Source organism: Paenibacillus sp. fava2, assembly GCF_058313675.1.
This window is the reverse complement of sequence record NZ_CM177755.1, coordinates 1,208,358-1,264,788: the sequence shown is the minus strand read 5'-3', so window position 1 is coordinate 1,264,788 and position 56,431 is coordinate 1,208,358. Positions and strand designations below refer to the sequence as shown.

Genomic DNA, 56,431 nt, shown 5'->3' with positions numbered 1-56,431 from the left:
CTTGGGTGAGCTGCAGTATGAGGCCGAGGCTGTGGAGCAGCGTGAGGATCGTGGCGGAAATATGGCCGAGTCTCCTATTGGGGACCGGGGTGACGCCCGGGATGAGGGGCACCGTGAAGCTCAGAGCAGCGGACTGCATTTTTATCGGGAGAATGTCCGGGTTACAGCTCAGGCCAAAGGGCTCCGGGAGGATAAGGACGGGGATCAGCGTGTGAGTCAGAGTGATGCACGGGATGTCATTCAGGAGGGAATTAACCGGGCCGCTCCTGGCCGGGAGCGGGACGGCATTCTGCGCTTAACCGCCGAGGGTCTGGGTTACTCCGACTCAATCGGTGACTGGTTCATCTCCGGTGACATCCGGGAGCGCATGGAAGGGTTTATTTTTCCATGAATGCCGTTCTCTACTACCGGGGGGCCCTCACCTCCTGCAATTATGACTGCCCCTACTGCCCGTTCGGCAAAACCAGAGACAGCGCAGCAACACTGGCCAAAGACCGCGAGGGTGTAGAAACCTTTGTCCGATGGGCTGCGGAGCAGGGTGCAGCGGGGCACCGGCTGTCCATCTTTTTCAATCCCTATGGTGAAGGACTGATCCACCGTTGGTACAAAGATGCGCTTGTCACCCTCTCCCACCTCCCGCATGTGGACAAGGTGGCGATTCAGACCAATCTGTCGGCTAACCTTGCCTTTTTGCCGGAGCTGAATGCTGCCACAGCTGCCTTCTGGGCTACGTATCACCCGGGGCAGGTTAGTGAGGACAAATTTCTGGCCCAGTGCATGGCCGTCCATCAGCAGGGGATTCCGCTTAGTGTGGGCAGTGTGGGAATCCGCAGCGCTTTTCCGGCGATTGCTTCGCTGCGGTCCGCCCTGCCGGAGGAGATCTACATGTGGGTGAACGCCTACAAGGACAAGCCGGATTATTACTCAGCGGAGGATTTCGCTTATCTGCGCGGTATCGACCCGCATTTTCACATTAATGCTGCCGACTATGAGAGCCTGGGCAGAAGCTGCAACGCCGGCAAAAATGTGTTTTATGTCCAGGGTGCCGGCACTGTAAAACGCTGTTATAAGGACCGCGGGGTCATCGGCAATCTTTACCGCGACGGCCTTGAGGGCCTCGCCGCTGAGCGGAGCTGCCGGATGAAGGTCTGCGACTGCTATATCGGCTACATCCATATGCCCGAACTCCAGCTGGAGCAGGTCTACGGTCCGGGCCTGCTGGAGCGGATACCCTATGGATTAACGGAGGTGACGGGATGAGGACGTATGTCAAAGGTGACGGATTGGCTCATGAGGGTGCTGCGGCTCTGGAGGTTGACGGGACTGGGGCGGCAGGTGCTGAGGCAGAAACCTTAGGGAATGTTGGGTCGGGAGCAGCTAACGATAATGTTGCACACCGGGTTGATGACGGGATTGCCGGCACGGCCGAGCGGCTGGATAATGAGACTATAGTTACTACAGCTGGTTTGGTAAGCCAGACGGACGATGGGACTATTGTGACTACAGTTGGTTCGGTAAGCCAGGCGGATGATGCGACTATTGTGACTACCGTTAGTTCGGTAAGCCAGGCGGATGATGCGACTAGTGTGACTACAGCTGGTTTGGTAAGCCAGGCGGATGCTACGACTATTGTGACTACAGCTGGTTTGGTAAGCCAGGCGGATGATGCGACTGTTGTGACTACAGCTGGTTTGGTAAGCCAGGCGGATACTACGACTATTGTGACTACTGTTGGCTCGGTAAGCCCGGCGGATGATGCGACTATTGTGACTACAGCTGGTTTGGTAAGCCAGGCGGATACTACGACTATTGTGACTACAGCTGGTTTGGTAAGCCAGGCGGATGATGCGACTGTTGTGACTACAGCTGGTTTGGTAAGCCAGGCGGATACTACGACTATTGTGACTACTGTTGGCTCGGTAAGCCAGGCGGATGATGCGACTATTGTGACTACTGTTGGTTTGGTAAGCCAAGCAAATGCCGGGATTGGTGTGACTAGTGACGGGAGGACAACTGACGCCGCAGGTCAAGGCATGACGATCTGGCTGACCGGTCTGTCCGGTGCAGGCAAATCGACCATTGCCTCTATACTGACGGACAGGCTGAATAAGCTAGGCATTGCCGCTGAGTGGCTCGATGGAGATGAGCTGAGGCGCGTGCTTGGCAAAGGCCTCGGCTTCAGCCGGGAGGACCGGTTCGAGAATATCTGCCGGGCGGTATACCTTGCTGAAATACTGAACCGCCACGATGTGGTTACAGTTGTCTCACTCATTAGTCCCTATGCAGAGATGCGCGACTATGTCCGCCGGACTCTCCCGCGTTTCGCCGAGGTCTATGTAGACTGTCCACTGGATATCTGCGAAGCCCGGGACATCAAAGGACTGTATGCCAAAGCCCGCCGTGGAGAAATCCCCTCATTCACCGGGATTTCCGATCCTTATGAGATACCGCCCAGTCCCGAGCTGACGCTCCATACGTCGGGCCAAACGCCAGAGGAAAGTGTAACCAAGTTATTAGCCTGGCTTACGGAACATACCTCACTACGGCTAAACGAATAAACAAACCGCGCCCTGTCTGCTCACCCAGACTGGGCTCGGTTTGTTTATGGCTGGTTACTTTGGATGGAGTGCTGCTGCGAGAAATAACACGTTCTGACAGGTTACGGTTACTATACGGATCAGATAAAATTCGTCGTATAGATCAGCAGCTAGATTCTGGACGTTCAGAGGCAGCTTTGCCTCTCATTCCACTCCACAAGCCCTTCCAACCAAATCAAAGGCATTTTTGCCTTTGATTTCGCACCGCAGCCCACTTTCAGCCAATTCAAAGGCATTTTTGCCTTTGATTTCGCCTCGCGGCCCACTTCCAGCCAATTCAAAGGCATTTTTGCCTTTGATTTCGCCTCGCGGCCCACTTCCAGCCAATTCAAAGGCATTTTTGCCTTTGATTTCGCACCGCAGCTCACTTCCAGCCAATTCAAAGGCATTTTTGCCTTTGATTTCGCCTCATAGCCCACATTCAGCCAATTCAAAGGCATTTTTGCCTTTGATTTCGCACCGCAGCCCACTTCCAGCCAATTCAAAGGGATTTTTCCCTTTGATTTCGCCTCGTAGCCCACATTCAGCCAATTCAAAGGCATTTTTGCCTTTGATTTCGCCTCTTAGCCCACATTCAGCCAATTCAAAGGCATTTTTGCCTTTGATTTCGCTTCATAGCCCACATTCAGCCAATTCAAAGGCATTTTTGCCTTTGATTTCGCACCGCAGCCCACTTCCAGCCAATTCAAAGGGATTTTTCCCTTTGATTCTGCTCCACAGCCTGCCTCCAGGCCAATTCAAAGGGATTTTTCCCTTTGATTCCACTCTGCAGCCTGCCTCCAGGCCAATTCAAAGGCATTTTTGCCTTTGATTTCGCCTCTTAGCCCACATTCAGCCAATTCAAAGGGATTTTTCCCTTTGATTCCACTCTGCAGCCTGCCTCCAGGCCAATTCAAAGGGATTTTTCCCTTTGATTCCACTCTGCAGCCCGTTTCCGGCTGGCTCAGAACCATCCCTGTCCCTCACTTCTCCCACAGCCCGGCACTCGGTCTGTCAGTCTGTCCGGTCTGTCAGTCTTTGGGTCTATCGGTCTATCGATCCATTCGGTCTATCTGTCAGTCTGCCCGGTATCGGTCCAGTCTGTCCGATCTGTCAGCCTTTCTGGTCTATCGGTCTGTCTAATCGATCCTCCAGTCTGTCCGGTCGGTCCCACCCTGCTCAGTCGGTCCGCCCCCCTCAACGGAACCTCACCCGCTCAAACGCCACCGCACCTCACAGCTCCCGCGCCAGCTGCATCAGCTTACGCATCCCCTCGCGCAGCACATTCTCGCTGGCGAAGGAGTAGCTGAGCCGCAGCCAGGAGGTCATCTCCCCGAGCGGGTCGCACAGCTCCCCCGGGACGAAGGAGATGGACTGCTCCATGCTGCGCTCAAACAGTGCGGCGGCGGAGACGGACTCCGGCAGCTTGATCCACAGGTTCAGCCCGCCCTCCGGCGCGGTCCATTCCCAGCCGCTGCCGGCCAGCTCCTCCTCCATAATCTCTTTATGTACCTGCAGCGCAATCCGCAGCTTGCCCAGATGCTGCTGCAGGCGCGGCGACGTGTAATAATGCAGAAAGATCTTCTGGTTCAGCAGCGGCGAACCGTTGTCGGCCATCGACTTGGCCGTAATCAGCCGTTCCATGAACGGATGGCGGCAGGCTACCGCGCAGATCCGCAGCCCCGGCGCCACATATTTGCTGAAGCTGCTGATATAGATGACCCAGCCCTCCGTATCGTAGGCGAAGAACGGCGCCGGAGGCGCCTCGCCGAAATAAATGTCGCGGAAAGGGTCATCCTCGACCAGCAGGCAGCGGTACCGCTCGGCCAGCTCCACCAGCAGCTTGCGCTGGCGCGCCGGCACGGTGTAGCCGGTCGGATTATGATGGGTCGGGTTGATATAGAACATCCGCGGCCGGCAGGTGCGCATCAGCTCCTCGACCGCCTCCAGGTCATAGCCCTCCGGCGTGATCGTAACCGGCAGCAGCCGTGCACCTGCCCGGCGGAAAATATCAAGCGCCACACTGTAAGTCGGCCGCTCCACCAGCACATAATCCATCGGCCCGAGCACCAGACCCGCGATCAGATTGATCGCCTGCTGGGCCCCCGAGGTAATCAGCAGCTCAGCAGGCGACAGCTGCAGCTTGAAGTGCTCCTGATAATGCCGGCTCAGCACGCTGCGCAGCTCAGGATCGCCCTGGACGGAGGAATATGTGCCCATGACCTTCGGGTAGAGGTCGAACACTTTTTTGACATAATCGGACAGAAACAGGTTCGGCAGCAGACCCGGATCAATCAGCGCCTGCGAGAACTGGTATTGAACCGGCATACGCTGAATATCGGACATCGGATTGGTCAGCGAATAGGCCGGTACTCCTGCAGCAGCTTCTGCCGCCGGCTCTTCCCTCAGCATACCGGCGGGTGCAACATAGTAGCCGGATTTGTCTTTTACATAGACCCTGCCGCTGCTGGCCAGCTCCCGGTACGCCTTAAAGACAGTCAGCCGGTGCACCTGCAGCTCCTCGGCCAGCATCCGGATCGACGGCAGCTTGTCATGCACCCTCCATTCCTCCCGCATAATCCGGTTCACCATATAATCATAAACCTGCCGGAAAAGCGGATGATTCTGCTCCATGTTGGCCGGTTGTTTCATAGCTTTTGCACTCCCCTCAGCAATTCCCGCAGCCCGTATCTTCTGCAGAGACAGCGTTACAGCCGCAGCCTGCAGCCCGTAGCTCTTGTTATTTCCCCCTATTGTACAGCATCCGGCCCGCAATCTGTTCTGTCACTTATTAACTGTTCTGTGTCCGGCCCGTTATGATTAACCAAAATGCTTCACCGTACTGCCATATTACATTCACAAAGGGGAACTTTTCATGATTATGCTGGCTTATTCGCTCGTCTGTCTGATCTTCGGCACTACCTTTCTTGCTATTAAAATCGGAGTGGACGCCGGGCTCCCGCCCTTCTTCTCCGCAGGAATCCGGTTCTTTCTCGCCGGTGCTGTCCTGTTTCTCTGGATGGTCATCAAAGGCAAAGCCAGCTTCTCCCTGCTTCTGCGCAAAGAAATGCTGATTACCGGAGCCGCCCTGACCTTTGGCACCTTCTCCGCACTGTACTGGGCCGAGCAATATGTGTCGTCAGGACTTGCCGCCGTGCTGTCGGCTACCGGGCCGATGATGATCCTGCTGATGCAGACCGCTTTTCTCCGCCAAAAAGCACCCTCCTACTCTCTTTACGGCTGTATCATCGGCTTCACCGGCGTTCTGCTGCTCGTGCTGCCAAGCCTTGTTGTGGACGTGTCCCCGCTATGGATCACCGGCTGTATCGTTGTGCTGATCGGGGAATGCTGCTATGCAGCCGGAGCGATATATTCCAAAAAAGTGATCACAGCCTTTTCCGGCGTCTCGCCCGTTGCCTTGAATGCGGCGCAGATGATGTACGGGGGTGTACTGCTGTTTCTTTTATCGCTTGCTGCCGAACCATGGCATCCCGAAATCCTGCTCTCGCTCAAAACCGCCGGCTCCCTGCTGTACCTGACCGTGATCGGCTCCATGGTCGGACATACCCTGTTCTACTGGCTGGTCGCCAAGACAAATCCCGTCTTCCCGTCCACCTGGCTGTACATCTCGCCGCCGATTGCCGTTGGTGTGGGTTATCTGTTCTACAATGAGGCCGTGACCTGGATTACGCTGCTTGGCGTGTTCACCATCATCGCCGGAACCGTACTGGTAAATGCGGGGGCTCTGAAGGAGCTTTTGTTCAAAAAGAAAACGGCGCCCGCTGTCCTTCCCGTCCCTCCACTCGATGCTGCTGCACAGAAATAAAGCAATTTGTGATTACTAAATTTATTTATGACGTACTATATGTTGCATTTATGATAATTATTGCGTATTATATAAACAAGTTAAGGGGTATTATTACCATTAAGACGTCTGAATGAGAGGGGGAATTGGCGACAGCACTCCTTTTCCCATGGGAGAGACCTGATAATATCCGGAAAATGGAGGGACCTGCAATCGAACTGACATCCCGTCAACTGCAAATTATTGAAATTGTAAAAAAACGCGCACCGATTTCCGGCGACCAGATCGCCGAAAGCCTCAACCTCAGCCGGCCGACCATCCGCAACGACCTGTCCATTCTGGTCATGCTGGAGTACATTGACGCCAAGCCTAAGGTCGGCTATTTTCCCGGCCAGCGGTCTGTGGCGCATCTGGGCAGCGGCTATCTGCTGCGGGAAACGAAGGTCAAAGATATCCAGAGCATCCCGGTGGTCATCCGTGAAACAACTACGATCCAGGATGCCGTTGTCACCCTGTTCCTGCAGGATGTAGGCACCCTGATTATCTGCGACGGGGACGGCAGGCTGGCCGGAGTGGCCTCGCGCAAGGATTTCCTGAAGGTAACGCTCGGCAATCCCGGTGCGGTATCCATGCCGGTCAGCATGGTTATGACCCGTATGCCTAAGGTAGTAACGGTATCGCCCGATGAGCCGGTGCTGGATGCTGCACATAAAATGATTTTTCACGAGGTAGACAGTTTGCCGGTGGTCGTACCCGGCGGCGCGGAAGATACCGTCCCGGGACTTCAGGTAACGGGCCGGCTGACCAAAACTTCCATCGTTAAGCTTCTCCTCGATCTCGAAGCCAAAGGATAACGGGAGGATTAGAAACGCATGGAGCAATCTTCGCACTACATCACGATATGCTCAGATTCAATAGGCGATACGGCAGAAGCAGTAGTGCAGGCCGTTATCCACCAGTTCCAGAATCAGCGTGTCACGATCAGGAGATACGGCAATGTAAGGCACGAGGATGAATTGCGCAAGCTGATGGAGGAAACGGCGCAGCTGCAGGGTTTTGTCGCCTACACCCTGGTGCAGCCTGAGCTGCGGGAGATGATCCGTGAGGAAGCGGTCCGGCTGGATCTGCGGATTGTCGATATTATGGGCCCGATGATGCAGGCCTTCATCGACACCTTCGATGATGCGCCGCAGGCCCGTCCCGGACTGCTGCATCAGCTGGACGAGAACTATTTCCGGCGGATCGAAGCCATTGAATTCACCGTTGCCTGCGACGACGGCCGTGACCTGGGCGCCATGCTGAAGGCCGATATCGTGCTGCTGGGCATGTCCCGGACCTCGAAGACACCGCTCAGCATCTTCCTTGCCCACCGCGGCAAGAAGGTGGTCAATTATCCGGTTGTACCGGAGATTGCTCCTCCCCAGCAGCTGCTGAGCCTGCCGCCAAGCCGGATTATCGGCCTGACAATGGAGCCGGAATATATGCTGAAGATCCGTTCCGAACGCCTGAAGATGCTGGGCTTGCCTGCCGGCTCGCAATACGCCAGCCTTGAGCGGATCCAGGAAGAGATGGAATACGCCGCAGTGCTGTTCAAGAAGCTGGGCTGTCCGGTAATCGACATTACCGACAAGGCCATCGAGGAAACCGCCGGCATCATTATGGGCCACTTGTAGACGCATAAACGGCCGCGCGGATGCTTTGCACAACAAACAAATAGATAACCTATAAAATGGAGGGAAAACATATGGAACGTGAGTTGGCACTGGAGATTGTACGGGTAACAGAACTGGGCGCTTTATCCTCAGCACGCTGGATTGGCCGGGGCGACAAGAATGCGGCGGATGATGCCGCCACAACGGCCATACGTTCCATGTTTGATTCTGTCTCCATTGACGGAACCGTCGTAATCGGCGAAGGCGAAATGGATGAGGCCCCGATGCTCTATATCGGTGAACGGGTCGGCACCAGGAACGGTCCTGCTGTAGATGTAGCCGTTGACCCGCTTGAAGGTACAGAGGTCGTTGCCTGCGGGCTGCATAACGCCCAGTCGGTCATTGCAATTGCCGACCGCGGCAGCCTGCTGCATGCGCCGGACATCTACATGGAGAAGCTGGCCTGCGGTCCGGAGCTTGCCGGCAAGCTGAGTCTCGACGATTCCGCCGAGGTTACGCTGCGCAAAGCCAGCATGATTACCGGCAAGGCGTTGTCCGAGCTGACTGTGATGGTGCTCGACCGCAAGCGCCACGAGTCGCTGATCAGCACCCTGCGTGAGCTGGGTGTGCGGATCAAGCTGCTCGGCCACGGTGATGTGGCCGGAGCGATTGCGGCAGCGCTGCCGGACAGCGATGTCGATCTGTACATGGGCTCCGGCGGTGCGCCGGAAGGCGTACTGGCCGCCGCTGCCCTGAAATGCCTCGGCGGCGAACTGCAGGGCCGGCTTCTGCCGGAAGGGCCATTCGAGCTGCAGCGCTGCCTGATGATGGGTCTGGATAACCCGACCCGCGTGCTGTCGATGGAGGACATGGTCGGCACCGGCGATGTCATCTTCGCTGCGACCGGGGTTACCTCCGGCGAATTCCTGAATGGTGTCCGCTTCATCGGCAAGGAACGCGCCGAGACGCATTCGGTTATCATGCGGGCGCAGAGCCGGACTATCCGCTATATCCGCAGCATCCATTTTCTGCCCGGCAAGGAAATCCCGCAGGGTGTCTCAGACCGCCAGAACGTTGCTTTTATGTAAGCTGCCGCCGGGCTCCGGGACCTGCCGCACAAGTTTCAGCGGCAACCGGACTGCATAGTACCGCAGCAAAAAGGGTTTGCCCGGGGTCCAGCAGGACCCGGGCAAACCCTTTTATTCGTTATAACACACTGTCAGCCTGGCCGCCGCTTAACGCGTGCGGCTGTGATCTCTGTCTCTCAGCAGCTCATCGCTGGCATTCACCTTCACATCTCCCGTCTTATCGACACGGGCCTCTTCGCGTTTCAGGGTATCTTTTACCTGCTCAGTGCCCTGAACTTCACGCTTGTGAATGCCCACCTCACCGGTGACCACCGTGTTCTTGTGAACCTCGACCTGCTCTTCGCTGACCGGGATACGGATGGTCTCATCGGTTCCGACTGGCGTTTGGCTGGAGTCATTGTTGACCGAGCGCCGCTCAATCACAATTTCCTCATGGGATACAGGGACGTTGATCGTCTTCTGCTCCTCCACGATTTCCTTGCGCACGCTGACCTCACCGGCCTGCACCCTGTTTTTGGACACATCCAGCTGTTCCTCACGCAGGCGGAGCTTACGGGCTTCGTCATCCTCGCCTCCTTCATAAGCACGCGAGCTTCTGCTGTCTACATCCTTGCCCATGCCGTCAGGCGTTCCGGAGTACAAATCAGCCTTCATTCCCGGCCGGTTTAAATCCTCATGCGCCCGGTTATCCGGCAGATCGTGCACCGGAGCGGAATTCATGGTATCAAGCCCGGTGTCTGTCCGTCCTTCAAGACCTGAGCCGTTAAAGGCGGCATCCACGACATCTGACACTGAATGATCAGCCGCATCTCTATACGAACCGTTCATGCTGTTATCTTCCATATATCTTTCGGCATTGGCCGAATTATGGTTACGGAATACAGTGTACACATCGTTAACACGTGTATCATCCGCATCTACCATGACCAGAATCCGTCCCTCGTCTACATAATTTTCATAGCTTTCCGCTTCATCCTCCGGAATGCCGAGGCCGATCAGGCCGCCTACCAGCCCGCCGGTACCGGCTCCGATAGCTGCCCCTGTCAGTGTTGCGGCAATTGGACCGGCAGCAATAATCGGTCCGATCCCCGGGATAGCCAAGGCGCCGATCCCTGCCAGGAGGCCTGTCACCCCGCCGAGCAATCCGCCGGTTGCTGCACCGGAGGCCATGCCTTCCGGGGCTTTGGTGCCTGTCTCTTCATTAATGGCTTCGACATCTCGTTTATTACGGGCAATCACGGAGATGTCCTCTGTCAGAAATCCGTGGCTTTTCAGCTCTTCAATAGCCTGCGAAGCCTCATATTCGGTATGGAACACACCTACAATTTTCTTATTCATAACGATTCCCTCCTGATAGCTTTTTTTGATTTTCTTGGCCACTCTTTCACATTTCTTAATTAACCACTCCCTTATCGGCGAAACTGAAAGTTTTTCAATTTTGAACGATTCCTCAAATATATTTTCGAAACAGAATGTGCACTGGAAATCCTATCCTCTGACACATTTCCATCATATTTCCCTTGTTAAAGTCAGGAAAGATCACACAATATTTACGGCATCAGCCCATTTGTTAAGCCTTTTGGAACAATCGCTTCAACCCCATTACACCATCGGCAAAAGGGACTATACTCCTCGTAAGATAGGTCAGCCATTTTCACATGACCAAGGAGGTCTACCCATGAATATGCGTTTAAAGGTATTGAAGAAGCATCTGCTGTTCTGCTGCAGTGAGCATTGCAACAATCAGGAGGTCGAGGATGTCATGCAGGCGTTCAAGGAGCAGCTGGTCGAGCAAGGCATCAACAAAACCGTCAAAATCAACAAAACCAGCTGCCTCGGGCTGTGCGGCAACGGTCCCTTTGTCATCGTCTACCCCGACGGCGTCTGGTATTACAATGTAACAACGGATGACGTTCCGCGCATTGTGGAGGAGCATCTTGTTGGCGGCGAGCCGGTGGATGAGCTGGTTATGCTGAAAATGGAAGCCTGACGTTATAACGCCGGACTTCCCCGTCTAACAAGCCGTTCTATCTTATCTTTTGGAACAAGTCCCCGCTCCGCTTCCGTCACTGGAAAGGCGCCGGGACTTTTTGCGTTGTCTTACGCCGCTGTAAAACTATTGTATAATGGTGACTGTACACGCATATATCCAAGACCACTTTACACAGGAAAAGAGGCTGAAGGATGGCCATATTTAAATATAATCCGCAGCGTCCGCTGCGCAGCAGCCCCGATCTGCATCTGCATTACTGGGGCTTCGAGCATTGTGCGCCCGGCCATACCGTCGGTCCCGGCGTGCGTGACCTTTACAAAATCCACTTTATTCATGCGGGCACCGGCAGGGTTGCCGTCGGGGAAACCGAGCACAGGCTGCAGGCCGGGCAGGCTTTTTTGACCTATCCCCATATCGTGACTTATTATGCAGCAGACAGCACGGAGCCGTGGACCTATTCATGGGTTGCTTTTACCGGAGAAGAGATTGAATCCCTGTTGTCCCGGACTTCGCTGTCGCCGGAGCTGCCCGTGTTTCCGATGGATCAGCAGCTGATGCCTGCCCTTTACGACCGGCTGACTGCAGCAGCGGATACGGCCGAGGGGCTCGACCTGCCGCTTAAGGCAATCATGTATGAATTCTTTACGATGCTGCTGCGTACAGCCCCGGCGGCGAAGGACAATGTACGGCTTCCGCGTGCCAAAAGCTTCTATGTCGAGGAATGTCTTCATTTCCTGCATGCCCACTACTGTGAAAATATCACCGTGGAGATGATGTCGGCCTCCCTGAAGCTGGACCGCAAATATTTGTCGGCCCTGTTCAAACGGACGGTCGGCCTGCCGCCGCAGCAGTATCTGCTGAATTTCCGCATTGCCAAAGCCTGCGAGCTGCTGGCCGAGAGCAGCTGCACCGTCGGTGAAATCGCCCGATCGGTCGGCTATCAGGACCCGCTTCTATTTTCGCGGATGTTCAAAAAGGTCAAAGGCTGCTCCCCCAAGGACTACCGCAGCCGCCATGCGAATAACGACATTGTGCTATAAACATCTTCCATGCTGACATACGCTTTTGTCCCGTGGTTCCGCTACAATAGAACGTGTCAGTTAAGCCGTAAACGCTTCCGTTATGAGGAATAACCCATCACAACTATTAGGAGGATCTCACATGTATATCGCCAGTCCTGAACGTTATGACAACATGAAATATAACCGCAGCGGCCGCAGCGGCCTGCTGCTCCCGGCAATCTCGCTAGGCCTGTGGCATAATTTCGGCGGCAACGACCTGTTCGAAAACGGACGGGCTATGGTTCGCCGGGCCTTTGACTTAGGCATCACCCATTTTGACCTTGCCAACAACTATGGACCGCCTCCAGGCTCCGCCGAAGAGAACTTCGGCCGGATTCTCCGCCAGGATCTCGCCGCTTACCGCGATGAGCTGATTATCTCCACCAAAGCCGGTTACTATATGTGGCCGGGTCCATACGGCGAATGGGGCTCCAAGAAGAATCTGGTGTCGAGCCTCGATCAGAGCCTGAAACGGATGGGCCTGGATTATGTCGATATTTTCTACCATCACCGTCCGGACCCGAATACTCCGCTGGAGGAAACCATGGCTGCGCTGGATCTCATCGTCCGCCAGGGTAAAGCACTGTATGTCGGTATTTCCAACTACCGGCCGGCGGAAGCCCGCGAAGCGGCGCAGATTCTCCGCCGTCTGGGCACACCTTGCCTGATCCACCAGCCGAACTACTCGATGATGTCGCGCTGGATTGAGGATGAGCTGCAGGATGTGCTCGCTGAAGAAGGCATCGGCACCATCGCCTTCTCGCCGCTGTACAAAGGCATCCTGACTGACCGCTATCTGAACGGAATTGCAGCGGATTCCCGCGCAGCCGGACCAAGCGTGTTCCTCTCCGAAAAGGAGCTTACCGAAGAGGTGATCGGCAAGGTACGCAAGCTGAATGACATTGCCGCAGCCCGCGGACAAAAAATGTCGCAGCTCGCCCTTTCCTGGGTTCTGCGCGGCGGTAAAGTAACCTCTGCGCTGATTGGTGCAAGCAAAGTGAGCCAGATTGAGGACGCAGTGGCATCCCTGAACGCTCCCGAGCTCAGCACGGAAGAGCTGGAGCAGATCGAAGCCATTCTGCGCGGATAATTGCGGTGATAACCGCAAGGATGACTGCAGATACATCCATATAAAGACGGCAAATGAACCTGAACGGCCGGGAGGCCAGGCAGGGACATTTGCCGTTTTCTGCATCTGTGATGCTATAATGGACACAAAACCGCACAGAAGGGGATGCATCATGAACAAGAACCGGTTAGGGCAATCCGATTTATATGTAAGCGCTATGGGGCTGGGCTGCATGTCTCTGGGAACCCAGGAGGCACCGGCTGTATCCATCATCCACGAGGCGCTGGATAAGGGGATCAACTTCCTTGATACAGCTGATCTGTATGATGCGGGCCGCAATGAGGAGATTGTAGGCAACGCCATACGCGGCCGCCGCAGTGACGTTGTTCTGGCCACTAAGGTCGGCAACCGGCGGATTCCCGGCCAGGAAGGCTGGTCGTGGGATGCGTCCAAAGCCTATATCAAATCCGCGGTGCATGACAGCCTTCGCAGACTGCAGACCGACTACATTGACCTCTATCAGCTCCATGGCGGAACGATGGAGGACAATATCGACGAGACGATTGAGGCCTTTGAAGAGCTGAAGCAGGAAGGGCTGATCCGTTATTACGGCATCTCCTCCATCCGTCCCGCTGTGGTCCGCGAATATGTGAAACGCTCGGGTATTGTAAGTGTGATGAGCCAATACAGCATTCTTGACCGGCGTCCGGAGGAGTCGATTCTGCCGCTGCTTGAGCAGCATGGCATCAGCCTTATTGCCCGCGGCCCGCTGGCGCGCGGCATCCTGACCGATAACGGCCGCTCCAGGCTGGAGAAAGACTACCTGGATTATTCTGTGCCGGAGCTGGCCTCGCTGCAGGACAGACTGACGCAGCAGGCTCCGGCTTCCCGGACCCTTACGCAGACCGCGCTGCACTACCCGCTGTCACAGCCGTCGGTAGCGTCTGTCATTCCGGGTGCAAGCAGCCCTGAGCAGCTGCGGCTGAACATTGCCGCGGCCGAAGCAGCGCCGCTCACCGCCGCCGAAGCGGACGCCGTCCGCCAGGCCAGCAAAGCGGGTGTCTATGCGGCCCACCGCTAGGCTTTGCCGGGCTAGCCTCTCTACCGTCTACTGCCAGGCTCAGGCGAGTTTAATAAGCCGGCATAATTAGCCGGCCCGGTGAACAAATATGCCGTCGCCAGCCAGTACAGCACAACAGGCTATCCCTGCTGCGAGATGCAGCTAACGGATAGCCTGTTGTGTGCTTTTCCACTATACACCTGCTGGTAACCCCCGGGCTTTGCTCCAAGCTAACGGACACCAGCGCTCTTATGTTCTGACATTGGCATGAAAATCGCCATCAAACCGGGAAATAAAGGCGCTACGGTCCGTTAGGTTGGCCAAACGGCATTACGGGCTGAATAGCGCCCTCTTTTTAAGCTGCAGCGGGTTAATCCGGTAACGTTTCTGAACACTTGCTACGATTTTTTCCGCAAGCGGAGAATCCAGAAGACCAGCGACACCAGAAACACCAGTCCCGTGATCGCCCAGGTCAGCAAGAAAGCCATCCCCAGCCCGATATTCGCGTCGGCAGCCTCCCGGAGGCTTTCCTGCACCAGCAGTACTGCAAGCGGAGCACCGCTCGCCAACAGCAGCACCAGTACACTATAGCGCGCAAAAGTGGTGCGTTTGGGTAATGCGTAATACATACTGAGATATGAAAGAATTAATAGAACAAAAGATAACGAAGCCTGCTGTACAAGTCTGTCCATCCTGTCCACTCCCTATCTTAAGCCTTCGAATGCGTACAGTATATCGGCTCTGCCGGCCTGATGCAAATGCAGATGCCAGCTCTGCCCGGTCAGCCGAAAAATTGCGTAATATACACCATCGCCAGCAGCCCGAAAATAAAGGAATAGGTCGATGGCCGCTCATAGCCGTGCCCGTGGCTCTCCGGAATCAGCTCCTTATAGACGATGAAGAGCATCGCTCCTGCTGCAAAAGCCAGCCCGTAGCCTACCGCATGCTGCAGCGAGCTTGCTGTGAAATAGCCGATAACCGCCGACACCATTTCCATAAGTCCGGTCAGCGTGGCGAATCCCAGTGCCTTCCAGCGGGTTGACTTGGAGTTCATCATGAACACAGCGAGAATCAGGCCTTCGGGCATGTTCTGCGCCCCGATCGCGATCGCCACCATGGGGCCGAGACTGGCCTCCTCGCTGGCATAGCTGAAGCCTGTACTCAAACCTTCAGGGATATTATGGATAAAGAGGGCGATCATTACTAGCAGCGCCTTGGAATCCATGTTGGCAAAGCCGGGTTTGTTCTCGACATCGATATGCGGAATGTTATTTTCGATAAGGTCAAGCAGCAGCACACCGGTGATCAGCCCGAGCGTCAGGGCGGTAATCCCCGATTCTTTAATCGCCTGCGGCATCAGGCCAAAGGTCGAGGCAGATACCATAATCCCCGCGGTAAAAGCGACCAGTATATCCTTCCAGCGCTCGGACAATCTCCGCACAAACAGAATGGGTACCGCACCAAGCACCGTTGCCATTGCAGATAAAAAGCTGCCTAGCAGCGCAGTCTCCAAGTTATTTCCTCCTCTTGTCAGGACAGAGTTTCATAGACCCAATTTATGCGGCGGGCAGCTTAGATTATGACCAGTCCGGCATTTTGGTGCCTATCCTGCTCATGCCCATGCCCATGCTCATGCCCTGCCCCTGATCGCCTGATCCCAGCCCCAGTGTCATCAGGTCTTCGTCCAGATAACGCCCGTCCAGCTTTACCGCATTGCGCTCCGTGCCGTAGCATGTGAAGCCGAGTGCAGCATACAGCCGCTTTGCCGGCTGGTTGTCCGAAAATACGGTCAGATTCACCGTTACAAGCCCCGGCATTTGACCTGCACGCATGATGAGCTCACTCATCAGGGAATGGCCCAGCTTCTGCTTGCGGGCCTCGGGAGTCACATACATGGCAAAGACACTGCCTTTATGGCGCAGCTTCTCCCTGCTCTCCCGGATAAAAGTAACTACGCCGGCCAGTTCACCCTGCTCGGTGAACCCGCCCAGGGTGAACTTGTCTTCCGCAGGCTCCAGCCTGCCGCTTGTAACCTCCAGCGGCATTTCCTTCTCTGCTTCATAGGTGCTGAGGAAGGCTTCCGGATGAAGCTGCAGCGCCTGCAGCCGCAGACCGCGGTATTGTTCTGCATCGCCGGGATTTAGTAATCTTATGTACATGGCAGCTCCTTCTTCCGCCCGGGGCGGACAACTGATCTAGTTAGATTATAGCCGCAGACCGGGACTTTTGAAACGGGAAGGCAGGCCGGGAGGCAGCTCCGCCGGAGAGGCGCAGCCCTGTTAATGACAGGCGCTGCACCTGCTCATTAACCATTTCATCCCCGGCTGCCCCATTTTCCGAACAGCTCATCCACCCGTCTGCCTATAGCAGCTTCCGGTACAGTCAGCAGCTTTCCGCCGCCTGCCACAACCCTGCCGCCTACCACAACCGTTGAAATAGCCCCCGGCTGCATGGCGTAGACCATGTTGGCGAACAGCTCCTGCCGCGGGGCAAGTGACAGGTCATGAACATCAAGGGCAACAAAATCCGCATACTGGCCGGCTTCCAGGGTGCCGGCCGGCAGCCGCAGGATTTCACCGGCGCGTGACGTGCCCATCTCATAGACCTGACCGGCGTTAACGCAGGTACCGTCCAGACGGCTGACCTTCTGCAGCAGCGAGCACATGCGCATTTCCTCAAACACGCTGATCCGGTTGTTGCTGCATCCGCCGTCAGTGCCGAGTGCCACCTTGACACCGGCGCTCAGCAGGTCGGGAATGCGGGTCACCCCGTCCGCCAGAAACATATTGCTGGACGGGCAGTAGGCTAAAGCTCCTTTTCTCCGGCCGATCAGCTCAATCTCAGAATCCTCCAGCCAGACCAGATGAACAGCGATTATTCTCTCATCCAGCACCCCCAGCGAATCCAGGTAATGCACCGGGCGAAGCCCGTAGGCCTGCAGTATCTCCTCAACCTCGAACATCTCCTCGGCAACATGGATGTGAAACGGCGTATCCAGCTCCTGCGCCAGCCGGTGTCCGGCCCGGATCATCTCCGGGGAAGCCGCGTGCGGGCTGTGCGGAGCCGGATGAACCGTAACCAGCGGATTGCCCTGGTATTTTACAGCCAGCCGCCTCGTCCGTTCAACCGCTTCAGGAACCGTTTCGCGGTAAGCCGCCGGAGCGCCGGCCCAATCATACATCGTCCGGGCGAACACCAGGCGGATACCCAGATCATTGGCCGCCCGGATGACCGCTTCATCATGTGCTGTACCTCCGCCGTGAACATAGAAGAAATCACAAACTGTGGTTACTCCATAACGCAGCATTTCACCGAAGGCCAGCAGGGCGCCGGTATAGACCGCCTCTTCGTCCAGCAGCGGGGAATAACGGTACAGCGCCTGATCCCGCCATTCCAGGAACGGCTTATCGATGGCAATCCCGCGCAGCAGGCTCTGGAAAGAGTGGTTGTGGGCGTTGATTGTGCCGGGAACAATCGCTTTTCCATCCCAGCGGATGTGCCGGATATCCGGATACCGCTGCAGCAGCACCTCCCGGCTGCCTACCTCTGCTATCAGGCCATTCTCGACCAGCACAGCAAAGTCTGGCCGGAACTGCTTCTTCGTGTATACCGCATCTGCCGAATATAACGTCCGCAAGCGGCTCCCCCCTGCCTGTTATGGGCTAACTTCAACATCCAGCGCCAGAATGGACTGCAGCAGCACATTTCCGGCCTGTTCAATATCCCCTATCCGGCTTTCTTCTTCAGGACAGTGGCTTTTTCCGCCGAGACTGGGTACAAACAGCATGCCGGCGCTGGTCAGAGACGCCATGTGCGCGGCATCATGACCGGCCATGCTGCCCAGCGGATAGGTCTTAATGCCAAGCCTGCCGGCCTGGGCGGCAAGCAGCCGGATCAGTAGCGGGGACATCGGCTGGGACGGCTGATCCAGGATAAGCCGCCGCTCCAGCGACAGCCCCCGGCGCTCTGCAATAGATGCAGCCTGCACACCCCAGGCTTCCATCACCCAGCGCTTCTGCTCCTGCTGCGCTGCTCTGACCTCCAGATGAAAAACAGTCTGCCCCGGGATAATGTTCGCGGCGTTCGGCTCATTGCTGATCCGGCCGACAGTGCCCACCACTTCATCTGCCGGATGCTCGCGGCAGAGCTGCTCAAAGGCCAGCATGATTTCGGACGCGCCCATCAGCGCATCCTTCCGGTCCTCCATCAGAGTGGTTCCGGCATGATTGGCTTCTCCCGAGACCGTTACCTCCTCCCGGTAAATACCGGTTATAGCCGTCACAATTCCGACCGGGACAGCCCGGTTCAGCAGCCGTTTCCCCTGCTCGATATGAACTTCAAGGAACGCTGCCAGCTCCTCCGGACTACGCCGGGCCCGCTCAAAACGTCCGGGGTTCCCGCCGGCAAGCCGCAGCGCCTCAGTCAGCAGCTGCCCCTGCCCGTTGCGCACACCTGTGAGATCGTCCCGGCTGAGCTTGCCGGAAACTGCGCGGCTGCCGAAGGTGGACAGCCCGAAGGGATTCGGCTCTTCAGCGCTGAAGGACACCAGCTCCAGAGGGTGCCGGGTAACGGCGTTGTGATCCGCCAGCACCTGCATTACCTCCAGTGCCAGCAGCACACCAAGCGCACCGTCATATTTGCCTCCATTTGGCACTGTATCTATATGGGAGCCAAAAGCAATAACAGGAAGCGTATCATCTGATCCGCTCCGCCGCCCCCAGATATTGGCCGCCTCATCCACCCTGACCTCCAGCTGCAGCCGGAACAGCTGATCCTCCAGCCATTCGCGGGCGGCGAGTTCAGCCGCAGTGAACGTCGTCCGGTCCAGGCCTCCGGTAGCTTCATTCAGCCCGAACCGGGCCAGCGCTTCGATATTCTTTTGCAGCCTGACCGCATTGATCCGCAGTTCTTTCATCTGCATCCCGCTCATGCCGTCACCCTCCTTCCGTCACGGATAACAATCCTGCCCTTTTTCAGTACCGTATCCGTTAAATTCACCGCGTAGTGATATTGCAGGTATTGATAATTGGGCGCATCGAAAATGACCACATCGGCCTGCTTGCCGGCCTCAATGCTGCCGATATCCGCAGCACGGTCAATCGCATGAGCCGCATTAAGAGTACAGGCCGTCAGCACCTCGGCCGGGGTCATTTTCATCGTTAGGCAGGCAAGATTCATAATAAAAGGCAGCGATTCCGTCGGCGAGGAGCCCGGATTGCGGTCCGTTGACAAGGCGACCGGCACACCGGCGTCAATCATCGAACGTGCATCGGCCGGCGGGGCCATCAGGAAAAAGGCGGTCCCCGGCAGCAGCACGGCGATTACTCCCTTCAGGGCCATCCGGCGGATGCCTTCGGCTGAAGCATGCAGCAGATGGTCGGCGGAGACAGCACCCAGCTCGGCGGCCAGCTCCGCCCCTCCCCCGGATACAAGCTCATCAGCGTGGAGCTTCGGCTTGAGCCCCCAGCGTTTGCCTGCCATCAGGATTTCACGGGACTGCTCCACGGTGAACACCCCTTTCTCGCAGAACACATCGCAGTATTCCGCCAGCCCTGCCCGGGCCACAGCCGGGATCATCTCCTCGATCACCTTCCGGACAAAAGCATCCGTATTTCCTTTATACTCCGGCGGAACCGCATGCGCTCCCATAAAGGTGGACACCAGCTCTACCGGGTGAACCGCATTCAGCCTACGGGCTACTCTAAGCTGCTTGAGCTCATCGGCCAGCCGCAGCCCGTAGCCGCTCTTTGCCTCAACCGTCGTTACCCCGTGGGCCAGAAACCGGTCCAGCCGCCGCTCCGCTTCAGCCATCAGCTGCTCCTCAGAGGCTTCACGGGTACGCTCCGTTGTAGAGAGGATTCCGCCTCCGGCCTGCAGGATATCCAGATATTTCGCTCCTTGCAGCCGGAGCGTAAGCTCGAATTCCCGTGAGCCGGCGAACACCAGATGGGTATGCGGATCAATAAGGCCCGGGGTCACCGTCTTCCCGGCAGCAGACAGCACCGTGACCGGCTTTCCTCCGGAGTGCAGCTCCACATACCGCCTGGCCTCCCCGCTGCTGCCCACGAAGACAAACCTCCCGTCCTCAATGACTATGCCGCCGTCCTCAATCAGACCGAGCTCTGCCATCTCCCTGCCAATTTTGGGCTTCATGCCTGCCCCGCCCAGTGTGGCAATCTGCGCAGCGCCATCAATGTGGATCATTCCGCTGCTCCTCCCCAGGCTCCAGCATGGGCATACGGATGCCGTGGACTCTTACGGTTTCGGCAGCCAGCGGATAGCCGGCATCCGCATGCCGGACCACGCCCATACCCGGATCTGCCGTCAGCACCCGCTCAAGCCGGGCCTCTGCCTCCTTCGTGCCGTCTGCGACAACCACCATCCCGGCATGCTGCGAATAGCCCATCCCCACTCCGCCCCCGTGATGGATCGACACCCAGCCGGCTCCTGCGGCCGTGTTGACCAGCGCATTCAGCAGCGGCCAGTCGGAGACGGCATCACTGCCGTCCAGCATGCGTTCCGTCTCCCGGTTAGGCGAGGCCACGGAGCCGGCATCCAGATGATCCCGGCCGATGACCACCGGAGCGGACAGCTCCCCGGAAGCAACCATATCGTTGAGGAGCTTGCCGAACGCTGCCCGCTCGCCGTAGCCGAGCCAGCAGATCCGGGCAGGCAGGCCCTGGAAGGCAATTTTTTGCCCGGCTAAAGTAATCCAGCGCTGAAGGCCTTCATTTCCGGGAAATGCCCGGAGGATGGCCGCATCCGTTTTATAGATATCCTCGGGATCACCCGACAAGGCGGCCCAGCGGAACGGGCCTTTCCCTTCGCAGAACTGCGGACGGATATAGGCGGGAACAAATCCGGGAAAATCAAAAGCCCGGCTGACGCCCTGATCGTATGCCGCCTGCCGGATATTGTTGCCGTAGTCAAAGGTGACAGCCCCTTTGTCCTGCAGCTCAAGCATTGCCTCAACATGCCGGGCAATGCTGCTGCGGGCAAGGGCAATGTACGCCTGCGGATCACTGCCCCGCAGCTGCCTTGCGGTTTCGGCAGTGAAGCCGGCCGGCACATAGCCGTTCAGCGGATCATGCGCTGACGTCTGATCGGTCAGCACATGCGGCACAAAGCCGCCGGCCGCTATTTCCGGCAGCAGCTCCGCCGCATTGCCCAGCAGGCCGATGGAGAGCGGACGGCCTGCGCTGCGGGCCGCCTCAGCCATGGCCAGCGCTTCTTCCAGCGTTTCTGCTACAGCATCACAGTAACCGGACTGAATCCGCTTCGCAATCCGTGTCCGGTCCACTTCGATGCCGATGAACACACCGCCGTTCATGGTCACGGCAAGCGGCTGGGCGCCGCCCATACCCCCGAGGCCGCTGCTAAGCGTGACCGTCCCCTTCAGTGTGCCGCCGAAATGCTGTCTGGCGCATTCGGCGAAGGTCTCATAGGTGCCCTGCACGATACCCTGCGTGCCGATATAGATCCAGCTGCCGGCAGTCATCTGCCCGTACATGATCAGGCCCTTGCGGTCCAGCTCATGAAAGCTCTCCCAGGTTGCCCACGCCGGAACCAGATTGGCATTCGCCAGCAGGACGCGCGGGGCATCCGGATGGGTGCGGAATACCGCCACCGGCTTGCCGGACTGGATCAGCAGGGTCTCGTCGTTCTCCAGCGTCTTCAGCGACCGGACAATCGCGTCGTAAGCCTCCCAGCTGCGGGCTGCTTTACCGATGCCGCCATAGACAATCAGCTGCTGCGGATGCTCCGCCACGTCGGGGTCGAGATTGTTCATCAGCATCCGCAGGGCTGCTTCCTGCGTCCAGCCTTTGGTATTCAGCGTACTTCCTCTGGGGGCGCGGCAGATTCTCTCCTCGTTACGGCTCATACGGCTGCTCTCCCTCCGTTCCTTATTCCTTCAGGTGCTCCCAAGATTTACTCCACACAGGAATCAAAGGTCACCCTGGCAAACAGTCCGGCCAGCACACCGGGCTGTTTCATCCACTGCGCAACCGAAGCAAAATCGCCGGAAAGCACACGGTCCTCCTTCACCGGGGCCGCCAGCTCCCGGCAGCGGTCATACAGCCACTTCGTTCCCCGTCCAAGCTGCTGCGGGCCGCGGAAATCAAGGGCCTGAGCCGCGCACAGCAGCTCAATTGCCAGCACGGTATAGGCATTATCAACGATTTGGCTTGCCTTACGGGCAGCGATGGTGCCCATACTGACATGATCCTCCTGATTACCCGAGGAGGGTATGGAGTCCACACTGGCCGGATGGGCCAGAGCTTTGTTCTCCGACACAAGAGCAGCGGCAGTGTACTGGGCGATCATGAAGCCGGACTGCAGTCCCCCGTTCCCGGTCAGGAACGGGGGCAGCCCTTCATTCAGCTGCGGATTAACCAGCCGCTCGATCCTCCGCTCGGCAATACTGGCCAGCTCCGCCGCACAGACGGCCAGATGGTCCATCGGCAGCGCGACAGGCTGGCCGTGGAAATTGCCGCCGGAGATGACCCGGTCCAGCTCGGTAAAGATGAGCGGATTATCCGTGGCCGAATTCAGCTCGGTCGTCAGCCTCCCGGCAATATAGGCCAGCGCATCCCGGCTCGCTCCGTGCACCTGCGGTGCGCAGCGCAGGGAATAAGCATCCTGCACCCGCTTCTCCCCCTGATTGGTCATCAGGGTGCTCCCGGCGGTCAGGTGCCGGATGTTGCCGGCTGACTGCTGCTGTCCACGATGCGGCCGGACAGCATGGGCCGCCGGATCAAAGGCGTCCCGCACCGCCAGCAGCGCCTCACAGGTCAGCGCTGCCGTGCAGTCCGCCCAGTCGGCCAGGTTCATGGCATCCCGGCAGGCCAGCACGCCGACCGCCGTCATGACCTGCGTCCCGTTAATCAGGGCCAGCCCCTCCTTGGCCTCGAGCACGATAGGTGCAAGCCCGGCCTGCGCCAGCGCCTCTGCCCCGGGCAGGCGTATGCCCTGGACATACGCTTCGCCCTCGCCGATCAGAACCAGCGCCATATGAGACAGCGGGGCCAGATCACCGCTGGCGCCAAGCGAGCCTTTTTCCGGAATAACCGGGATGACGCCCCGGTTCAGCATATCGGCCATCAGCCGGATAACCTCCGGGCGGATCCCGGAATAGCCGAGGGACAAGGCGTTAATCCGCAGCAGCAGGATGGCCCTGACCGTCTCTTCCGGAAGCGGCGCTCCGGTTCCGCAGCTGTGGCTGCGGATCAGATTAAGCTGCAGCTGCTGCGTATCCTCCGGGGAAATGTACGTGTCGCTGAACTTGCCGAAGCCTGTAGTCAGTCCGTACACCACTTTTTTCTCCAGCAGCAGCCTCTCCACATACCTGCGGGTCTGCTCCACCCTGCGGCAGCTCTCCTCTCCAAGCTCCACAGGATGGTGATAACGTGCAACCCTGACGACTTCCGCAAGGGTCAGCGAATGGCCCTGAACAACAACTGCAGTACTGTTTTTTTCCGGCACGGGCGTCACCTGCTTCTGCGTAATAGAAAAAGCCCATACCTAGCAAGAGGTACCGGCTTCCATCTCATTCTGATCCTAGCGGCATGCGTTCTTTGATGCACCTGACCATGAAAGTGCCCTATTATATCCTATTCTTCCGCTGCCCGGATATGATCGCCGACAGCAAAAAGAGCAGAAGTTCCCGGGTAAGGTACCTTCTGCTCTCTGCAGCCCAAAGCTCTACAGCAGCTTATCCAGCTCCCTGCAGGCTTCTTCATATGCAATCTCCAGCTTCGGCAGCTGCCGTACAGCGAGCTCGAATTCCTTTGCTCCGGCATGGCGTTCCACCACTGCACACAGATGGGCGAAATACTGCACCCCAATGCTCAGACTGCCTGACTTCAGGCTGTGGGCCGCTGCCGCCATTTCCGTCAGATCCCGTCTGGACGCAGCATTCTCCAGGGCAGCCAGCCGCTGCGGAGTATCCTTCTTGAAAATCCCGATCAGCATACGCAGCAGCTCAGGCTCGTCTTCATCGTCCATCTCCCGGATGCCCGACAGGGTCTCCTCCTGCAGGACGGGAATATAAGGCTTCATGCTGTACCATTTAACCAGCAGCTTGCTCAGCGCCTGCAGATTCAGCGGCTTAACCGTCCAGTCATCGAGTCCTGCCTCAATAAATTGCGCGCGGCTCTCCTCGCCTTCATCCCCGGTCACGCCGATAATCGGAACCCGCGCCCTTGCCCCGGAAGCTTCCAGCCGGCGGATGGTGCGGACCGCCTCCTCACCGCTCATGACCGGAAGCCGGCTGTCCATCAGAATAAGCCCGTATTCCTGCCGTTGCCAGGCATCCACCGCATCCTTACCGCTGCCTACCAGGTGGACATCCGTCACCCCCAGCTTCTGCAGCTGCCGCAGCAGCACTGCACTGTTCAGTCCGTTATCCTCGGCGACCAGCACCGGCAGCACGCTGAATCCGTTCACCGGCAGGTCTGCCCCGCCAGCCGGAGCCGGCTCCGGAAGGACGGACGGCTTATCCAGCGGAAGCTCAAACCGGAAAACCGAGCCGGCTCCGGGCACACTCTCCGCCATAATGGTTCCGTCCATCAGCTCTACCATGGACTTGCAGATGGACAGCCCGAGTCCCGTTCCCTCGGCAGACAGCTCCGCGTCATGGCCTACCTGCGAATACGGCCGGAACAGGGAGCCAAGATCCTCAGGTGATATGCCAACCCCTTCATCCCTTACTTCAAAGCATACCCGCTGGCGCGCTGCTTCATCAGAGACCAGACTCACTGTAACTTCTATTTTACCGTTCTGCGTGAACTTCGCCGCATTGCCCAGCAGATTAATAAGCACCTGCATTATTTTGGGTGAATCTCCTTCCAGCTGATCCTCAACCCCGTCCAGGATTCGATAGGTTAAAGTATTTTCCCGCTTTACCGCTGCAGGAGAGAGCAGCCGAAATGCATGCTCAACCAGCCTCCGTATGCTGAAGGGAACTCTGCTCCTTTCCATTTTCCCGGCTTCAATTTTGGAGAAATCAAGCAGATTCCGGATCATCTGCAGCAGATACTGTGCCGATTCCCGGATCACCTGCAGATGATCCTGCTGTTCTTCCGTAACGTCCTCAGCCTCCAGCAGCTCGGTTATACCCAGAATTCCGTTCATCGGTGTTCGGATTTCATGGCTGACCGTAGCCAGAAACAGGCTTTTTGCCCTGCTTGCTGCTTCCGCCTCCTCCTTGAGTGCTTTAAGCTCCGCATTATTTTTGGCCAGCAGCCGGTGCATCGTAATGAGTTCATTGTTCATGGCGGAAAACTCGGCCAATGCCTGCTCTTCTCTATGCTTGCCTGCGATTAACTGTTCTGACAGATTTTCAATCGTGTCCCTCAGGACACCGATTTCCTGCTCACTGCCGTTCATTTTAGTACCCCGCCTTCTGTATCAGTTCTTCTGGCTCCAGGTACCCGGAACAAGCTGTGCTGCAATTTCGAGCGCGCTCCCGGCATCGGGGGCATAACCGTCTGCGCCGACCTTTTTCCACAAATCCCTGTCTATATTAAACGGCATTCCGCCGACCAAGATCTTCAGGCCGTCAAGCTCCGCATGACCGCGGAGCACTTGAATCAGGCGGACGACCTCAGACACATGAAAGGTCATTGTAACCGAAACAGCCAGCAGATCGGCAGGCTGCTCCTTCAAATAACGTATCAGGCTTTCAACAGGCATGTTGGAGCCCAGGTAGAAGGTATTCCAGCCCTTCATTTCAAAAAAGTCCGTCAGCATCCGCAGGCCGATTTCATGCAGTTCTTCACCTACACCGACTGCAACCAGCCTCTTGCGGCCGCTCTGTGCCCGGATCCAGCGGGGGTACAGCTGGGAGATGATGCTCTGGGTGCAGGCTGTGCAGTAGTGCTCCTGAGCGACCGTGATTTGTCCCAGCTGCCACAGCCGCCCGATTTCGTATTGGCTCTGCTGGAAGATATGAAGGTAAATATCCTGAACCGGTATGTCGTCATCATACAGCTTCATTACAAATTCCGCGGCCTGGCGCCGTTCCCCGTCCAGCAGAAGCCCCAGGTATTGCTCCGCCTCCAGATAATAGGGCTGATCCGGCTGCAGAAACGAGGGCACACTCTCTTCCCCGCGCATATGATACATACCCATATCCAGGTAGCTCAGGATCAGCTCTCTGTCCCGCGGCTCTACCTTGACGTTGATTGCATCCTTCATCAGTTCCAGATTGATCCGCAGATCCTCAGCCGTAATCTTATACTGCATGAGCAGTACTTTAAGCCAAATAATATAGTTAATGAACAAAAGCGGGCTTTCCAGCGACACGCTTTGTGCAAGATAACGAAGATGATATAGGGAATCCTGCCTGGTCCGGGCTATTCCGGAAGGACCAAAACGCTGCCTTAATTCAGGCTGACGTTCATATTGACGCAAGGTAACTTCTTCTGCAAGCTGCTCGGCTATCATTTTAAGGCGCTCTCCTGCATTTTGCTGATTAGAATACATTGAGTCACTCCTTCAGTATGCGCATAAAAATAATGCTTATCTCCTATTATACCTTATTTGGCAAGTCTACCGGAAAAACCGCAGGTTTTGTCATATTTTACACACTGCCTGAGAATCTATTGAACTTTTGTGAGAATGCAAAAGAAACCTGATCTCTTAGTAGAGACCAGGTTTCCTTGACAACAGGCGAAGCTGGTATCAGGCAGTTTCAGGCGGCTGATTATTTCCGGGCTTCATCCCCTGAAGCAAACAGCTCCAGGTAACGCTCCAGCCCGTGCGCCGCAAGCTCCTCCCTGGGGACAAAACGCAGCGCAGCTGAGTTGACCCGGTAATGCAGCTTCGCAGGCTCAGGACCGTCATACAGCAGCTGGCCGAGATAGGCTCCGCTTAACCTGCTCCGTAGCACAGTTCTCGCTGCACCGCCGCTTAAGTCAGCCTCACGGCGGATCAGCCCCGGCTCAAGCGGTGCGGCAAAGGACGGCCAGCCGGTGCCGGAATCAAATTTATCCAGCGAACTGAACAGCGGATCTCCATTCAGCACATCAATATAAATGCCTTCACGGTATTCATCCCAATGGGCGTTGTCATATGCAGGCTCTGTACCCTTGTTCCGGATAACCTCATATTGCAGGGCCGTCAGCCGGGCACGCAGCCGCTCCCGGTCTTCGCCCCTCTGCCAGTGCCGCTCCAGAAAATCATCACGGCCCGAGCCCTTGAGATACAGCTTGTAATCCAGCGGATGCGTCTTATAGTAATCCTGATGCTCAGCTTCAGCCGGGTAGAACGGTGCAGCCGGCAGAATCTCCGTTACAACCGGTCCTTTGAACCTTTTTTCTGCCTGAAGTGCAGCCTTGGACGCCTCCGCCGCAGCCCGCTGCTCCTGACTGTGGACAAAGATGGCGGTTCTGTAGGAATGCCCGCGGTCCATGAACTGGCCGCCGCGGTCTGTAGGATCAATCAGCTGCCAATAAATATCCAGCAGACGCCGGTATGGAAACAGCTCCGGATCAAAGGTAATCTGCACCGCCTCGATATGGCCTGTCGTCTCCGTCCCGACTTCGGCATAAGTCGGATTCTCCGTATGTCCGCCTGTATAACCCGACACCAACGAGATGATACCCGGCAGCTCGTCAAACGGCTTGACCATACACCAGAAGCAGCCGCCGGCGAAGGTGGCCAGCTCCAGCCGCTGCCCGGCTTGCTGTAATTCATTCATCCGGTCTGCCTCCTGTTGTTCAGAATAGTTGTGTTATAAACTCATTATAGCCACAAATGATCAGTACCGCGCAATCATCCCTGCCGGTTTATTACTTCTGCATGACTACCTTGTATAATGAAGCAAGAATACAGAAACGGAATGGAAGCAGGGATAACAATGAATTCAGCGGAAAGTGCAGACAACAGTGCAGACAACAAAATATCCCGCACCAGAAGGGGGCACAGTTCCGGCGCCGGACGCAGGCCTGTTATCGCTTTAGCCGGGGTAGAGAGATTCACAGATCATAATCTGCTGGCGCTGCTGACGGAGCATAGCGATCTGATTGTGTTGGCAGAGAATGGTGACGAATATTCCGATGGCAGCGAGGGCAAAAATGGATACGGTGCTGAGCACAGCGCTGGTGCGGGGTACAGCAGCGGCAAGGGCGGCCGGCACGGGAACAGAGAATGCGGCAGAGAAGTCTACCAAGACCAGACAGATCTGTACCCGCGTGTGCAGCGGCACCCCTGCGACCTTTTCTCTTTGCCGTCTGCCACTGCCGCGCTGCAGGGTGCAGACTATGCCATCTACCTGGTTCATCCCTTTATGTCACAGGCCAGGCTGACCCAGGCAAGCTTTGCTGATATGGCCGCCATACAGGCAGATATATTCACCCGGGCAGCTTGTATAAACGGCATCCGGCATATTGTCTGCCTGAGCGGGCCTGCCTCCCGCAATATCCCGTCCGGGCAACGTTCCCGTTATCTGCACAGCAGCCTGGAAGCGGAACAAATCCTCCGCTCCTGCGGGCCAGCCGCAGCGCAATCCTTGAATTGACCTATCTGCCGGAGCGCAGCAGCGCAGCGAACAGCATTTACCGGATTTCCGGCGGGTTCCTCGCAAAGCAGGATAATTCCGATCAAAGCAGGCTTGAATTTCTGCAAATCCCCGGCAGCCGCGAATGCATCATTGCTATCCATGACTACCTGCCATCCCTGCCCTGGTTTCTCTATAAGCACACACAGGCAGGAGTTCACCTGCTTGTTATGGCAGCATTCCGCAGGCATTTACTTCGAATGAGTAACCGAATCTAAGACGTTTGCGGCGCCAGCAATAATCTGCGGATCCTCCATGGCATCTCATAACCTATTTATCCTGCTCGTTAATGTCCCACAGATCCTTGTGCGTCAGTCCGGCAAACAGAAGCAGGATCAGCGTCAGAATCATCACCAGCTCTCTGATTGTATTGGATAGGCTGTCCACGTTATAACCAAAAATAATATTCAGCCGCCCCCACAACAGGTTAAGGCACAGCAGCGAAACCATGAAATACGTCGTCCATACACTCCGGAGATAGAGATTATACGTCCGGTTCGGGCCTTTTCCAATAAAAAATGTACGGTATCTCAGCACATAAGCGGCAAACACAATAAAAACAGCTACTTCCAGAGCAATAAGAATCAAATCAACGATGGCCATGTAAATCATCTCCTCTCTTGCCCAGGCCGTTACGGTGCAGATCTAACAGGCTCTCAAGATCATTCATTTCATAGGCCTCCCGGATTCTGCCCAGATTCTCTATTTCCCGTTTTACAGAGCTGGGCTTGACTTCGTTCTTCTTAAAAATATCGAGGAGCTTCACTTGTTGACGACCTCCTCACCATTGGTTTTATCGGCTCGCGCGCGCTCCAGGGCCTCTCTTTCAATTAAAAGCTTGACCAGGGAACGGTTGTATTCATTCAGCTGCTTCTCGTTCTCCTCATCACGTTTCTGGTAATTCTGAATGACCTTCTCTTTGCCTGCCATCTGCCGGATAGCCCAAATTAAAGCAACCGATAAAAGGACATTTAGCACGACTGAACCGTTATTGTTGGCAAACAGGCCAGTCAATGCAGTCAAATCCATCCATATCACCCCGTTTATTGTGGTCTGGTTTTGCTGGTTATCAGGGCTGTTTATAACCGGGTGAACCTGTCCATCCCCGGGCTGCGCACATAACTAAAACGCGGCTGCCGCAGGATCAACTGCAATACTCTATTCTTTCGGTGCTAGATTGGTTTGGGTAATCCAGTATCAATAAAATAAAGCCTCCCGCATGTCCATTGGACTGCGGAAGGCTTAGCTATTACGTGCGGGCGGGGCAGACTTCGGCCTCATGATTATAATCCGTTAACAGCGATCATTTCAGCCTACTAATTTAGTTGGATTTTCGCCACTTAGTTTAACTATTTCCCTTGATTTAGGACAACTAGTTGGATAAACGTCATCTATTTCGGGCGATTTACCGCTCTTGGAGCGATTTCGGCAAAATGAAGTAGCACTTTTCCACTTAGTTTCCTGGGAACGGGATTCTCCGGAGGATTAGATGATGTTATTACACTTAACTACAAGCTTACACTTCTTCCGCATGTGTGCGTATAACAAAAAAACCTTGAGAAGCCTGTAAACAGGCCTCTCAAGGTTTCTGGTAAATCGTCTTACATCATGCCGCCCATTCCACCCATACCGCCCATATCTGGCATGCCGCCGCCTTTTTCAGGCTCTGGCTTGTCAGCGATGACAGCTTCGGTGGTCAGGAACATTGCCGCTACGGAAGCTGCATTTTGCAGCGCGGAGCGTGTTACCTTCGCAGGGTCAACGATCCCGGCTTCGAACATGTTCACCCATTCGCCGGTAGCTGCGTTGTAGCCTACGCCAACTTTTTCTTTCTTCAGACGGTCCACGATTACGGAACCTTCTTCGCCGGCATTTGCAGCGATTGTACGGATCGGCTCTTCCAGAGCGCGCAGAACGATGTTTACACCGGTTTTTTCGTCGCCGGATACATCTACTGCTGCTACTGCATTATATACGTTCACAAGAGCTGTACCACCACCGGATACGATACCTTCTTCAACCGCAGCGCGGGTTGCATTCAGGGCATCTTCGATGCGCAGCTTGCGCTCTTTCAGTTCGGTTTCAGTTGCTGCGCCGACTTTGACTACGGCTACGCCGCCAGCCAGTTTAGCCAGACGCTCCTGCAGTTTCTCTTTGTCGAACTCGGAAGTAGTTTCTTCCAGTTGGGCACGGATCTGGCTAACGCGGGCATTGATGTCCGCTTTGTCGCCGCTGCCGTCTACGATTGTAGTGTTTTCTTTGGTTACGCGTACTTGACGTGCGTTACCCAGCTGATCAATGGAAGTGCTCTTCAGGTCAAGACCGAGCTTCTCAGTGATCACTTGGCCGCCTGTCAGGGCTGCGATATCCTGCAGCATAGCTTCACGGCGGTCGCCGAAGCCAGGAGCCTTAACAGCAACAGCGTTGAAGGTTCCGCGCAGTTTGTTCACGATCAGCATAGCCTGTGCTTCGCCTTCGATATCTTCAGCGATGATCACGAGCGGACGGGCCTGCTGTACGATCTTCTCAAGCAGCGGCAGGATTTCCTGTGTGCTGCTGATCTTCTTGTCAGTGATCAGGATGTACGGGTTGTCCAGAACAGCTTCCATTTTGTCCGTATCAGTAATCATGTACGGGGAAATGTAGCCGCGGTCAAACTGCATACCTTCTACCACTTCAAGCTCAGTCAGGAAGCCGCGGGATTCTTCAACGGTGATAACGCCGTCTTTGCCCACTTTTTCCATAGCTTCAGCAATCAGCTGGCCTACTTCGTCGTCAGCAGCGGAGATAGCTGCTACCTGAGCGATAGCCTGGGAATCTTCGATTGGCTTAGCGATGTTCTGAAGCTCAGCAACAGCCGCTTTAACCGCTTTGTCGATCCCTTTGCGGATAACCATCGGGTTAGCGCCTGCAGTTACGTTCTTCAGACCTTCGCGGATCATAGCCTGAGCCAGAACGGTTGCAGTTGTAGTACCGTCACCGGCTACATCGTTAGTCTTGGTAGCTACTTCTTTAACGAGCTGTGCGCCCATGTTCTCGAAAGCATCTTCCAGTTCGATTTCTTTGGCAATGGTAACACCGTCGTTAGTGATCAGCGGGCTGCCGAATTTCTTCTCAAGTACCACGTTACGGCCTTTAGGACCCAGTGTAACTTTTACTGCGTTAGCCAGAGCATCAACCCCGCGGAGCATCGAGCGGCGGGCGTCTTCACTGAATTTAATTTCTTTTGCCATTAGTGTTAACCTCCTAGAAATTGTTGTAAGTGTATAAAATCATCTAAAGCTTAAGTATATTTACTGCTATCCTTATAAAGGATCTTCTTAGTCAAGAATCGCGTGAATGTCGCTTTCTTTCATAATCAAATATTCTTTGCCTTCGTATTTGATTTCGGTTCCGGCATATTTCGAGAAGATCACGCGGTCGCCTTCTTTAACTTCCAGCGGTACACGCACTCCGTCTTTCAGAGCTCCGCTACCTACTGCGATAATTTTGCCTTCCTGCGGTTTCTCTTTGGAAGAGTCCGGAAGCACGATACCGAAAGAAGTGGTTTCCTGCTGCTCGCTTGCTTCTACCAATACGCGTTCACCTAATGGTCTGATCATGAAAAATAGCCTCCTTTGAAATTATGTGGTTTAGCTTGAAAACAACATTGGAATACAAGAATCTGCCCGGGATAATACCGGTTCGGCACAGCTGCTGCCTGCCGTTTCCGTAATATCCGGCAGCATTAGCACTCAACCTTCTTCAGTGCTAACAACAATTTTTATGATACTCAACTTGAAGACGGATTTCAAGTCCTTTTACGTAAAATCAGATCCTGAATGCGGAAAAATATGGCTGAACGGGTTGTCCTTGCGCACACTCACATACATTCTTTCCACCGGGAGGCAAAATATGCCTCCACGGCTCCAAAACCAGGCAGCAAGCTGGTAACGTTCCTAATGCTTCACATAACGCGCCTCCCGCGCAGCATCCTCTGCGAGCTGTCTGCGGTAGACCAGCGCTGAAAGAAACACGCTGAACTCATACAGGATAAGCAGCGGAATCGTGACCAGGAAATCCGAGATGAAATCCGGAGGTGTGATGACCACAGCAATAAAGACAAGCGCGAAATAAGCATAACGCCGCATCCGGCGCAGCCGCAGCGGATTAAGCACCCGCAGCTTGGTCAGAAACATGACGATCAGCGGCAGCTCAAACAGCAGCGCCAGCGGAATGCACAGGCTGAACATAAAGCTGAAATACTCGGTAATTCCGTACGTCTCCTCCAGCCCCATGCTGCGGGTAATCGTGATTGTAAAGGACAACGCCATAGGAAATACAATGTAATAAGCAAATAATAGGCCTAGTACAAACAAAACGGCTACATAAGGCACATACCGCAGCGCCGCACTCCGTTCCTCCGGCCGCAGCCCCGGGCTGATGAACGCCCACAGCTGGTAAACAATGAACGGCAGCGAGACGGCCAGCGAGACAGCCATAGCGATCTTCATATACATCCCGATACCGTCCCAAAAGGAAAAAGCATGCAGTACAAAGCCCTGAGCCTGATCGGCATCTATCAGATACAGATATACGGGCCTTGCCGCGAACAATCCGCCTATCAGCCCGGCTGTGAATACAAGCAGCACATAAATAATCCGTCTGCGCAGCTCAGTGAGATGATCAACCACCGACATTTCTTCCGATTCCAGAGACATGACTGACACCACCCGGATCCATATGTAAATTCCCCGCCAAAATGGCCTGTGTATAGCCGCAGGTTCAGAACCTCTGCAGCTCTCCTGTTTACAAAAAAAGGGGCGCCGCCCGGTCTGAAGCAGACTGAGAGAAACGCCCCCGCGTAGTTACACTGTTATTCCGGCAGCTTCCGTTCCTGCGGAAGATCTGCAGCTAATGTCTGCGGGGCCGGCGGTGCAGGAGCTTCACTGCGCCGAGCCGGTTCCGGCTCATTGATAATTTCACGTGCCCCGTCCTTGAATTCACGGAAGGTGCGTCCGACCGCCCGGCCAAGCTCAGGAAGCTTATTCGGACCAAAAAGCAGCAGCGCCAGGATCACCAGTAGAATAATTCCGGGAGCACCAATACCATTCAGCATTCGCTTTTCCTCCTCGCCCTTTGTCCGTTCATGATAGATTAAGCAGCAGCTTAATAATACCATAACTTATGTCACACATCCAACAGCTTTCGAGCTGAGGCGGCAGGGCGGGGCAATCGTCTGTTACTGGCGGTATTGACCGGTAACCATAAGCAGCGCCTCCGGCAGCTGATCCATGATCGCCGCCAGGTTCTCATGCACTCCCTTGGGGGTTCCCGGCAGATTGACAATCAGCGTCCGTCCGCGGATTCCGCAAATGCCGCGGAAGAGCATGACCGCACGGTTCTTCTGCATCACTGTGCTCCTCATCGCCTCCGACATTCCGGGCACCTCACGCTCAATGACCCGCCGGGTAGCTTCCGGAGTAACGTCGCGGATCGCCAGCTCGGTTCCGCCGGTAGTAAGCACAAGATCCGCCTTGAAATAATCGGTAAGCTCGATCAGCGCAGCAATAATCTCGTCCTGCTCATCCGGTACAATTCTGACCTCGATGATCTCACCGCCAAGCTCCTCTTCCACCAGCTCGCGGATAACCTGGGCGCTGGTATCTTCCCGTTCGCCCCTGGATCCTTTATCGCTTGCCGTCAGGATTGCTGTTTTCCACGCCATAGGTTATTCCTCCCTCTTATGTTCTATGTAAGGAAGGCCGCAATGTGCAGCCTTGCCGCACTTCTCTCTTGCAGTGACTAAGCTTCCAGCTCGTAATTCCCGTTCTTTCCGCCGCTCTTGGAGACAAGCATCGTAGGTCCGATGACCATATCCTTCTGCAGCGCCTTGCACATGTCATAGACGGTCAGAGCCGCCGCCGAAACGGCCGTCAGCGCCTCCATCTCCACTCCGGTCTTTCCGGTCGTCTTCACCGTTGCTTCTATATAAAGTTCATCTTTGCTGTTGTCCGAGAAGCGGATGTCAACACCGGTCAGAGAGAGGGGATGGCACATCGGAATCCAGTCCGAGGTCTGCTTCGCAGCCATAATGCCGGCTACCTGTGCAACTGCCAGAACATCTCCTTTGCCGACGCTTCCAGACTTGATGGCCTCAAGCGTCCCGGGATCCATTGTTACCTTGCTTCTTGCAGCCGCTGACCGCTTGGTGATGTCCTTGTCGCTGACATCCACCATACGCGCCCGGCCCTGCTCGTTAAAATGACTAAATTCCATGCTGTCTCTCCCTCCGGCAATCCATGACGCCGTCTTCCGTAATTAACAAGTCCATGTAAGCATCATGGTCGTCCATAGGCACTTCCTCAACCACCTGCCGGCCGAAAGCCAGACCAATCCATAATGGATCTTTCCCTTGCAGGGCAGCTTCAGTATCCAGGGTGGCCCGCAGACGGTCGTAATATCCGCGTCCGTAGCCCAGCCTTCCGCCCCGCCTGTCAAAAGCCAGCCCCGGGACAAAGATCACATCCGGCCTGGGCAGGCGCTCCTGCCTGTCAGCAGAATCAGCAGCCGGCTCCAGTATGCCGAAGGCTCCCGGTACAAGCTCCTTCCATGAGTGTACCGGATGCAGGCTCATCATTCCTGTGGCTTGTATCACACGGGGCAGCAGCACCGTGCAGCCCTCTGCCCAGGCGCCGGCAATCAGCGGGCGCGTATCCAGCTCCGACCGGAAAGGGACATACGCAAGCAGCGTCTTCACTTCTTCCCCTGCCAGCCTTTCCGCCGCATGCCTGCAGACCAGAGAAGACAGTGCATTTCTCTGGTCCTCCGGCAGCATGCCGCGGGCGGCGGCGGCCGCTGCACGCAGCTCCCGCTTCCTTTCAGCGGGCAGGGCACTTTGGCCTGTCATGTGCAGCCGCCTCCCGTTTGTTTTTGCCTAGCTTATCATCGTTTGTAAACTCAGTTTACCACTCTTCTCCCCGGTTCGCCAAGGTTGTATCATTCCCCCTGTTAGACGAAACCGGAAAACCGTCCCCCTCGCGCGGCAGAAGCTTTTCATGTAAACTGTAGTATAAGCAAGATATACAGCCGGGCCAGAGCGCCCGGGCGAATATGCAAGGGCGGAGGGTTCAATCAGTATGCTTCTTCAAGCGACAGGAATTTCGAAATCATATGGTATTCAAAGCGTGCTGGACGGCATCAGCCTGCAGGTGAACGAGAAGGAGCGGGTCGGACTGGTTGGCGTCAACGGTGCCGGCAAATCCACCTTTCTGCAGATTCTTGCAGGCGAGATGTCCTATGACAGCGGGCAAATTCATAAATCCAAAGAGACAACCGTAGGCTATCTTGCTCAGAACAGCGGCCTGCAGTCGGACAAAACCATCCAGGAGGAAATGCTGGCTGTGTTTGCTCCCTTAATTGAAGCGGAAGCTGAGCTCCGGCAGATGGAAGCGGACATCGCTGACCCGAAGCTGGCCGATGATCCGAAGCGTTATGAAGATCTGCTGGAGCGTTACTCCAAGCGCTCGGACTGGTTCAAGGACCACGGCGGCTATGAAATGAACACCCGGATCCGCAGTGTTTTGCACGGTATGGGCTTTGGGGAATTCACGCCGGATACTCCCATCTCCACACTCAGCGGCGGACAGAAGACACGGCTGGCACTTGCCCGTATTCTGCTGCAGGCTCCAGACCTGCTCATGCTGGATGAGCCTACGAACCATCTGGACATTGAGACGCTGACCTGGCTGGAGGATTACCTGCGCGGTTATGCCGGCGGCATTCTGGTCGTTTCCCATGACCGCTATTTCCTCGACCGGCTGGTTACAACAATCGTTGAAATAGAACGCCATCAGTCCCGCCGTTATACGGGCAATTACAGCCGCTATATGGAACTGAAGGCAGCGGAGTATGAAATCCGCATGAAGCAGTATGAGAAGCAGCAGGAGGAAATCTCCCGGATGGAGGATTTCGTGCAGCGCAACATCGTGCGCGCCTCTACTACCAAGCGTGCCCAGAGCCGGCGCAAAGCACTGGAGAAGATGGAGCGCATTGACAAGCCGCTTGGCGATCTCAAAAAAGCCAGCTTCTCCTTCGAGCCTGATTTCATGTCCGGTAAGGAAGTGCTGCAGGTGCGGGACGTTGCCGTATCCTTCAGCGAAGCATCTTCCCCGCTGTTCCGCAGTGCCTCCTTTGAGCTGCGGCGCGGAGAGACGGCTGCGCTCATCGGGCCGAACGGGATCGGCAAATCGACGCTGCTGCAGTGCCTGACGGGCACCCGCCAGCCGTCCGCCGGAACCGTCAACTGGGGAGCCAAGGTCAAAATCGCTTACTACGATCAGGAGCAGACACGCCTCAATCCGCGTAACACTGTGCTGGAAGAGCTTTGGAGTGAATATCCGATGCTGGAGGAAGCGCGCATCCGCACCATCCTGGGCAACTTCCTCTTCAGCGGCGAGGATGTCCTGAAGAAGATCGCTGCGCTGAGCGGCGGAGAGAAAGCCCGGGTGGCGCTCTCCAAGCTGATGCTGCGCGGCGCCAATATGCTTATTCTCGATGAGCCTACCAACCATCTGGATCTGGTCAGCCGCGAGGTGCTGGAGGCAGCCCTGATTGATTTTGAAGGCACCCTGCTGTTCATATCCCATGACCGTTATTTCCTGAACAAAATGGCTGAGCGTGTCCTGGAGCTGCATCCCGGCGGCATTGACCAGTATCTCGGTAACTATGACGACTACATCGAGAAGAAAAAAGAGCTGGAAGCCATTGCACTGGAGGAAGCCGGACTGCTTGCAGCCAAAGCTACACGGATTGCCGATGCTGAAGCTGCATCTGCCGACAAGGGCAGTGCATCCTCTTTTGAAGCGGACAAAGCGGCCAAACGGGAGGAGCGTAACCGTCTGCGGCGGATTTCCGAGCTGGAAGAAGCCATTGCCCGGCTGGAAGAGGAGATTTCATTCATTGAGAATGAAATGACGAAGCCCGAGGTATACCAGGATTATATGGCTCTCCAGCAGCATGAAAGCGACCTGAAGGAGAAGAAGGAGCAGCTCAGCGGACGGTTCGACGAATGGGAGCAGCTGGCTGACGAATAATGTAAACAGGTTAAATAAATATTTTTAAACTGTTCCCGATTTGTTCATAATCAGTTATCCACATGCCCATCCACAGTTTTCGTGTATAACCTCAAATAAAAAAAGCCCCCGGGGGCTTTTTTTTATGCATTAAATCAGCATTTCACCTGTCAAGTACTTTTTATCCACCGAATTGTCCACATTATCCACAGTTTCCACATAAACCTCACATTGGAAAACTCCCCAACCCGGGGGTGCGCAAAACAGGCGTTAATGCTGATTTTACACGGTTTTTACACAATCAGAGCAGAATATGTGGATAACGTTGTCCACAGCTTGACAAAACACGCATTCGCTAAATTTCTACCTTTTCAGACAACATAATCTGCCGCAAAAAATCACCTTAATATTCTGCAAATCTGCTTCTGCACGCGCTCTGCTTCCGCTTGGACGATTCCCCCCGTTCCCGGCCTGCAGCCTGGTGGACGCTGGCCTCTTGTCATCTGAGCCCGCAAACTGTCCAAACCCGTCTGCACTGCCGGTTACACGGCCGTCTCCTGGCCGGTTTCCGCACGGGCGGAGAGCAGCGCCGCATTGCAGGCGGCTACATAGGCTATTCCCGCCGCCATTACGATATCCTGATGAATCGCCGTGCCTCTGAATTTGGCGCCGTTCCATTCCACCATGACTGCGGCTTCAGCCTGGGCCTGCTCTCCGCTGCCCAGTGAATGCAGCTCGAGACCGGCAAACCCGATACTCTCGGCAATCCCCCGACTGATTGCTGCAATCACTGCTTCCAGCGGGCCGCTGCCTGTGCTGGTGTAGGCTTGCTCCGCACCGCTCTGCAGATTACGCACGGTCACTGCAGCCACCCGGCGCGGCGCACTGCCGGCAAGCACCTGGACATCGCCAAGCTCATAGAACTGCGCCTGCTGTCCGGTCGCACTGCTGACCATGCGCAGAAGCTCGTCATCGCTGACTGCTTTCTGGCGGTCTGCCTTCTCCTTAAAGGATTCGTAGAGCGCATCCAGCTCTGCCGTATCCAAAGCAACACCGTACTTGGCGGCACGGTCCTTCAGCGCATGCCGGCCGGAGTGCTTGCCCAGAATAATCATGCTGCGCGGAATGCCCAGCCGTTCAGGGTCCATAATCTCATAGGTGCTGCGGTCCTTCAGCAGGCCGTCCTGATGGATGCCGGATTCATGCTGGAAGGCATTGCGCCCGACGACAGGCTTGTTGAAGGCAATCGGGAAATGCATCGCCCCGCTGATCAGCCGCGAGGTATCATACAGCTTATCCAGCACGATTCCCGTCTCCGCGCCAAGCACATCCCCTCTGGTCTCAAGCGCCATGACCAGCTCCTCCAGAGCACAGTTTCCGGTACGCTCCCCGACGCCGTTCACGGTAACCTCGATTTGCGTTGCCCCTCCTTCAATGGCGGCCAGACTGTTCGCAACGGCAAGCCCCAGATCGTTATGACAATGGGCGCTGTAGCTTACGTTCTGTCCGCCTCTGGCTCCCAGGCGCACCCGCCGGAACATCTCCCCGTATTCGTGCGGTAAGGCATAGCCGACTGTATCCGGCAGATTAATGATGCTGGCCCCCTCCTCAATAACGGCCTCAACCATTTCAATCAGGTCATCGATTCCCGTCCGGGCCGCATCCATCGCGGTGAATTCCACCACATCGCAGAACTGGCGGGCATAGGCCGTCATTTCACGGGCGGCTGCAACCACCTCAGGCCGGCTCTTGCGGAGCTGATGCTTCAGATGAATATCGGAGGAGGAGATGAACAGGTGAATCCGCCGCCGCGCCGCATCCCGGGTTGCCCGGACAGCTGCATCGATATCCCCGCGGACCGCACGGGCGAAGCCGCAAATCTCTACACCCTGTACCTTCCGTGAAATGGTCTCTACTGCGGCAAAATCCCCCGGGCTTGAGACCGGAAAGCCCGGTTCCAGTACATCTACTCCCAGTTCGGCAAGCTTGTGGGACAGAACAATCTTCTGCTCAGGGGTCAGGCTGGCCCCCGGTGCCTGCTCGCCGTCCCGCAGCGTCGTGTCAAAAATCTGAATACGTTTTTTTACCGGAATAATCATCATGAACCCTCCTGAAATGTAAGTTAATTTAAGCTGTCCTTCCGCTGATGCAGGGCACACGTCGACTTGTACCCTGCTTCTGTTCCCGCCCACTGCTGCCGGCAGCACCCGATCCAATAGCAGATAAATACCGGGCCATAGCCCGGCTAACTGCGAATTAACACAAACTCCCCCACAGAAATGGGGCTTTTACATGAAAGCCGACTCAGGACCTTTGCGGGGCCCCCAATACCTTTCTGAAACGACAAAAAACCCGCCGTCTCCATAAAGAGACGGCGGGTTACCCCTCCGCGGTACCACTCTTCTTGACGCATCCGGCTTACCTTCACGGCAAACCGCAAGCTGCGTCCAGCTCACCCCATACCTGCTCTGGTCCATGCAGTCATGGTCAGGCAAGTATGAGTGTCCGGTAACGGGGACTTCCGTTGCGGCGTACATTGTTTCCGCCGCTCCGCTCCCGGGCGAGATTCAATGCCTCTCAGGTGACTGCGTCGCACCAACCCGCAGCTCTCTGCACACCTTCATCATCTACTGCTCCCGTTCATCGCATTTAATCCTTATAAGCATACAAAAAAGCCCGCCGTCTCATTCAAGAGACGACAGGCTGTTCACCTTCGCGGTACCACTCTTGTTGATATCCCGGTTCAGCCGTATCAGGCCGTCCGGAGAATATCCACTCAATTAATCAGGCAAAAGCATCCGGATGACTTCAATCACCCTACCATTGCTGACCACCCTTTCACGGAGGTTAGCCGTAGACGGTGTACGAAAGGCCCGGCACATTAGTGTGCCGTTTAATGTTCTTCCCGGAATCTCCTCCAGAAAAACATCCCGCTTCCACCGCTCCGCTCCAAGACGAGTTCAGGTCTCCTTCGGCTGCGTCGCACCTACCCGCAGTTCTCTTAACCCGGAATTACCTTACTGCTTCTCTTCATTGCGTTTCATTATTTGGATTGGGTTGATTATACGCTTATCGTTCAAAAGATGTCAATAGGCAGAAACTGACCACTTCTCCAGCGACAAGCCGGGATCGGCGACCATATCGAGCGGTGTACTGCCGTCATGCCGCCATTTCACGTAGGCTGCCGCCCCGATCATCGCCGCATTATCCGTGCAGTATACCGCCGGAGGAATAATCAGCTCGATGCCCTCTTTCTCACAGCGTGACACCAGTGCTTCGCGCAGCCCTTTATTGGCAGCAACTCCGCCGCAGAGCAGCAGCTGCTTGGCTTTATTGGCTTTGACCGCACGCACGGCCTTCTCCACCAGAACCTCCACCACGGACTCCTGGAAGCCCCGGGCAATACCGGCCACATCCGGAGTCAGCCCCTTCATCTTGCTCTGGTTGACCACATTCAGCACAGCCGACTTCAAGCCGCTGAAGCTGAAATCGTATGAATCGGGCTCCAGCCATACCCGCGGCAGGGCTACTGCCTCTTCCGCTTCATGAGCGAGCCGGTCGACATGCGGACCTCCCGGATACGGGAAGCCCAGGGCGCGAGCGACCTTGTCGTAAGCTTCACCCACCGCGTCGTCACGGGTGCGTCCGATAATCCGGAACTCCCCTTCGCGCTCCATATTCACCAGCTCCGTGTGCCCGCCGGATACAACCAGCGTCATACACGGATATTGCAGCTCCTTAACCAGCCGGTTGGCATAAATATGTCCTGCGATATGATGGGTGCCGATCAGCGGCTTGCCCCAGGCCAGCGCCAGGCTCTTAGCAGCCACGACACCGACCAGCAGCGCACCGACCAGCCCCGGACCCTGGGTTACCGCAATGGCTGTAAGCTCATGCGGCTCTACACCGGCAGCTGCCATTGCCTCCTCAATGACCAGGGTAATGACCTCCACATGCTTGCGGGAGGCAACCTCCGGTACTACACCGCCAAAAGCGCGGTGGGTTTCGATCTGGCTGGAGATGATGTTCGCCAGCACCTCACAGCCGTCCTTGACAACAGCTACCGAGGTTTCATCACAGCTCGTCTCGATAGCCAATATAAGTACAGGCGCAGCTGCGCCCGTTTCTGTATTCATTTCAGATCCACTCTTCCTTCCATCATTCCCTGCTCCCCGTAAGCCGGCAGGTCCGCCCACATGATGAGCGCATCCTCGCGGTTGTCCGAATAATACCCTTTGCGGGTTCCGGCCGGACGGAAGCCTTTTTTGCGGTACAGGTTCTGGGCCACCTCATTCGAGACCCTGACCTCAAGTGTAATTGATTTCATGCCCAGGAAGCCGGCTGTTTTCATCAGCTCATCGAGCAGCCGCTCTCCCCATTTACGTCCCCGGTAAGCCTCCAGGAGCGCAATGTTTGTTACGTGCGCCTCATCAACTATCGCCCACATCCCGGCATATCCGATAATGCGCCCCTGCAGCTCCATCACCATATATTTGGCGAAATGATTATGCGTCAGCTCATTGCGGAAAGCTTCCTCGGTCCACGGCATGGTGAAGGCTTCCCGCTCAATTACGAGAATTTCCGGAATATCCTCAAGCTTCATCAGGCGAAAAACAAGCTCGCTTCCCTGATCTCCCACTATCATAGGCTCCGTCATACTTGGCTTCTGCTCCCTTCACTGCTCCGGCGCAGATTGGCTTCCGCTTCAGAAAGCTGGGTATAGTTCGGGATTAACCCGTGAACATCATCACTGCCCGCCAGCAGTCCCGCCTCACCGAGAAAGCCGGCCCAGCGTCCTTCCAGCTCGTACGGCACCGGCTGAATTTCAGCCTCGCCAAGCAGCGGCTCGAGGCTGGCGTCGCTTGCATGCTGGGCGGTTTCACCTACGAACCACAGGACGCGCGGCCTCATGCCCTCTGCCTCTGCCTGCTTCAGCCGCCCGGCAAGATGCGCTACCCAGTCAGCCATAAGCCGGATGGCATCTGCTTCAAGACGCTGCGGAGCAGCCTGGCCATCAGCTGCAAACAGCCCGGTGTAGGCTTGACCGCGTCGGGCATCGATCAGCGGGATGATCCAGTCGGGTCCATATCCGCCTTGTCCCGCTTCAGCAGCCGGGCCTTCCGCCTGCTTCTCCAGCGCTGCAGCATAACCGCCCCAGGCCAGCGCATGCAGGCTGGAAACGCCGGCAACCGGCACCTTCCAGGCCCAGGCCAATGTCTTGGCCGCGGATACCGCAATACGCGTCCCGGTGTAAGATCCCGGGCCGACGCCCACAGCTATTCCCTTTAGCATGGATGCAGCGGTACCGCTGGCCTGCATTGCCTGCTCAATGATCGGGAGCAGATGCACGGAATGGTTCCGCTCCCCGGATGCATTAATCTCATGCAGCACCCTGCCTTCCTCCGTAACAGCCACGCCCAGAATGGCCGTCGAAGTATCCAGCGCCAAAAGCCGCTTGCGCGGCCCGTTATTTTCGTTCATCATCATTCGTTACCCCACTTCTGGATCAGCTCGCGGCACAGTCCGCCGTATGGCTCACCGGCTGCTTTCACCGTAATCAGGCGTTCCTCCGGTCCAGCCGTTTCCATGTATAGATGCAGATGCCGCTCGGGCATCAAATCTGTAATGATACTGCTCCATTCCACCAGGCAGACTCCCTGCCCGTAGAAATATTCATCGAGTCCCAGCTCGTCCGCTTCCTGCGGGGAGATCCGGTACACATCCATATGGTACAGCGGCAGGCGTCCGTTGTATTCTTTGATAATTGTAAATGTAGGACTGTTTACAATCCCCTCTACACCCAGATGGCGCGCAAAAGCCTGCGAAAATGCCGTCTTGCCGGCACCCAGGTCACCATCGAGGCCGATCACCATGCCTGCCGATGCCGCACCGGCTATCGCAGCTGCAAGCAGCTCCGTATCCTGAAGGCTGTGTGAACGGTACGTAAATACCGTTTCAACATTATTGTCCAAGCTGCAACTCCACCTTATATAGTATCCTTTTAAAGACATGAACCGACATAGCATAACAATACTTTTAATTATATCGGTATGCTACTTGTCCCGCAACAACCCTCTCTATTCCCGGCTTCCGGCCGTAAAGGATGAATGCGGCTGCCTGCTTATGTCTGCCTGTTTTTTCTTCGGGGTGTGTCCGGAAAACAGGCTGTGCAGCACCATTCCGGCAATAATGACCGCGATTCCAGTCCAGGACAGCAGGGAAGGCAGCGGTGCAGACAGAATCAGGATTTCCCCGATCAGCGCAAACAGCACCTCCAGTGACTGGGTGGCTTCCACCGCAGCCAGTCCGCTCATGCTGCTGCGGACCATGTCTGTAGCCCGGAAAAACAGGACGGTGGCAATTACACCTGAGGATAGAGCTACAATGACAGACTGCAGGGTCTGGGAGCCGGAGGGCAGCCCGGTATCTGCCAGACCGATGAGCGAGATCACAAGCCAGAACGGCAGGCTGGCCAGTGTCATGCCGAGAATACGCTGAAATACGTCAAGCCGCTCCCCGCACAGCTCCATTGTCTTGCGGTTACCAAGCGGATACGCGAAGGATGCGATCAGAACCGGGACTATGCCCAGCAGTACCTGTGACGGTTCCAGCTCACGGGCATGATCGGCCTGGAGCAGCGCTACACCAGCCAGAATGATCAGGGACAGGCCAAGGCCGCGCAGCGGAATCCTGCCCCGTTCATAGACGCTTGTGCCTCCGGATCCGGCAGCCCATTGTCCGAAGAACGGGGCCAGGAGTGAACCGGAGATAATGGTGATCTGCCAGGTTCCGGCGGTCAGCCAGCCTGGCGCATAAGCAGCCGCGAAGCAGATTGGCGCGTAGAACAGGCCAAAGCCGACCGTTCCCCAGAGCAGCCAGGCCCCCGGGCGCTCCTTCATCGCTGCCAGCAGCGGCTTCAGCCTGCCGCGCCCCACAACAATCGCCACCAGAAACGGCAGTGTAAACAGATAGCGCAGTGAGGCGCTCCACGCCCAGCTGCCTCCCGACAGCTCCATCCGCCGGTTAAGGACAAAGGTTACCGCAAAAAACAGCGCCGAACAGACACCAAGTAAAATAGGACGCACGCTCATCATCTCTTTTCATCAAATTCACCTCCCCAATATAGGGTCAGGCTTTCTCCACCGTCAACCCTTGTGTCAGCTGTACGGCAGCTCGGTATTCACTCCGCCGTGAACACAGCCGCCGGACAGACATCCTCCAGCAGCCTGCCTGTTTATGAACACAGCAAAACAGAGCAGCCATCCCCCGTAATCCGGACAACGCTGCTCTGCCGCTGATTAAACCCTTCAAAACTACTCGCTAAAATCTGTATTCTGTGTCATCTGCAGATTTAATTGCGCACACCGCAGTTATTTACGCTGCTCCTCCAGCCGCTCTACTCCAACTGTATGCGTATTGGTTGGACGTGAGCCTACCTGTACCGTCGCCATTCCATTTTGCTCGTCCACACGCTCAATCCATACCGACTCCCCGTCCAGATGAACCGGGATCATCTCCTTGGATGCATATATGTCCTTTGCCCGTTTTACGTCCATGATTTAACTCTCCTTAATGTTTGTGTATTTAGCATAAGTCATCTGAATAGCGGTGTACCATACTGGCCTCCAATGCATACACTCGCCTCAGTATCAGCACAGTTCTAACTTCCGCTTACTCCTCATCCGCCTCAGGCTCACCGATGGTGGCATCGGCATCGAGATATCCGGCCTCCGGACCGGAATCCTCTTCATCCGGATCGGCAATAATACCAGCCCAGTCCACAACCTCGGCAGGAATATCCTGTTCGGATAAATCATCAAGCCATTCCTTGCGCCCCTTGCCCATGGTTCTTATCCCTCCGCTTTTCTCCATACATGACAGACATGACTGCCGGAATGTTGGCTTTTTACAAGCCCGGCTTTATTTTTTCCCAAGACTCGCAAAAAATGCATCAGGGTAGAAACTGCGCCCGCACACCATACTAAACAGTAATTACATGATGAGGTTTCAGCTCATACAACACTTCTTTCAGCACTTATAAATCAGGAGGCGATATCCATGCATACCGTCTGGAAAGGGGCCATCAGCTTCGGCCTGGTGCACGTCCCGGTCAAAATGTTCTCGGCAACCGAGGATAAAGACATTTCACTCCGTTACATCCATAAGGAATGCGGAAGCCCGTTATCCTATGTCCGTAAATGTCCTGTATGCGAAAAGGAAGTCGGGTGGGAGGAGATCGGCAAGGGCTATGAATATGAAAAGGGTAAGTTTGTCCTGTTCGACAAGGAAGAACTGGAGCAGCTGACCGAGGAGAGCAGCAAGAGCATCACGATTCTGGATTTCGTGGATTTGACGGAGATTGACCCGATTTATTTTCAAAAAACCTACTACCTGTCCCCGGACCAGGCCGGCAGTAATGCCTATAGGCTGCTGATGGAGGCGATGCGCCAGACCGGCAAAATCGGAATCGCCAAAATTTCCATCCGTTCCAAAAGCAGTCTGGCGGCCATCCGGGTGCTGGAGAACTGCCTGGCGATTGAGACGATTTTTTATCCGGATGAGGTGCGGCCTGTAACCCAAGTTCCGGGGCTGCCGGAAGCGGGAATTGTCAGCGACAAGGAGTTGGAAATGGCCAAGCTGCTGATCTCCCAGCTGTCCACTCCGTTTGAGCCGGGCAAGTATACCGATGATTACCGCCAGCGGATGCTGGATCTGATCTCGCACAAAATTTCCGGCGAGGAATTCCACATCGCACCGGCCCGCCAGGAGAGCAATGTAATTGACCTGATGGCCGCGCTGCAGGCCAGCATCGAGGCGGTTCAGCATATCCCGAGCGATCCCGGAACAGCTCCGGCCGCGGCAGCCAGCAAGCCCAAAACGGCTGCCGGCACCCGAAAAAGAACAGCCAAGGCCAGCGGCGCCGAAGCGGCAGCCGGTACTCCTGTCCTCAGCGAAGCAACCGGACCCATTCCGGTCATTGCCCCCAAGACCAAACGGCGCAGCCCAAAAAGCAAAGAGACCGTATCCTGACGCGGACGGTCGGTCACCCAAGGAGGCGGTTTGATGGATTTGAAGCCTGTTACACCGTTCGAACCGGTGCTTGCTGCGCAGCTTCCCTCCGGCAGCCAGTGGATTGCCCAGATCAAATGGGACGGGGTCCGCATGCTGTCCTATTATGACGGCAGCCGCATAGAGCTTGTTAACCGCCGGGGCAACCGGCGTACGATGCAATACCCCGAATTGGCTGTGCAGGACCGCTATTGCCGGGCAGACAGCTTCATTCTGGACGGTGAAATTATCGCGCTGGCCGGCGGTAAGCCGTCCTTTCATGAAGTGATGCGCCGTGACGGCGTGAGAAGCGAAGCCGCAGTCCGGGCCGTGCTGCCGCAGGTTCCGGTACTCTATATGGTATTCGACATGCTGTACTGCAGCGGCAAGTGGCTGCTGGATCAGCCCTTGTCCATGCGGCAGCAGATGCTGCAGGATATGCTGCTGCCCCATCCCCATGTGCAGTATGTGCCAAGCTACACTGATCCGGCACAGCTGTTTGCCGCTGCCAGCAGCGGAGGATTAGAGGGGATTGTCTGCAAAGACCTGGGCAGCACCTATGCTCTGGGCGGCAAAGACAAGCGCTGGCAGAAGCGGAAGATCATCCTCGACGTAACCGCTGTAGCCGGAGGAGTCACCTTCCGGGACGGGATCGTTAATGCCCTGCTGCTCGGTCTTTATGACAAGGAAGGCAGGCTGCACTACATCGGCCATGCCGGGGCCGGCAGAATGACCGCCATGGACTGGCGTAATCTGACTGCCCAGGCCCATAACCTGACTGTACCGGCATCGCCTTTTGCATCCTTGCCGGAGCGCAGCAAGGATGCCGTATGGATCAGGCCGAGCCTGGTGTTCAAGCTGCATTTTCTGGAGTGGAACCCCTCCGGAACGCTGCGCCAGCCGGTCATCCAGGCACAGGTAGATTTGCCGGCTGAGTCCTGCCGCCTGGAGCAAAGAGGCTGAGCACTATTTTACAGGAGGTGAATCTGTATGCCGGCAGCCCTAAAAGGCACGATTACCGTTGACGGGCAGGAGATCACGGTTACGAACCCCGAGAAGCCGCTTTGGCCGGAGATGGGGATTACAAAGCGGATCTATCTGCAGAAGCTGGCCGCCCTTTCGCCTTACCTGCTCAGCTACTGCAGAAACCGGCTGCTGACGGTGATAAGATACCCCCACGGCGTTCCCGGGATGTCCTTTTATCAGAAAAACGCCCCACAGCCGCGTCCTGAATTTGTAAAAACAGCCGTGCAGGACGGGATCGAATATATTGTTCTGCATGGCTTGCCGGAGCTGTTATGGCTGGGGAATCTGGCCGCGCTGGAGTTTCATCCGTCCCTGCATTACGCCGGAAGCAGCCTGCCCTGTGAGTGGATGATTGACCTCGATCCTTCCCTTGAGGTGGAGCCGCGCATTATGGAAGCAGCCGCCCTGGTCGGCGATGTGCTCAAATCACTGGGACTGTCCTCGGTTCCCAAAACCTCCGGGGCAACAGGGGTTCAGATTATTGTTCCGGTACAGCAGGGTATTACTTTTGAAGAGCTGCGCAAGACGGGACATTTCATCGGGCGTTATGTGACCGAGAAGCGTCCTGACCTGTTCACGCTGGAACGCCTGAAAAAACACCGCGGCGATAGGATTTACTTTGATTATCTCCAGCATTACGGCGGCAAAACGCTGGCTGCCCCGTATACTCCCCGGGCACGCCCGGGAGCTACCGTGTCCACTCCGCTGCTGTGGGAAGAGGTTGCCCGCAACGTGTCACCGCTTGATTATCATCTGCTGAATATTGAAGAACGGCTGAACCGCACGGGTGATCTTATTGCACGGGTTGCGCCACAGCCTGTTGGTGAGATAGCTGCGAAGCTGCCTTGAAGCCGCAGATCAGGCAGGGCCGGCAGAGACGCAGAACAGCATACAGACAGCAATAAGCCCGCAATGCCTATACTGGCTGCGGGCTTATCAGGCGTCCAGCTTGTGGACGGAAGGTATTGTTCTATATGAGAATTCGGTACAAAGAGCTTCAGGCACCGGATTGATTACTCTGACTTTCGTAAATATACCTTCCTTCGGACAGCGTACCCGTTCCCCCGGATCACGCTAGTGGATTGATTTCTTTTTGAAGCGGCCGCCTTTTACATCGTGGATGTTGCCAATTGCAATAAATGCATCAGAATCCCAGTCTTCTACAATGGACTTGAGCTTTGCTTCTTCCAGACGAGTAATGACTACAAAAATCACCTTTTTATTTTCACCGGAAAAACCGCCTTCGCCATCCAGATACGTCACACCGCGCCCGAGACGCTCCGTCAGCGCTTCCCCGATGTCGCGGAACTTGTCGCTGATAATCCAGACCGACTTCGACTGGTCCAGACCTTCGAGTGTTACATCAATCATCTTGAAGGCAATATAATAGGCAATCAGGGAAAACATGGCATTATTCCAGCCGAACACAAAGCCCGCTCCGGAAAGGATAAAGAAGTTGAAGAACATAACTACTTCTCCGACAGAGAACGGCAGCTTCTTCGCAACCAGAATAGCCACAATCTCCGTACCGTCAAGCGATCCTCCGTATCTGACAACGAGCCCGACCCCGACGCCCAGGATAACCCCACCGAACACGGCTGCCAGCAGCGGCTCAACGGTAATCGGATTAACGGGATGCAGCAGCTGAGTACCGATCGACATGACAACAACCGCAAATAAAGTGGATAAGGCAAAGGTCTTGCCGATCTGCTTGTAGCCGATTATCAGAAACGGCAGGTTGAGCAGGGTCAGCAAAATACCGAGAGGAATATGAAAAATATGGGATAGCATAATGGAAATACCGGTTATTCCGCCGTCAATCAACTCATTGGGAACCAGAAAAATTTCCAGGGCCACCGACATCATCGATGCACCCAGCACCATCATAACCACCCGCCCGGCAAACCGCAGTCTGGCGGTTTTCAAGGATGCTTTCTGCGGCTTTTTCTGATCCTCATTCGTAAAGATTTGCTGGCTCACAGTCATAGAACTCCCCCTATAAATAAGTGTCCAAAGAATAACTGAAAGCATAAGGTTAAGCTATACTTTCTTATATTTCTTCTCGTACTTATATTATATCACAAAAGACGGCCAAATAAGGTATGGAACATATTCGCGCCTTAGAAAAGTTAAGGTTTAGTCCTATTTTTGGTCATAAAAGCGGAGATAACAGCTGACAAAGACCTTGAATCAACTTGACATTCCTGCCCCGCTTCATAAACTTCTCAGGGTCAATAAACTCGCTGTGTTTCTGGTCTTTTTCAAAAGCGGCGGCAAGCCGGGCAACCATATCCGGGGCCAGCAGCACCGCCGTCAGCTCGAAATTGGAATAAAAGCTGCGCATATCCAGATTGGCACTGCCGGCTGTTGCCAGCAGATCATCCACAATCATGACCTTGGCATGCATGAAGCCCGCAGTATAGCGGTAAAATTTCACCCCGGCATCCTGCAGATTCTCCAGATACGACAAGGACGCAGCATAAACAAGCTTGTTGTCCGGTTTAGCCGGAATGATGATCCGCACATCCACTCCGCTCAGCACCGCATTTTTCAGTGCCCGGCAGATCGCCGGATCTGGTATGAAATAAGGCGAGGTGATCCATATCCGCTTTCTGGCCGCTGTAAGAGCGCCAAAAAACATCTCCTGGGACGCATCCACCGCGCCGTCCGGCCCGCTGGCCACAAGAAGCACAGACTCCTCCCCGCTGCAATGATGCTCCGGAAAAAACCGCGGATGGCTGAGCCAGTCTCCAGCGGCCAGCTTCCAGTCCTTCAGGAATACATATTGCAGATCATATACCGCATCTCCCTCCAGCTTTAAATGAGTATCGCGCCAGTTGCCCATTTTGGGATCCTTGCCCAAATACTCATCTCCCACATTCATTCCGCCCGTAAACCCGACCAGCCCGTCGACAACCATAATTTTGCGGTGATTCCGGAAATTGAACCGCCGCTCTAGCAGCGATACCAGCGGCGGCAGGAAGAAATGAACCTCTACGCCGGCATTTTTCAGCGTCCGGATGAACCGCTTACCCAGCGCATGACTGCCCAGGCCATCGCACAAAAGCCGGACCTTCACCCCCTGGCGGGCTTTCCGGACCATTACATCCTGGAACCGTTCGCCAATTTCATCATCGCGGAAAATATAAAACTCCATATGGATATGCTCCCGCGCCTCTTCCATTGCCTCCAGTATCGCCTCATACGCTGCCCCGGCGTTCGGCAGGATCCGGCAGCGGTTGCGTCCGGTAATCTTCATATCGGACAGCCCAGAGAGCAGTCGGAGCAGGCTGCCCCGGCCGGCAAATTTGGGATTTCCGCATTCCTCCGTTTTTTTGATTATCCTGATTTTACTGCAGACATGTGTGCGGATTTCACTGCGCCGCGCCGGCGTACAGCGCCTGCCGATTCTGCGGCTCTGCCAGTAATCGCGCCCGAGGAAATAATAGAACGCAAGACCTGCCGGGGGACAGCAGAAGCTGAGAAATATCCAGGCCATCGCCCTTTGCGGACGGCGGTATTCGAACAGCATGATGGCTGCAATCTGCAGCACAAAAAGAGCCAGTAATAGAGCAATAATGGTCAAGCCGTCACCTCCGCAATCTCAATAAACACCAGCCGGCAACCTCTGATCCGCTGCCCCGGACAGATTGATTCTAGTACAGGTTTTGCCTGAACTCTCCCTCTTTATTCAATCAAACCGTTGTCATGTTCATCCAAAGGCCTGAATACATAGAGTAATAGGACAAATCGGATGAGCCCCAGGATTACAGAATTTCCGGATTCACAGCCAAGCACAAGGCGGCCGCGCAGCCGCAGAAAGGAGAAGCTATGAAAACCCAGCATAAGGATAACCGGATTACCCTGCTCGTTGTCCGCGAAGCCGGACGTCCGGTCAGACAACTGCAGCTGTCCAAGCCGCTGGCCCTGGCCCTGCCGGCTGCGGCCGCCCTTTCCATTTCCAGTCTGGTCACCTCGATGCATTTTCATGCCTCACGTTCCATTGCCGAGCTGGAGGCGGAGGCCGCCTCCTTGTCGCTGGCCAATCTCCGGATGGAGATGAAGGTGGCCGACAAGGATCAGACGCTGCAGCAGCTCCGCAGCCAGGTAATTGAGCTGTCCGAAGAAGCCGAGGTAATCAAAGACAAGCTCAAAAGTGTAAGTGAGCTTGAAGCAGAACTGCAGTCGCTGATTGATACAGAAGAAGCACCCGGTGCACATTCTGGTACAGATTCAGATGCAGATATGGACTCTGCCTCTATCTCAGGGATTCCCCAGGTATCCACTTCCGGAAATGCATTTGCGGTTACTGCAGCAGGCCCGTCCGCAGGCTACAGAGCAGCTGCCTTGAATGCAGGACCGCAGCTAAGTCCTGCCGTCGCCGTTGTTGCCTCCCTGCCGGCCATCAGCTTCCGTCTGGGAGCCATTTCGGGCGCAATCAACAACACGGTAACTCCGCAGGTAGGCGGAGAATATATCGCTGTCTATCAGGATGATCCCTTGGGAATGGTACAGGAGGCACGGGATGACTACGAAGAAATCCGCAGCCTGCTGGATGAGATGCTGGCCAGCCTGTCCGCCACCATTACAGGAGCCAAAGAGGTCCGGGATGCAGAGGCCCAGCTTAAGGCCAGCCAGGCCCTCGCTGAGAAAGCACGTCTGGCTCCGGCCGTTATCTGGCCTACCCGTTCCAAGGTCATTACCTCCAGCTTCGGCTACCGTTCTGATCCCTTCAAGGGAATCTCCGCCTATCACTCGGGCATCGATATTGCCGGCAGTATCGGAGACCCCATCTATGCAGCCATGGAAGGCGAGGTTACAGCGTCGGATCAAATGGGCGCAAGAGGCAAATACATTATTATCAAGCATGCAAACGGTCTCGAAACCTGGTACATGCATCTGAACAGCATGACCGTCTCCGCCGGTGACAAGGTCGGCAAAGGCGATCAAATCGGCACTCTTGGCAATACGGGACGCAGCACGGGGCCGCATCTGCATTTTCAGGTTATCAAGCAGAATAAAGCGGTCAACCCTTTGGGTTATGTCAAACCATAGAACATGGAGGAGAGGTGGGTACACATGTGGAATAAACGCAAGCAGGCTGCGCCGTTCAGGTCAACGGATTCGCTGATCGGCCACGGGGGCAATCTGGAGGGCAAGGTGCAGTGTGATACGAATCTGCGGATTGAGGGGAACTTCAGCGGGGAAATCCATTGCCAGGGGACCGTTACAATCGGTGAACAAGGAACCGCACGCTCCACAATTAAAGCCAAAGAAATCATCATAGCCGGAAAAGTGTACGGTGACGTCACAGCGGATCAGCGGCTCACCATGACAGGCACCGGTCAGCTGCACGGCAACATTCTGGCGGGCACGCTGAGCATTATGGAAGGCAGTGTGCTGAACGGCTCAATTGCTACAGCCGAACAACCTGCAGCCTTGCTGTCAGACGCCGCCGCCGGGGCGGAGAACACGGATAAAGCAGGCAAGCGCGGGTCCAAGCAGCAGGGCAAACGCGAAGCGGGCTAAGCGGGCGCTGCCCGCTTAGCCTCACTTTTTTTGTATAAGATGCCCTGTCTAGGCAGCCACATCTCTTTTGCTGAAGACAAACCAGGAAACTGCCAGAAACAGCACATAGTAGGCAGCCAGCACTGCAACCGAGAAGCCGAGGCTGACCCCTCCCGGACCCGTATCGCTAAGCAAATAGCCCCGCAGATCCATATGGGTAAAGATCAGATACTTGGCCCACTGGAAGCGTTCAGGATTAAAAATCTGGACAAAAATATTTTTGGTGAACATGATAAACAGCGACAGTCCGATCGCCAGCCCGCTTGCACGGAAGACACTGGATACCATAAAGGCAAGGGCTGCTGTCAGGAACAGCTCAATATAGCGGCAGAACAAATCCATCAATGAGTATTCCGCCGGGGTCCAGGACATCAGATTGGTTACATCAGAGGTATCCTGTCCGGAGAAAATGAGCGATGACGCATAGCCGAAAGCAACCAGCACAGCAGTGCTGAGCAAGCTGAACAGAATCATCGAAATGTATTTCGAGAGCAGAATTTTGGAGCGGCTCCACGGACGGATCAGCAGCAGCTTGATGGTCCCCCAGGAAAATTCACCGGCCACAGCATCAGAAGCGATCACCACCGTAAAGATGGTATTCAAAAAGAAGGAGATCGTAACCGTCAGCTGAAAATTATCCCACACTCCAACCGGATCAGAATTGCTTGTAAAATAAATCAGTGCCGGAAACAGCGCACTCATGAGACCCAAGATAACCAGCATAACCCATGTGCGGACCCGGCTGTAAATCTTGATGTTCTCATTATGTATGAGAGCTGCGAACTCACCCAATGCCTTCACCTCCGGTAATCTCCAGGAATTGATCTTCCAGTGACCGTGACAGCGCCCTGATGCTATAAACTTTGAAGCCTGCCGCCACAAGTCTTGCATTCAGCTCAGCAATGTCCTCACGCGCGGCCTCCACGGAGATCCCTCCGTTTTTAAACATACCTTGTCCCAGCACGGCCAGCGCACCCTCAGGATCATCAACCTCAAACAGCGTTTCCGTGACCGGCAATACAGCGTCTCCTACTGCTTTTAGCTGCTTGACATCAATCAGCCGGCCGTTCTGGATGATTGCCACACTGTCACACATCAGCTCCATCTCGGACAGCAGGTGGCTGGAGACAAATACGGTCGTCCCCTCCTCCTGGCACAGCCGCCGCAAATAGTCGCGCAGCTCCCGGATGCCCTGGGGATCAAGACCATTCGTCGGCTCATCAAGGATCAGCAGCTTCGGCCGGTGCAGCAGGGCCTGGGCCACGCCCAGCCGCTGGCGCATACCAAGCGAATAGGTTTTGACTTTGTCGTTAATTCTCTGACCAAGCCCGACCAGCTGCACAACCTCATCAATCCGCTGCTTTGTAACACCGGGAACCATCCGGGCATACTGGCGCAGATTCTGGTAGCCGCTCAGGAACTTGTACATTTCCGGATTCTCCACGATCGCACCGACATTAGCCACAGCCTCTTCAAAATGATCCTTGATGCTGCGTCCGCAGATCAGAATATCACCGCGGCTGATCGAGATCAGACCGACCATCATGCGGATCGTAGTTGTTTTCCCGGCGCCGTTGGGCCCAAGGAACCCGAAGATCTGTCCGGACGGAATATCCAGCGTCAGATCACTTACCAGTGTTTTGGAGCCGATTTTTTTGCTTACCCCCATCAGGCTGGCTACAGGCTTATTCGCCGATTCTGCCGTAAGTGGCATTCCTTCACTTCCTTTCTTTCGTTTATAAAATGAAATAATTTTAGATTGAACAAAGAAATATCCTGTATTAGGATTAGCCGTGACTCCAGAGAATATTTGGACTTCCGGCCGCTGCCCTTCTGCAGATTTCTTTATTTATACCGTTCTTAACGGTTGAAATCCGCAGACTGCCTATGCTTCCGTAGCGAGCTTTCCTACGAAAAGCTTTCAGGCGGTCGCTACGCTCCTCCAGTTCCAAAATTCCCCTCCATCACTCTTCCTTAACATAAATTTCCAGTTAAATCTATATAGCCATTTCATTTTATATATTTTCCATTTTACCACATCCTGCCTTTTTTCTGAAAACCAGGGAAAAAGGCAGAGTTAACTAATAGACGGTTTAATAGGACGGTAACCCTGCATATATAGAAAATTTTATGAAGAATGTCGCTCCATGCGCCCCCCTCTACCTATAAGCCTGAATTAACCGCCGTCAAACTTTAAATAGGACAATGTTCAACAGAAATAACGGGATTTTTCCCTCTATTTCCGCTCACTCTGCCTACTTTGGGGAGGTTTGCCCACTCCTGCATTTTGGACTGAGCTGACAGGCCTGCTTTAATGGAGTTAATCCATGATTAACTATTTATCATGCTTAGGATGGAGGAGTGCCACCAACTATAACGGTACATATGAAAAAGGGCCGTATCCTTCGCCAAGCGGAAGAATACAGCCCTTTTCTCTTTATTCCATTAAACCGGTCAAAAAGACACGGCTATGATGATTTAGCCTCCAACACGCGCAAGCTCACGCATATTGGCCTCAAAAGCAGCCATCAGGGCAGCTTCGCCGGTCAGGCCGGTCTGCTCCACCTTGCGGATCTGCTCCAGCATCCGTTTGTAATCCTTCGGAATGACGCGGACGAACTTAGGCAGCGACGCTTCCCAGGAGTCCAGAATCCGGCCTGCGGCAGCACTGCCAGTAAGCTCGGCATGACGGCTGATCAGCTTGTGCAGCTCTGCTGCTTCCTCAGCTTCTTCAACCCGCTCCAGCAGAACCATTTCCAGGTTGCAGCGTTTGATGAAGCTGTTCTCCGGATCGTAGACATAGGCGATACCGCCGGACATCCCTGCCGCGAAGTTGCGGCCGGTTGCACCCAGCACGGCTACACGGCCGCCG

At 55.5% G+C, this 56,431-nt stretch carries 57 protein-coding genes and 1 other annotated feature (2 of these 58 only partly in view); of the genes, 19 read left to right on the top strand and 38 right to left on the bottom strand.

The annotated features are described in order from the left end of the window. The 3 genes in view from AC4G46_RS05525 to cysC are tightly spaced (each overlapping or abutting the next) and all read left to right on the top strand, a layout consistent with a single transcriptional unit that may run on beyond the window. Nucleotides 1–391: the end of an STM4012 family radical SAM protein gene (locus tag AC4G46_RS05525; protein WP_491127040.1), read on the top strand. Its footprint begins 1,244 nt before the window's first position; only the last 391 of its 1,635 coding nucleotides appear in the window; the start codon falls outside the window, past its left edge; its stop codon occupies nt 389–391. Next, complete coding sequence (locus AC4G46_RS05520) at nt 388–1,260, top strand: STM4011 family radical SAM protein (RefSeq protein ID WP_491127039.1); 873 nt, start codon at nt 388–390, stop codon at nt 1,258–1,260. Before AC4G46_RS05525 ends, AC4G46_RS05520 begins: the two co-directional genes overlap by 4 nt. Further along, nucleotides 1,257–2,558, top strand: coding sequence for an adenylyl-sulfate kinase (gene cysC / locus AC4G46_RS05515; protein ID WP_491127038.1), 1,302 nt, complete (start codon nt 1,257–1,259; stop codon nt 2,556–2,558). The genes AC4G46_RS05520 and cysC overlap by 4 nt, the downstream gene beginning before the upstream one ends. 164 nt (nt 2,559–2,722) lie before the next feature. Here cysC and AC4G46_RS05510 read toward each other — a convergent pair whose 3' ends face one another. From AC4G46_RS05510 to AC4G46_RS05500, 3 genes are all read right to left on the bottom strand, one after another. Next, on the bottom strand, nt 2,723–3,133 hold the full coding sequence (locus AC4G46_RS05510) for a hypothetical protein (RefSeq protein ID WP_491127037.1): 411 nt from the start codon (nt 3,131–3,133) through the stop codon (nt 2,723–2,725). A gap of 27 nt (nt 3,134–3,160) precedes the next feature. Continuing rightward, nucleotides 3,161–3,286, bottom strand: a complete 126-nt coding sequence (locus tag AC4G46_RS05505) for a hypothetical protein (RefSeq protein WP_491127036.1) — start codon at nt 3,284–3,286, stop codon at nt 3,161–3,163. Between the two features lie 523 nt (nt 3,287–3,809). Beyond that, nucleotides 3,810–5,228, bottom strand: coding sequence for an aminotransferase-like domain-containing protein (locus AC4G46_RS05500; RefSeq protein WP_491127035.1), 1,419 nt, complete (start codon nt 5,226–5,228; stop codon nt 3,810–3,812). Between the two features lie 223 nt (nt 5,229–5,451). Here AC4G46_RS05500 and AC4G46_RS05495 point away from each other — a divergent pair, with 223 nt between their 5' ends. The 4 genes from AC4G46_RS05495 to glpX all read left to right on the top strand — a co-directional run bounded on the left by AC4G46_RS05495 (nt 5,452) and on the right by glpX (nt 9,121). Continuing rightward, nucleotides 5,452–6,402 (top strand): DMT family transporter, encoded by a 951-nt coding sequence (locus AC4G46_RS05495; RefSeq protein ID WP_491127034.1) that lies wholly within the window; start codon nt 5,452–5,454, stop codon nt 6,400–6,402. A 176-nt stretch (nt 6,403–6,578) separates the two neighbouring features. Beyond that, entirely contained in the window at nt 6,579–7,235 is a 657-nt protein-coding gene (locus tag AC4G46_RS05490) for a helix-turn-helix transcriptional regulator (protein ID WP_090720283.1), read from the top strand. A gap of 18 nt (nt 7,236–7,253) precedes the next feature. Beyond that, a complete protein-coding gene (locus tag AC4G46_RS05485; RefSeq protein ID WP_491127033.1) occupies nt 7,254–8,054 on the top strand; it encodes a pyruvate, water dikinase regulatory protein in 801 nt (266 codons plus the stop codon). Between the two features lie 71 nt (nt 8,055–8,125). Beyond that, a complete protein-coding gene (gene glpX / locus AC4G46_RS05480) occupies nt 8,126–9,121 on the top strand; it encodes a class II fructose-bisphosphatase (protein ID WP_491127032.1) in 996 nt (331 codons plus the stop codon). Nucleotides 9,122–9,268: 147 nt separating this feature from the next. Here the strand turns inward: glpX and AC4G46_RS05475 are convergent, their stop codons facing one another. After that, nucleotides 9,269–10,459: a YsnF/AvaK domain-containing protein gene (locus AC4G46_RS05475; protein ID WP_491127031.1), complete on the bottom strand. Its 1,191-nt coding sequence runs from the start codon at nt 10,457–10,459 to the stop codon at nt 9,269–9,271. A gap of 340 nt (nt 10,460–10,799) precedes the next feature. Between AC4G46_RS05475 and AC4G46_RS05470 the strand changes: the two genes are divergently transcribed. The 4 genes from AC4G46_RS05470 (at nt 10,800) to AC4G46_RS05455 (ending at nt 14,325) form a co-directional block, all read left to right on the top strand. Further along, nucleotides 10,800–11,111, top strand: a complete 312-nt coding sequence (locus tag AC4G46_RS05470; protein WP_068720774.1) for a (2Fe-2S) ferredoxin domain-containing protein — start codon at nt 10,800–10,802, stop codon at nt 11,109–11,111. A 194-nt stretch (nt 11,112–11,305) separates the two neighbouring features. Continuing rightward, complete coding sequence (locus AC4G46_RS05465) at nt 11,306–12,154, top strand: AraC family transcriptional regulator (RefSeq protein ID WP_491127030.1); 849 nt, start codon at nt 11,306–11,308, stop codon at nt 12,152–12,154. 121 nt (nt 12,155–12,275) lie between these two features. Continuing rightward, nucleotides 12,276–13,265, top strand: a complete 990-nt coding sequence (locus AC4G46_RS05460) for an aldo/keto reductase (RefSeq protein WP_491127029.1) — start codon at nt 12,276–12,278, stop codon at nt 13,263–13,265. Between the two features lie 151 nt (nt 13,266–13,416). After that, on the top strand, nt 13,417–14,325 hold the full coding sequence (locus AC4G46_RS05455) for an aldo/keto reductase (RefSeq protein WP_491127028.1): 909 nt from the start codon (nt 13,417–13,419) through the stop codon (nt 14,323–14,325). A 377-nt stretch (nt 14,326–14,702) separates the two neighbouring features. Here AC4G46_RS05455 and AC4G46_RS05450 read toward each other — a convergent pair whose 3' ends face one another. The 11 genes from AC4G46_RS05450 to msrA all read right to left on the bottom strand — a co-directional run bounded on the left by AC4G46_RS05450 (nt 14,703) and on the right by msrA (nt 28,006). Beyond that, nucleotides 14,703–14,996, bottom strand: coding sequence for a hypothetical protein (locus tag AC4G46_RS05450; RefSeq protein ID WP_491127027.1), 294 nt, complete (start codon nt 14,994–14,996; stop codon nt 14,703–14,705). 89 nt (nt 14,997–15,085) lie between these two features. Next, on the bottom strand, nt 15,086–15,817 hold the full coding sequence (locus tag AC4G46_RS05445; protein ID WP_491127026.1) for a ZIP family metal transporter: 732 nt from the start codon (nt 15,815–15,817) through the stop codon (nt 15,086–15,088). 64 nt (nt 15,818–15,881) lie between these two features. Further along, a complete protein-coding gene (locus AC4G46_RS05440) occupies nt 15,882–16,463 on the bottom strand; it encodes a GNAT family N-acetyltransferase (protein ID WP_491127025.1) in 582 nt (193 codons plus the stop codon). Nucleotides 16,464–16,618: 155 nt separating this feature from the next. After that, nucleotides 16,619–17,941, bottom strand: a complete 1,323-nt coding sequence (locus AC4G46_RS05435) for an amidohydrolase family protein (protein WP_491127024.1) — start codon at nt 17,939–17,941, stop codon at nt 16,619–16,621. Between the two features lie 18 nt (nt 17,942–17,959). Next, nucleotides 17,960–19,234 (bottom strand): Zn-dependent hydrolase, encoded by a 1,275-nt coding sequence (locus AC4G46_RS05430; RefSeq protein ID WP_491127023.1) that lies wholly within the window; start codon nt 19,232–19,234, stop codon nt 17,960–17,962. After that, entirely contained in the window at nt 19,231–20,508 is a 1,278-nt protein-coding gene (gene hutI / locus AC4G46_RS05425) for an imidazolonepropionase (RefSeq protein WP_491127022.1), read from the bottom strand. The genes AC4G46_RS05430 and hutI overlap by 4 nt, the downstream gene beginning before the upstream one ends. Further along, complete coding sequence (hutU, locus tag AC4G46_RS05420; RefSeq protein ID WP_491127021.1) at nt 20,495–22,186, bottom strand: urocanate hydratase; 1,692 nt, start codon at nt 22,184–22,186, stop codon at nt 20,495–20,497. The genes hutI and hutU overlap by 14 nt, the downstream gene beginning before the upstream one ends. A gap of 47 nt (nt 22,187–22,233) precedes the next feature. Continuing rightward, nucleotides 22,234–23,787 carry a histidine ammonia-lyase gene (hutH, locus tag AC4G46_RS05415; protein WP_491127020.1) on the bottom strand — a complete coding sequence of 518 codons (1,554 nt, stop codon included), beginning with the start codon at nt 23,785–23,787 and terminating at the stop codon, nt 22,234–22,236. A 219-nt stretch (nt 23,788–24,006) separates the two neighbouring features. Beyond that, nucleotides 24,007–25,692 (bottom strand): ATP-binding protein, encoded by a 1,686-nt coding sequence (locus AC4G46_RS05410; protein ID WP_491127019.1) that lies wholly within the window; start codon nt 25,690–25,692, stop codon nt 24,007–24,009. Nucleotides 25,693–25,713: 21 nt separating this feature from the next. Then, a complete protein-coding gene (locus AC4G46_RS05405; protein ID WP_491127018.1) occupies nt 25,714–26,790 on the bottom strand; it encodes a cobalamin B12-binding domain-containing protein in 1,077 nt (358 codons plus the stop codon). Nucleotides 26,791–27,010: 220 nt separating this feature from the next. Beyond that, on the bottom strand, nt 27,011–28,006 hold the full coding sequence (gene msrA / locus AC4G46_RS05400; RefSeq protein ID WP_491127017.1) for a peptide-methionine (S)-S-oxide reductase MsrA: 996 nt from the start codon (nt 28,004–28,006) through the stop codon (nt 27,011–27,013). A gap of 159 nt (nt 28,007–28,165) precedes the next feature. Between msrA and AC4G46_RS05395 the strand changes: the two genes are divergently transcribed. Beyond that, complete coding sequence (locus AC4G46_RS05395; RefSeq protein WP_491127016.1) at nt 28,166–28,825, top strand: hypothetical protein; 660 nt, start codon at nt 28,166–28,168, stop codon at nt 28,823–28,825. A 309-nt stretch (nt 28,826–29,134) separates the two neighbouring features. Here the strand turns inward: AC4G46_RS05395 and AC4G46_RS05390 are convergent, their stop codons facing one another. The 10 genes from AC4G46_RS05390 to AC4G46_RS05345 form a co-directional block, all read right to left on the bottom strand. After that, nucleotides 29,135–29,467 (bottom strand): hypothetical protein, encoded by a 333-nt coding sequence (locus AC4G46_RS05390; protein ID WP_491127015.1) that lies wholly within the window; start codon nt 29,465–29,467, stop codon nt 29,135–29,137. Then, nucleotides 29,454–29,630: a hypothetical protein gene (locus tag AC4G46_RS05385; protein ID WP_157889913.1), complete on the bottom strand. Its 177-nt coding sequence runs from the start codon at nt 29,628–29,630 to the stop codon at nt 29,454–29,456. The genes AC4G46_RS05390 and AC4G46_RS05385 overlap by 14 nt, the downstream gene beginning before the upstream one ends. After that, nucleotides 29,627–29,893: a hypothetical protein gene (locus AC4G46_RS05380; RefSeq protein WP_491127014.1), complete on the bottom strand. Its 267-nt coding sequence runs from the start codon at nt 29,891–29,893 to the stop codon at nt 29,627–29,629. The genes AC4G46_RS05385 and AC4G46_RS05380 overlap by 4 nt, the downstream gene beginning before the upstream one ends. 572 nt (nt 29,894–30,465) lie before the next feature. Next, nucleotides 30,466–32,097: a chaperonin GroEL gene (groL, locus tag AC4G46_RS05375; RefSeq protein ID WP_068720747.1), complete on the bottom strand. Its 1,632-nt coding sequence runs from the start codon at nt 32,095–32,097 to the stop codon at nt 30,466–30,468. Nucleotides 32,098–32,184: 87 nt separating this feature from the next. Beyond that, complete coding sequence (groES, locus tag AC4G46_RS05370; RefSeq protein WP_068720745.1) at nt 32,185–32,466, bottom strand: co-chaperone GroES; 282 nt, start codon at nt 32,464–32,466, stop codon at nt 32,185–32,187. Between the two features lie 336 nt (nt 32,467–32,802). Beyond that, nucleotides 32,803–33,564: a twin-arginine translocase subunit TatC gene (gene tatC / locus AC4G46_RS05365; protein WP_491127013.1), complete on the bottom strand. Its 762-nt coding sequence runs from the start codon at nt 33,562–33,564 to the stop codon at nt 32,803–32,805. A 155-nt stretch (nt 33,565–33,719) separates the two neighbouring features. Then, nucleotides 33,720–33,962, bottom strand: coding sequence for a twin-arginine translocase TatA/TatE family subunit (tatA, locus tag AC4G46_RS05360; RefSeq protein ID WP_198536442.1), 243 nt, complete (start codon nt 33,960–33,962; stop codon nt 33,720–33,722). Nucleotides 33,963–34,085: 123 nt separating this feature from the next. Beyond that, nucleotides 34,086–34,571 (bottom strand): MogA/MoaB family molybdenum cofactor biosynthesis protein, encoded by a 486-nt coding sequence (locus AC4G46_RS05355; RefSeq protein ID WP_039870183.1) that lies wholly within the window; start codon nt 34,569–34,571, stop codon nt 34,086–34,088. A 77-nt stretch (nt 34,572–34,648) separates the two neighbouring features. Further along, nucleotides 34,649–35,122, bottom strand: coding sequence for a cyclic pyranopterin monophosphate synthase MoaC (gene moaC, locus AC4G46_RS05350; RefSeq protein WP_068720741.1), 474 nt, complete (start codon nt 35,120–35,122; stop codon nt 34,649–34,651). Continuing rightward, a complete protein-coding gene (locus AC4G46_RS05345) occupies nt 35,112–35,753 on the bottom strand; it encodes a 5-formyltetrahydrofolate cyclo-ligase (protein ID WP_491127012.1) in 642 nt (213 codons plus the stop codon). Before AC4G46_RS05345 ends, moaC begins: the two co-directional genes overlap by 11 nt. Nucleotides 35,754–35,982: 229 nt before the next feature. Here AC4G46_RS05345 and AC4G46_RS05340 point away from each other — a divergent pair, with 229 nt between their 5' ends. Then, nucleotides 35,983–37,938, top strand: a complete 1,956-nt coding sequence (locus AC4G46_RS05340; protein ID WP_491127011.1) for an ABC-F family ATP-binding cassette domain-containing protein — start codon at nt 35,983–35,985, stop codon at nt 37,936–37,938. A gap of 521 nt (nt 37,939–38,459) precedes the next feature. On the opposite strand, the gene AC4G46_RS05335 is transcribed toward AC4G46_RS05340, so the two are convergent. The 6 genes from AC4G46_RS05335 to AC4G46_RS05310 form a co-directional block, all read right to left on the bottom strand. Beyond that, the gene (locus AC4G46_RS05335; RefSeq protein WP_491128799.1) at nt 38,460–40,016 is read right to left on the bottom strand and encodes a 2-isopropylmalate synthase; all 1,557 of its coding nucleotides are present in this window, start codon (nt 40,014–40,016) and stop codon (nt 38,460–38,462) included. 265 nt (nt 40,017–40,281) lie between these two features. After that, nucleotides 40,282–40,570 (bottom strand) — a binding site (T-box leader). A 433-nt stretch (nt 40,571–41,003) separates the two neighbouring features. Next, nucleotides 41,004–42,053 (bottom strand): tRNA (adenosine(37)-N6)-threonylcarbamoyltransferase complex transferase subunit TsaD, encoded by a 1,050-nt coding sequence (tsaD, locus tag AC4G46_RS05330; RefSeq protein ID WP_491127010.1) that lies wholly within the window; start codon nt 42,051–42,053, stop codon nt 41,004–41,006. Then, entirely contained in the window at nt 42,050–42,574 is a 525-nt protein-coding gene (gene rimI, locus AC4G46_RS05325) for a ribosomal protein S18-alanine N-acetyltransferase (protein WP_491127009.1), read from the bottom strand. The genes tsaD and rimI overlap by 4 nt, the downstream gene beginning before the upstream one ends. Beyond that, nucleotides 42,571–43,401: a tRNA (adenosine(37)-N6)-threonylcarbamoyltransferase complex dimerization subunit type 1 TsaB gene (gene tsaB / locus AC4G46_RS05320; protein ID WP_491128798.1), complete on the bottom strand. Its 831-nt coding sequence runs from the start codon at nt 43,399–43,401 to the stop codon at nt 42,571–42,573. The genes rimI and tsaB overlap by 4 nt, the downstream gene beginning before the upstream one ends. After that, a complete protein-coding gene (gene tsaE, locus AC4G46_RS05315) occupies nt 43,401–43,889 on the bottom strand; it encodes a tRNA (adenosine(37)-N6)-threonylcarbamoyltransferase complex ATPase subunit type 1 TsaE (protein ID WP_491127008.1) in 489 nt (162 codons plus the stop codon). The genes tsaB and tsaE overlap by 1 nt, the downstream gene beginning before the upstream one ends. A gap of 105 nt (nt 43,890–43,994) precedes the next feature. Next, on the bottom strand, nt 43,995–45,002 hold the full coding sequence (locus AC4G46_RS05310; RefSeq protein WP_491127007.1) for a DMT family transporter: 1,008 nt from the start codon (nt 45,000–45,002) through the stop codon (nt 43,995–43,997). Between the two features lie 69 nt (nt 45,003–45,071). Here AC4G46_RS05310 and AC4G46_RS05305 point away from each other — a divergent pair, with 69 nt between their 5' ends. Then, nucleotides 45,072–45,215, top strand: a complete 144-nt coding sequence (locus AC4G46_RS05305) for a hypothetical protein (protein ID WP_491127006.1) — start codon at nt 45,072–45,074, stop codon at nt 45,213–45,215. Nucleotides 45,216–45,287: 72 nt separating this feature from the next. On the opposite strand, the gene AC4G46_RS05300 is transcribed toward AC4G46_RS05305, so the two are convergent. Both AC4G46_RS05300 and AC4G46_RS05295 read right to left on the bottom strand, forming a co-directional pair. Then, complete coding sequence (locus tag AC4G46_RS05300) at nt 45,288–45,473, bottom strand: H-type small acid-soluble spore protein (RefSeq protein WP_491127005.1); 186 nt, start codon at nt 45,471–45,473, stop codon at nt 45,288–45,290. A 115-nt stretch (nt 45,474–45,588) separates the two neighbouring features. Beyond that, nucleotides 45,589–45,789, bottom strand: coding sequence for a hypothetical protein (locus AC4G46_RS05295; RefSeq protein WP_491127004.1), 201 nt, complete (start codon nt 45,787–45,789; stop codon nt 45,589–45,591). 186 nt (nt 45,790–45,975) lie between these two features. Between AC4G46_RS05295 and ku the strand changes: the two genes are divergently transcribed. The 3 genes from ku to ligD are packed head-to-tail and all read left to right on the top strand — an operon-like array spanning nt 45,976 to nt 48,840. Continuing rightward, nucleotides 45,976–46,947 (top strand): non-homologous end joining protein Ku, encoded by a 972-nt coding sequence (ku, locus tag AC4G46_RS05290; protein ID WP_491127003.1) that lies wholly within the window; start codon nt 45,976–45,978, stop codon nt 46,945–46,947. Between the two features lie 33 nt (nt 46,948–46,980). Next, nucleotides 46,981–47,928, top strand: a complete 948-nt coding sequence (locus AC4G46_RS05285; protein WP_491127002.1) for an ATP-dependent DNA ligase — start codon at nt 46,981–46,983, stop codon at nt 47,926–47,928. A 27-nt stretch (nt 47,929–47,955) separates the two neighbouring features. Further along, nucleotides 47,956–48,840 (top strand): non-homologous end-joining DNA ligase, encoded by an 885-nt coding sequence (gene ligD / locus AC4G46_RS05280; protein ID WP_491127001.1) that lies wholly within the window; start codon nt 47,956–47,958, stop codon nt 48,838–48,840. A gap of 225 nt (nt 48,841–49,065) precedes the next feature. On the opposite strand, the gene AC4G46_RS05275 is transcribed toward ligD, so the two are convergent. Together AC4G46_RS05275 and cls are read right to left on the bottom strand one after the other, a co-directional pair. Continuing rightward, nucleotides 49,066–49,977, bottom strand: a complete 912-nt coding sequence (locus AC4G46_RS05275) for a YitT family protein (protein ID WP_491127000.1) — start codon at nt 49,975–49,977, stop codon at nt 49,066–49,068. A 166-nt stretch (nt 49,978–50,143) separates the two neighbouring features. Next, nucleotides 50,144–51,577, bottom strand: coding sequence for a cardiolipin synthase (cls, locus tag AC4G46_RS05270; protein WP_491126999.1), 1,434 nt, complete (start codon nt 51,575–51,577; stop codon nt 50,144–50,146). 245 nt (nt 51,578–51,822) lie between these two features. On the opposite strand from cls, the gene AC4G46_RS05265 reads away from it, so the two are divergent. Further along, nucleotides 51,823–53,046, top strand: a complete 1,224-nt coding sequence (locus AC4G46_RS05265; RefSeq protein ID WP_491126998.1) for a peptidoglycan DD-metalloendopeptidase family protein — start codon at nt 51,823–51,825, stop codon at nt 53,044–53,046. Between the two features lie 24 nt (nt 53,047–53,070). Next, the gene (locus tag AC4G46_RS05260; RefSeq protein ID WP_491126997.1) at nt 53,071–53,520 is read left to right on the top strand and encodes a bactofilin family protein; all 450 of its coding nucleotides are present in this window, start codon (nt 53,071–53,073) and stop codon (nt 53,518–53,520) included. 48 nt (nt 53,521–53,568) lie between these two features. On the opposite strand, the gene AC4G46_RS05255 is transcribed toward AC4G46_RS05260, so the two are convergent. The 3 genes from AC4G46_RS05255 to gltB form a co-directional block, all read right to left on the bottom strand. After that, nucleotides 53,569–54,351, bottom strand: a complete 783-nt coding sequence (locus AC4G46_RS05255; protein ID WP_491128797.1) for an ABC transporter permease — start codon at nt 54,349–54,351, stop codon at nt 53,569–53,571. Next, nucleotides 54,344–55,273: an ABC transporter ATP-binding protein gene (locus AC4G46_RS05250; RefSeq protein ID WP_491126996.1), complete on the bottom strand. Its 930-nt coding sequence runs from the start codon at nt 55,271–55,273 to the stop codon at nt 54,344–54,346. The genes AC4G46_RS05255 and AC4G46_RS05250 overlap by 8 nt, the downstream gene beginning before the upstream one ends. A 764-nt stretch (nt 55,274–56,037) precedes the next feature. Beyond that, nucleotides 56,038–56,431, bottom strand: the 3' portion of a protein-coding gene (gene gltB / locus AC4G46_RS05245; protein ID WP_491128796.1) for a glutamate synthase large subunit. The gene runs 4,202 nt beyond the window's last position; only the last 394 of its 4,596 coding nucleotides appear in the window; its start codon lies off the right edge, out of view — the gene reads right to left on this strand; its stop codon occupies nt 56,038–56,040.

What these genes read in the sequence shown, in the direction of transcription:
- hutU (WP_491127021.1), bottom strand. Translation starts at nt 22,186, where the DNA reads ATGAGCCGTAACGAGGAGAGAATCTGCCGCGCCCCCAGAGGAAGTACG.
- AC4G46_RS05495 (WP_491127034.1), top strand. Translation starts at nt 5,452, where the DNA reads ATGATTATGCTGGCTTATTCGCTCGTCTGTCTGATCTTCGGCACTACC.
- AC4G46_RS05485 (WP_491127033.1), top strand. Translation starts at nt 7,254, where the DNA reads ATGGAGCAATCTTCGCACTACATCACGATATGCTCAGATTCAATAGGC.
- AC4G46_RS05250 (WP_491126996.1), bottom strand. Translation starts at nt 55,273, where the DNA reads ATGCCACTTACGGCAGAATCGGCGAATAAGCCTGTAGCCAGCCTGATG.
- AC4G46_RS05395 (WP_491127016.1), top strand. Translation starts at nt 28,166, where the DNA reads ATGAATTCAGCGGAAAGTGCAGACAACAGTGCAGACAACAAAATATCC.
- AC4G46_RS05455 (WP_491127028.1), top strand. Translation starts at nt 13,417, where the DNA reads ATGAACAAGAACCGGTTAGGGCAATCCGATTTATATGTAAGCGCTATG.
- AC4G46_RS05410 (WP_491127019.1), bottom strand. Translation starts at nt 25,692, where the DNA reads ATGAACGGCAGTGAGCAGGAAATCGGTGTCCTGAGGGACACGATTGAA.
- AC4G46_RS05450 (WP_491127027.1), bottom strand. Translation starts at nt 14,996, where the DNA reads ATGGACAGACTTGTACAGCAGGCTTCGTTATCTTTTGTTCTATTAATT.
- tsaD (WP_491127010.1), bottom strand. Translation starts at nt 42,053, where the DNA reads ATGAATACAGAAACGGGCGCAGCTGCGCCTGTACTTATATTGGCTATC.
- tsaB (WP_491128798.1), bottom strand. Translation starts at nt 43,401, where the DNA reads ATGATGAACGAAAATAACGGGCCGCGCAAGCGGCTTTTGGCGCTGGAT.
- cysC (WP_491127038.1), top strand. Translation starts at nt 1,257, where the DNA reads ATGAGGACGTATGTCAAAGGTGACGGATTGGCTCATGAGGGTGCTGCG.
- AC4G46_RS05475 (WP_491127031.1), bottom strand. Translation starts at nt 10,459, where the DNA reads ATGAATAAGAAAATTGTAGGTGTGTTCCATACCGAATATGAGGCTTCG.
- AC4G46_RS05380 (WP_491127014.1), bottom strand. Translation starts at nt 29,893, where the DNA reads ATGGATTTGACTGCATTGACTGGCCTGTTTGCCAACAATAACGGTTCA.
- ligD (WP_491127001.1), top strand. Translation starts at nt 47,956, where the DNA reads ATGCCGGCAGCCCTAAAAGGCACGATTACCGTTGACGGGCAGGAGATC.
- AC4G46_RS05300 (WP_491127005.1), bottom strand. Translation starts at nt 45,473, where the DNA reads ATGGACGTAAAACGGGCAAAGGACATATATGCATCCAAGGAGATGATC.
- AC4G46_RS05355 (WP_039870183.1), bottom strand. Translation starts at nt 34,571, where the DNA reads ATGGCGTGGAAAACAGCAATCCTGACGGCAAGCGATAAAGGATCCAGG.
- groL (WP_068720747.1), bottom strand. Translation starts at nt 32,097, where the DNA reads ATGGCAAAAGAAATTAAATTCAGTGAAGACGCCCGCCGCTCGATGCTC.
- AC4G46_RS05520 (WP_491127039.1), top strand. Translation starts at nt 388, where the DNA reads ATGAATGCCGTTCTCTACTACCGGGGGGCCCTCACCTCCTGCAATTAT.
- groES (WP_068720745.1), bottom strand. Translation starts at nt 32,466, where the DNA reads ATGATCAGACCATTAGGTGAACGCGTATTGGTAGAAGCAAGCGAGCAG.
- tatA (WP_198536442.1), bottom strand. Translation starts at nt 33,962, where the DNA reads ATGCTGAATGGTATTGGTGCTCCCGGAATTATTCTACTGGTGATCCTG.
- AC4G46_RS05285 (WP_491127002.1), top strand. Translation starts at nt 46,981, where the DNA reads ATGGATTTGAAGCCTGTTACACCGTTCGAACCGGTGCTTGCTGCGCAG.
- AC4G46_RS05490 (WP_090720283.1), top strand. Translation starts at nt 6,579, where the DNA reads ATGGAGGGACCTGCAATCGAACTGACATCCCGTCAACTGCAAATTATT.
- glpX (WP_491127032.1), top strand. Translation starts at nt 8,126, where the DNA reads ATGGAACGTGAGTTGGCACTGGAGATTGTACGGGTAACAGAACTGGGC.
- moaC (WP_068720741.1), bottom strand. Translation starts at nt 35,122, where the DNA reads ATGGAATTTAGTCATTTTAACGAGCAGGGCCGGGCGCGTATGGTGGAT.
- tatC (WP_491127013.1), bottom strand. Translation starts at nt 33,564, where the DNA reads ATGTCTCTGGAATCGGAAGAAATGTCGGTGGTTGATCATCTCACTGAG.
- rimI (WP_491127009.1), bottom strand. Translation starts at nt 42,574, where the DNA reads ATGACGGAGCCTATGATAGTGGGAGATCAGGGAAGCGAGCTTGTTTTT.
- hutI (WP_491127022.1), bottom strand. Translation starts at nt 20,508, where the DNA reads ATGATCCACATTGATGGCGCTGCGCAGATTGCCACACTGGGCGGGGCA.
- AC4G46_RS05260 (WP_491126997.1), top strand. Translation starts at nt 53,071, where the DNA reads ATGTGGAATAAACGCAAGCAGGCTGCGCCGTTCAGGTCAACGGATTCG.
- ku (WP_491127003.1), top strand. Translation starts at nt 45,976, where the DNA reads ATGCATACCGTCTGGAAAGGGGCCATCAGCTTCGGCCTGGTGCACGTC.
- AC4G46_RS05430 (WP_491127023.1), bottom strand. Translation starts at nt 19,234, where the DNA reads ATGAGCGGGATGCAGATGAAAGAACTGCGGATCAATGCGGTCAGGCTG.
- AC4G46_RS05340 (WP_491127011.1), top strand. Translation starts at nt 35,983, where the DNA reads ATGCTTCTTCAAGCGACAGGAATTTCGAAATCATATGGTATTCAAAGC.
- AC4G46_RS05470 (WP_068720774.1), top strand. Translation starts at nt 10,800, where the DNA reads ATGAATATGCGTTTAAAGGTATTGAAGAAGCATCTGCTGTTCTGCTGC.
- AC4G46_RS05465 (WP_491127030.1), top strand. Translation starts at nt 11,306, where the DNA reads ATGGCCATATTTAAATATAATCCGCAGCGTCCGCTGCGCAGCAGCCCC.
- msrA (WP_491127017.1), bottom strand. Translation starts at nt 28,006, where the DNA reads ATGAATGAATTACAGCAAGCCGGGCAGCGGCTGGAGCTGGCCACCTTC.
- AC4G46_RS05440 (WP_491127025.1), bottom strand. Translation starts at nt 16,463, where the DNA reads ATGTACATAAGATTACTAAATCCCGGCGATGCAGAACAATACCGCGGT.
- AC4G46_RS05295 (WP_491127004.1), bottom strand. Translation starts at nt 45,789, where the DNA reads ATGGAGAAAAGCGGAGGGATAAGAACCATGGGCAAGGGGCGCAAGGAA.
- AC4G46_RS05335 (WP_491128799.1), bottom strand. Translation starts at nt 40,016, where the DNA reads ATGATTATTCCGGTAAAAAAACGTATTCAGATTTTTGACACGACGCTG.
- AC4G46_RS05500 (WP_491127035.1), bottom strand. Translation starts at nt 5,228, where the DNA reads ATGAAACAACCGGCCAACATGGAGCAGAATCATCCGCTTTTCCGGCAG.
- AC4G46_RS05275 (WP_491127000.1), bottom strand. Translation starts at nt 49,977, where the DNA reads ATGACTGTGAGCCAGCAAATCTTTACGAATGAGGATCAGAAAAAGCCG.
- AC4G46_RS05460 (WP_491127029.1), top strand. Translation starts at nt 12,276, where the DNA reads ATGTATATCGCCAGTCCTGAACGTTATGACAACATGAAATATAACCGC.
- AC4G46_RS05405 (WP_491127018.1), bottom strand. Translation starts at nt 26,790, where the DNA reads ATGTATTCTAATCAGCAAAATGCAGGAGAGCGCCTTAAAATGATAGCC.
- AC4G46_RS05390 (WP_491127015.1), bottom strand. Translation starts at nt 29,467, where the DNA reads ATGGCCATCGTTGATTTGATTCTTATTGCTCTGGAAGTAGCTGTTTTT.
- AC4G46_RS05345 (WP_491127012.1), bottom strand. Translation starts at nt 35,753, where the DNA reads ATGACAGGCCAAAGTGCCCTGCCCGCTGAAAGGAAGCGGGAGCTGCGT.
- AC4G46_RS05265 (WP_491126998.1), top strand. Translation starts at nt 51,823, where the DNA reads ATGAAAACCCAGCATAAGGATAACCGGATTACCCTGCTCGTTGTCCGC.